Here is a 57,671-nt window from a genome sequence, read left to right on the forward strand (position 1 = left end):
TGTCGATCGGCGGGAAGTAGATATTCAGACCCGGCCCGACCGTTTCGTAGTACTTGCCGAAGCGCAGCACCACGGCCTGCTCCTGCTCGTCCACGACGTAGACTGCGCTGTACAGCCATACGGACGCCAGCACGACAAGACCGAGGCCCAGCAGGCCATAGCCGCCGCCCTTGCTTGTGCGACCACCGTCGTCACCACCACGTTTTTTTCCACCACCGAACAACCCATTCAGGCTTTCCTGCAGCTTTCGGAAGGCCTCGTCGAGATCTGGTGGCCCCTTGCGGTCGCCATTATTGCGGCGCTTACCACCCCAAGGATCCTGATTATTCGAGTTGCCACCCGGCTCATTCCAAGCCATAGCGCTCTCCATCTGATAAAGCAAAGACGCGCCCACGGCGCGCCGACCAATGCTACAGAATGCCTGCTACTGCGGCACAACCGCTTTCGGAGGCTTTTATTGCAAAGTGTGTTGTTCGATGAACTCTGTCGGGACTACACCTTCACGGCTGACCAGCCGATTGAGCTCCGAGCGCGGCAACCGAACGGCCAGCAAGCTGACACCTTCTTCGTCGTGTTCTTCTTTCTGTACCGCGCCCAGCTCGAAAAACTGTGCACGCAGTCGAGCAAAACGCTGAGGCAAGCGCAAGGTGCCGACAAACAAATCGCTGCCGAGCAATTCGGCAATGGCCTGTTCAAGCAGCTCCAAACCACTGCCATCACGCGCCGACAGCCATACCCGTTGGGGCCTGCCGTTCTCGTCGCGCTGGATTTGTGGCTCAACGCCTTCAAGCAAATCGAGTTTGTTATACACCTCAAGGATCGGCAAGTCCTGGGCACCAATCTCGCCCAGCACCACCATCACCTGCTCAATCTGCAACATGCGATCCGGTTCGGCCGCATCGATCACGTGCAACAGTAGGTCGGAATTGCTCGACTCTTCGAGCGTAGACCGAAATGCCTCGACCAGCTTGTGGGGCAAGTGACGAATGAAACCCACCGTGTCAGCCAGGACGATCGGGCCGAGGTCGTCAATGTCCAAACGGCGCAAGGTCGGATCGAGGGTGGCGAAGAGTTGGTCGGCTGCGTAAACGTCGGATTTGGTCACGTTGTTGAACAACGTGGACTTGCCTGCGTTGGTATAGCCCACCAGGGACACAGTAGGGATATCCGCTCGGGAACGCCCGCGTCGCGATTGCTCGCGCTGGCTGCGCACTTTTTCCAGGCGCCCCTTGATCTGACGCAGGCGAACCCGTAACAGGCGTCGGTCGGTTTCGAGCTGGGTTTCACCCGGGCCGCGCATGCCTATACCACCACCTTGACGCTCAAGGTGAGTCCAGCCGCGAACCAGCCGGGTGCTCATGTGGTCAAGCTGGGCCAGTTCTACCTGGAGCTTGCCCTCATGGGTACGGGCGCGCTGGGCGAAAATATCGAGGATAAGGCCGGTACGGTCGATCACGCGACACTCGAAAACACGTTCGAGGTTACGTTCCTGACTGGGCGTGAGGGTGTGATTGAAGATCACCAGATCGGCTTCTTCGGCGTGGACCAGGTCGCGCAATTCCTCGACCTTGCCGCTGCCAATCAGAAATTTGGCGGTTGGCCGATGACGCGGCACGTTAAAAAACGCAACGGTCTCGGCGCCGGCCGAATTTGCCAACTCCTGAAACTCCTGCGGATCTTCGCGCGCCTCAGGGTCCTGTCCATCCAAGTGAACGAGGATTACTCGCTCACCACCACCGTGGCGCTCAAAGAACAAAGGAGACTCCTATCAGGCGTTACCTGGCTCAGCGTCACCTTGTTCGTCACCAGCTGCGCTAGGCAGACGGATTGGACGAACTGGAACGACTGTCGAGATAGCGTGCTTGTAAACCATCTGGCTGACGGTGTTTTTCAGCAGGATCACGAACTGGTCGAACGACTCGATCGTGCCTTGAAGCTTGATACCGTTGACCAGATAGATGGAAACCCCAACTTTCTCTTTACGTAAAGTATTCAAGTAAGGGTCTTGTAGCGAATGCCCTTTTGACATGTGCCGCACTCCTTTAAGGATCAATAATAAAAAATCGGAAAATAGATAGCTCAAGGCCGTCACACCCCCAAGGATAGACGGCAATTGCAAGGACTCAGCTCAATATGGAGACCGTTCCCAAGTATTTCAAGGCGCGTGACAGATTGTCGCTGTCCAGGCTGTCCAACCAGTGCAAATCGCTCCAGCTGCGCAGCCAGGTGAACTGGCGTTTCGCCAATTGGCGCGTGGCAATGATTCCGCGCTCCTGCATTTCGGCTGACGTCAGCTTGCCATCCAGATGATCCCAGACTTGGCGATAGCCTACAGCACGTATCGAAGGCAACCCTGGATGCAGTTCACCTCTGGAACGCAGTGCTACGACCTCGTCGATAAACCCCTGTTCCAACATAATTGTGAATCTTTGTGCAATTCGTTCATGCAGCACCTGGCGATTTGCCGGAGCGATGGCCAGATTCGCCACAGTATAGGGCAATTGTGACTGTCCAGATGCGCCTGCGTCAGCACTTTGCGCACTTTGTTTAAGCCGCAGTTCAGTCATGGTCTGGCCGCTGACACGCCAGACTTCCAGGGCGCGACTGAGACGCTGGGGATCGTTAGGGTGAATGCGCGCGGCCGAGACTGGATCAACCGCAGCCAACTGATCGTGCAGGGCCTGCCAACCGAAGCGTGCAGCTTCTTCTTCGAGCTCCGCACGCACTTGAGCGTCGGCCGGCGGCATATCCGCCAGACCTTCCTGCAAGGCTTTGTAATAGAGCATCGTGCCGCCCACCAGCAGCGGAATATTGCCCCGCGCGGTGATCTCGGCCATGGCGACCAAGGCGTCGGTACGAAAGTCAGCGGCCGAATAGCTCTCGGCCGGGTCAATGATGTCGATCAGGCGGTGCGGATGCTGAGCCAATTGGGCTTTAGACGGCTTGGCCGTGCCGATGTCCATGTCCCGGTAAACCAGGGCAGAGTCGACACTAATAAGCTCGCAAGGCAACACCTTGGTCAGCTCAATGGCCAGGTCGGTCTTACCGGCGGCCGTAGGGCCCATCAGGAAGATCGCGGGGGGCAGGGCACTCATCAACGGCCGCGCAAGAACAGTTTGTCCAGATCGTCCAGGCCCATCTGGGTCCAGGTCGGCCGGCCATGGTTGCATTGTCCGCTGCGCTCGGTGTTTTCCATGTCGCGCAACAGGCCGTTCATTTCCGGCAAGGCCAGGCGTCGGTTAGCGCGGATGGCGCCGTGGCACGCCATGGTGCCGAGCAATTCGTTGATGTGTGCCTGGATACGGTCACTGGTGCCGTACTCCATCAGGTCCGCCAGCACGTCGGCCACCAGCCGGTTGGCTTCGGCCTGCTTGAGCAGCGCGGGAATCTGGCGGATCGCCAGGGTTTCCGGGCCCAGGCGTTGCAGTTCAAAGCCCAGTTTCTGGAACACGCTGTGGTGCTCTTCGGCGCAATCGGCTTCACGCTGACTGACGGAAAGAGACTCCGGCACCAGCAGCGGCTGACCGCTGAGGCCTTCGCTGGCCATGGCGATTTTCAGTCGTTCGTACATGATCCGCTCGTGGGCGGCGTGCATGTCCACCAGCACCAGGCCATGAGCGTTTTCCGCGAGGATATAGATGCCTTTGAGCTGCGCCAGCGCATACCCCAGCGGAGGAATATCACCGCCACCCTCCGGCAAGGCAACTGCGCCCGGCTCGGCGCCTGGCAGAGGCGCGAAGAATTCGCGGTAGGCCGCCTGGGCCTCGGCCACTGGCACGGTCGATTGCGGGCGCGGGGTGTATTGGTATTGATAGCCCGCGCCAGCCCCAGAGCCCGGTGCGGTGTAAGCAGGCTGCGACTGCGGCGATTGCAGCAGGTTGGCCGCCAGGCTCATTTCGCCCTGGGGGCCGAACTCACCCGCTTCGGGACCGCTCGGACGCACCACAGCGGTCACTATCGGAGCCGACAGTTGATCGTCCGGGCGCACATCGCCCAGCGCGCGGTGCAAGGTGCCATAGAGGAAGTCATGCACCATGCGCCCATCACGGAAACGTACTTCGTGCTTGGTCGGGTGCACGTTGACGTCGACTACCGAGGGATCGACCTCAAAAAACAGCACAAATGTCGGATGACGCCCGTTGAACAGCACGTCGCGATACGCCTGACGCACCGCGTGGGCCACCAGTTTGTCGCGCACCGCACGGCCATTCACGAAAAAATACTGCAAGTCAGCCTGGCTGCGGGAGAAGGTCGGCAAGCCAACCCAGCCCCACAGACGCAGGCCATTGCGCTCGATCTCGATCGGCAGCGCCTGCTCCAGGAACCCGCCGCCGCAAATCGCAGACACTCGCCGAGCGCGCGCGGCGTCGTCATGAGCCTCGTGCAGGCTGAGGATGGTCTTGCCGTTGTGCCGCAGATGGAAGGCCACGTCGAAGCGGGCCAGGGCCAGGCGCTTGATGACTTCTTGCAGGTGATCGAATTCGGTTTTCTCGGCCTTGAGGAATTTGCGCCGTGCCGGGGTGTTGAAGAACAGGTCGCGCACTTCCACCGAGGTGCCCACCGGGTGTGCGGCCGGCTGGACCCGAGGCGCCATGTCGCGGCCTTCGGTTTCCACTTGCCAGGCCTGCTCGGCATCGCGGGTGCGCGATGTCAGGGTCAGACGCGCCACGGAGCTGATCGAAGCCAAAGCCTCACCGCGAAAGCCCAGGCTCATGACCCGCTCAAGGTCTTCCAGATCGCGGATTTTGCTGGTGGCGTGACGGGCCAGGGCCAGGGGCAGGTCATCGGAAGAGATGCCGCTGCCATCGTCACGTACCCGCAACAACTTGACACCGCCCTGCTCCACATCGACATCGATGCGCTTTGCACCAGAGTCGATGCTGTTTTCCAGCAGCTCCTTGATCACCGATGCAGGGCGCTCAACAACCTCACCCGCTGCAATCTGGTTAGCCAGGCGCGGGCTGAGCAACTCAATGCGCGACCCGCTGTTCAAGGTAGATTCGCTCATTACTGCGCCGCCAATTCTGTGCCTGGGATGGTCAACACCTGACCGACTTTCAACTCATCGGTTTTCAGGTTGTTGGCACTGCGCAATGTCGCGGCCGAGACTTGGAAACGCACCGCAAGCATCGCCAAGGTATCGCCGGGCTGCACGCGATGGTCACGCGGGCCTTGGGCGATCTTGCCGGAGTCACGCAGCCAAGCAACGTAAGTGCCCGGCGGCGGGTTCTGCTGGAAGAACTGGCGCACGCCGGCACTGATGGAACGCGCCAACGCCTGCTGATGGCTGGCGCTGGCCAGCTTGGAGGCTTCGTTGGCGTTGGAGATGAACCCGGTTTCCACCAGAATCGATGGGATGTCCGGAGACTTCAACACCATAAAGCCGGCCTGCTCCACACGCTGCTTGTGCAGCGAAGTCACGCGACCGATGTTGCTCAAGACCTTCTGGCCGACATTCAAGCTGGAAGTCAGCGAAGCGGTCATCGACAGGTCGAGCAGAACGCCAGCGAGCATCTTGTCCTTGTCATCGAGGGACACGTTGCCGGCACCGCCGATCAAGTCGGAACGGTTTTCGCTGTCCGCCAGCCAACGAGCAGTCTCGGACGTGGCCCCGCGATCAGACAACGCAAACACCGAGGCACCGAACGCAGCGGACGACGGCGCAGCATCGGCGTGAATTGACACAAACAGGTCGGCACCTTTCTTACGGGCGATTTCGGTACGGCCGCGCAGCGGAATGAAGTAGTCGCCGGTACGGGTCAGTTCGGCGCGATAGCCTTTCATACCGTTGATCTGACGCTGCAACTCACGGGCGATAGCCAGTACCACGTCTTTTTCATGCTGGCCGCGTGAGCCGGAAGCACCCGGGTCTTCACCACCATGGCCGGCATCGATCACTACGATAATGTCGCGTTTGCCAGCCGGGGCCGGTGGCGGCGGTGGCAACTTGACCTGGGGTTGCGACGGGCTGACAGGCACGGCAGGCACCGTTGCCACGCTCGGGGTTGGCGCAGGCGGCGGTGCGGCATCGGCAGCGTTGTCGAACAAGTCGACCACCAGTCGGTTGCCATATTGGGCATTCGGCGCCAGGGAGAAGCTTTTCGGCGTCACGACTTTTTTCAGATCGATGACAACGCGCAAATCGGTGGGCGTGCGCTGGGCCGAGCGCATGGCGGTGATCGGGGTGTTGGCAGTAGACACTTTGAGCGGCGCGGCCAGGGTCGCACCGTTGATGTCGATCACCAGGCGATCAGGCGCCGTGAGAGTAAAGACGCTGTGCTGGACCGGGCCAGACAGGTCGAACACCAGTCGCGTGTTATCCGGTGCTCGCCACAGGCGAACACTTTTCACCTGTGAAGCAGCCAGAGCATTGACAGTCATTGCCGCAAGCAACACCCCTACGACAGCAACCAACGCGCGAAAGCGCATACCTAACCCCACCAATTATTTGAATTCCAATGCCAAAGCGGCGCACCACGACTCTGCGCGCGCACTCTGGGGCAACAACTTCAGCTGACGTCCTGATTCACGCGGCGTAATGGTAATGGTCAGGTCCGGCTTTGGCAAAAAGCCTGTGCCTTTATCTGGCCACTCGATTAGGCACAGTGCGTCTTCGTCAAAGTAATCACGGATGCCCATGTACTCCAGCTCTTCGGGATCGACCAAACGATAGAGGTCGAAGTGGAAAGCACGCAACGCACCGATCTCATAGGGCTCGACCAAAGTGAACGTTGGGCTTTTCACCGCCCCTGCGTGCCCCAAACCGCGAATGATGCCTCGGGACAACGTCGTCTTGCCCGCCCCCAGGTCACCTTCGAGAAAGATGAGCCCCGCTGCGCCCGTGACCTGTGCAATACGATGACCGAGCGCGACCATGGCGTCTTCATTGGCCAGGAAAAGGATTACTTCAGGCACGGCGATTGCTCCTCCAACAATTGACGAATGGCCGGTATCAGGTCGCTGGCCGCCAAGCCGCGACCCAGGCTGCCCTGGCGGTCCCCCGCCGTAGCGTGCAACCACACAGCCAGGCAGCTCGCTTCATAAGCAGGCATGCCTTGGGCCATTAACGCGCCCACCAGCCCGGCCAGTACATCGCCAAGGCCCGCTGTGGCCATCGCTGGATGCCCCTGATCACAACGGGAAACACGTCCATCGGGGCAGGCAATCAAACTGCCAGCACCCTTGAGGATAGCCACTGCACTGAATTTCTGGCTCAACGCGCGCGCCACCTTAAGGCGATCGGCCTGAACCTCGGCTGTAGAAATGCCCAATAAGCGCGCAGCCTCGCCCGGATGCGGCGTAATCACGCTACCGCTCGGAAGACTCACATTGCCGGTAGCCAGCTGATTCAGCGCGTCTGCGTCCCACACCTGCGGCAGCAGCGCGTTGGCGGCAACCGATAGCAGGCTTTTACCCCAGGACGCCTCACCCAACCCCGGACCAATAACGATTACCGAGATTTTTTCCAGCAAGCCCATAAGCTGGTTCGCCGAACTCACGCCCACGGTCATGACCTCAGGCACGCGGGCCAACGCGGCAGGCACGTGTTCAAGGCGAGTGGCCAGGGACACCATGCCGGCGCCGCTGCGCAAGGCACTTTCCGCGCTCAACAGCGCAGCGCCGCCAAAGCCGCGGTCGCCACCAATGACCAACAAATGGCCGAACTGGCCTTTATGGGCGTCCGGGGAACGCGCAGCCAGTTGCGGCAAATGGCCGGGCAACAAAGACTGAACGTCGGTTATTTCGTGTTTTGTCTGCGGCATGCGTCTTCAAGCTCCGATGTCTGGCAGAATTATACGCATCTAACCTGTGGTTTCCCGTGTCTCATGCCCGCTATTACCTCTGATCTGCCCGCCCTCGCCCAATCGATCAAAGACTGGGGCCGCGAACTGGGCTTTCAACAAGTCGGCATCAGCGGCCTGGACCTGGCCGAGCATGAACAGCACCTGCAACGTTGGCTAGACGCGGGTTACCACGGCGAGATGGACTACATGGGCGCCCATGGCAGCAAGCGCTCCCATCCCGACGAGCTCGTGCCCGGCACGTTGCGCGTGGTGTCGCTGCGCATGGACTACCTGCCTGGCGACACACAAATGGCGCAACTGCTGGCCCAGCCGGAAAAAGCCTACATCTCGCGCTACGCCCTGGGCCGCGACTACCACAAACTGATCCGTAAGCGCGTACAGCAACTGGCCGACCGCATTCAGGCACAGATCGGCCCATTTGGCTTTCGTGCATTCGTCGACAGCGCCCCCGTACTGGAAAAAGCCATCGCCGAAAAAGCCGGCCTGGGCTGGATCGGTAAAAACACCCTGGTACTCAACCGCAAGGCCGGCAGTTATTTCTTCCTCAGCGAACTGTTCGTCGATTTGCCGCTGCCGGTCGATGAGCCACACAGCACCGAACACTGTGGCCGCTGCACCGCCTGCCTGGATATCTGCCCAACCAATGCCTTCGTCGGTCCCTATGTGCTGGACGCCCGGCGCTGCATTTCCTACCTGACCATTGAACTGAAGAACGCGATCCCTGAAGACCTGCGCCCATTGATCGGCAATCGGGTGTTCGGTTGTGATGACTGTCAGATCGTTTGTCCGTGGAATCGTTTCGCTCGATCCACCGCCGAGGGCGATTTCAAGCCACGGCATAACCTGGATAACGCAGAACTGGCCGAACTGTTTATGTGGGATGAGGATAAATTCCTCAGCAGCACCGAAGGTTCACCCCTGCGCCGCGCGGGCTACGAGCGCTGGCTGCGCAACCTCGCGGTGGGCCTAGGCAATGCGCCGTCAAGCATTCCGGTGCTGGAAGCCTTGAAGGCACGCCGGGATTACCCGTCGGAGTTGGTGCGCGAACATGTGGAATGGGCGCTGAACCAACACGCTACGCGCTAGTGCACGTCGTCGTTGTAGACGAACTTAGGCATTTCCCAGTGAAAACGAATCGCCAGCAGGCGCAATAGAAAGCCGCTGAACAGGGTCAGCAGAATTGCTTGCTCGCTGGGCAATTCCAGATACAGACAGAGCAAGTAGAACCAGGCGGCCAGAAATGACACGCTGGCGTACAGCTCACGGCGGAAGATCAGCGGAATGTCGTTGCAGAAGATATCCCGGAGAATGCCGCCGAAGACGCCGGTGATCACCCCGCTGACCGAGGCCACCAGCATGCCGTGGCCCATTTCCAGTGCAGTCATGCAGCCGATCAGCGTGAAGGCCACCAGGCCTACGGCGTCCAGCGCTAGAAACAGCGAGCGCAGGTGACGCATCAGCGGCGCGATAAAGATCGTCACCAGCGCCGCCACCGAGGTCAGCACCAGGTATTCCGGATGCTTGACCCACGTCAGCGGGTAATGCCCCAACAGCACATCGCGCACCGAGCCGCCGCCCAGCGCCGTTACGCAAGCGATCAGCACCACACCAAACCAGTCCATGCCGCGCCGACCAGCCGACAAGGCACCGGTCATGGCTTCGGCGGTGATGGCGATGAGGTAGAGCATCAGCAGCATGATGGCGATCCTTGCAAAGAGGCCGGCAGTCTAATCATTTGCTGATGGCACCAAAAGGGGGCGCTTGGCGATAAAACGAGTTGCCTGCATCGGGGGCAAGCCCCCTCCCACATTTGGACCTGGGAATACATTCAACTGTGGGAGCTGGCTTGTCTGAGATGGCGCCCGGTCAGCCGCCCCCATTTCAAGCTTTGATGAAATGCTTGCGGTAATGCTGCAGCTCGGCGATCGACTCGCGAATATCATCCAGCGCCAGATGGGTGCTGCCTTTATGGAAGCTGTCTTTGACTTCCGGCGCCCAGCGCGCGGCCAGTTCCTTGAGCGTGGACACATCCAGGTTGCGGTAGTGGAAGTAGCTTTCCAGCGCCTTCATGTGGGTATAAAGGAAGCGGCGGTCCTGGCAGATGCTGTTGCCGCAGATCGGCGATTTGCCCTTGGGCACCCACTGTTCCAGAAAGGCAATGGTTTCGGCTTCGGCTTCGGCCATGCTGATTCGGCTGTCGCGTACACGCTGAGTCAGACCGGAGTTGCCATGGGTACGGGTGTTCCACTCGTCCATGGTGGCGAGCACGGCGTCGCTGTGGTGGATGGCGATCACCGGACCTTCGGCCAAGGTGTTGAGGTTGCTGTCGGTGACAATGGTCGCCATCTCGATGATGACGTCGGTGTCAGGGTTCAGACCGGTCATTTCCAGATCGATCCAAATCAGGTTCTGTGGGTTTTGCATGGCTTGATTCTCTTGGCACCTTGGCGTAGCTGCGCAGTTTAGCAGGCGGGGCCGTGCTAGACTCGCGACCGTTTCACCCAACCTTTGCATTATCGACACGGAACACCAATGGCCAAACGCCAGCTCAACCGTCGCCAAAACTGGCGCATCGAAAAGATTCAAGGTGAGCGCGCCGCACGCGCCGCCAAACGTGAATCCTCCGCCGTGGAAGCGCTCGAGGGCGGCGACCTGGGCCCCGAGCAAACGGGCCTGGTGATCGCGCACTTTGGTGTGCAGGTCGAAGTCGAGGCGCTGGAAGGCGAACTCGCAGGCCAAGTATCCCGCTGCCACTTGCGCGCCAACCTGCCTGCACTGGTCACCGGCGACAAGGTGGTGTGGCGCGCCGGCAACCAAGGCATCGGCGTGATCGTCGCCCAACTGCCGCGCACCACCGAACTGCGTCGTCCTGACAGCCGCGGCCAACTCAAGCCGGTAGCGGCCAACGTCGACATGATCGTGATCGTGTTCGCACCGTTGCCCGAGCCCCATGCCAACCTGATCGACCGCTATTTGGTGGCGGCTGAGCATGCTGGTATTCGCCCGCTGTTGCTGCTGAACAAATTCGACCTGATCGACGAGCAGAACGCCCCAGCGCTCAATGCGTTGCTGGCGGTCTACCGCACCTTGGGTTACCCAGTGCTGGAAGTCTCGGCTCACCACGGCAACGGCATGGAACAGCTGCAACAGCAGTTGGACGGACGCATCAGTGTGTTTGTCGGCCAGTCGGGCGTTGGCAAGTCATCGCTGGTCAACAGCCTGCTGCCGGAAGTAGACACCCGTGTAGGCCCGCTGTCGGAACTGTCCGGCCAGGGCACTCATACGACCACCACCGCGCGATTGTTCCACTTCCCCGGCGGCGGTGAACTGATCGACTCCCCGGGCATTCGAGAGTTCGGCCTCGGCCACGTCAGCCGCAGCGATGTGGAAGCCGGCTTTATCGAGTTCAACGACCTGATCGGTACGTGCCGCTTCCGCGACTGCAAACACGACCGCGAGCCGGGCTGTGCGTTGCTCAAGGCCCTGGACGATGGCCGTGTGCAGCAGCAGCGGATGAACAGCTATCGGTCGATTATTGCGAGCTTGCCCGAGAGCAGTTACTAAACCGCCCGCCGCGTTGCGGGTGAGCGGGCTTTTGGTGATGAGCGGGCTTGCCCCGCTCATCACAACCGCAAAAGAACTTACGAGCCCGTCTTAGGCGCCGTAGGATCCTTCATCCCACCATCGTCAAACAGGTTCAGCTTCTGCCGCAGTTCATGGGCCGGCAACGGCTCCTGCCCTGACGGAATGGCATTCGGGTCAACCGGCACTTCGCCCGGCGCGCCCGCACCTGGGGTTGGCACGACAGGTGGCTGATCACCTTCAATCGCACGCTGAGCCTTCTTGGTCAGCACGACGATATCAATGCGCCGGTTAATCGGATTGAACGGATCCTTGGGTTCAAATAGCTGCGAGGAGGCAAAACCCACCACGCGCGCCACTTGCGGGTCGGGGTAGCTGCCTGCCACCAACGCACGACGGGCAGCGTTGGCGCGGTTGGCCGAGAGTTCCCAGTTGCCGAAGTCACCCTGGCCGGCATACGGCTTGGCGTCCGTGTGGCCGCTGATGCTTATCTTGTTCGGCACTGCCTTGATGGTGTCAGCCATGGCCAGCAGGATGTCTTCGAAGTACGGCTTCAGCCGCGCACTGCCGGAATCGAACATCGGCCGGTTGGCGGCATCAGTGATCTGGATGCGCAAGCCTTCCGGAGTGATCTCGAACGAGATCTGATCCTTGAATTTCAGCAACTGCGGATTTTCATCCACCTTGGTCTGCAACTCTTGCAGCAACAGCTCCAGGCGTTCCTGCTCAACCTGTTCAGCCATGCTCTCGACGGTGTCGCGCTCGATCGGGATGTTCTCCTGAGGCGATTCGGTCTTGACCTCTGGATTGATGGTGCGCTCAGGGGCCAACTGCGGCGAGCCGCCCAGGTCGATCACAAAGGGCGTGCCGCTCTCCGAGAAGCCAATCGGGTCTTTGAAGTAACCGGCGATGGCGATCTTCTGTTCGGGAGTGGCGGTCGACATCAGCCACAGCACCAGGAAGAACGCCATCATCGCCGTCGCAAAGTCGGCGAAGGCGATTTTCCAGGCGCCGCCATGGTGCCCCGCAGCGAAGCGCTTGACGCGCTTGATGATTATCGGCTGGTTGTTTTCCATGGCTTAGCGACCGCGAACCGCTTGTTCCAGCTCGGCGAAACTTGGGCGATGCTTCGGGTACAAGACCTTGCGACCGAACTCCACTGCCAACGATGGCGGCATGCCGGACGCGGACGCTACCAGACTGGCCTTGATCGATTCGTACAGGTTGATTTCTTCCTTGGCATCATGAGCCAGGGAGGTGGCCAGCGGGCCGAAGAAACCGTAAGCGGCGAGAATACCGAAGAAGGTACCCACCAGCGCCGCACCTACGTGCATACCGATGGCCGCCTGATCGCCCTCGCCCAGGGAGGCCATGGTCACCACGATACCGAGTACCGCCGCGACGATACCAAAGCCGGGCATGCCGTCGGCCACACCGGTCACGGCATGGGAAGGATGCTCCAACTCTTCTTTAAGGCTGAACAATTCCATGTCGAACAGGCCTTCCAGCTCATGGGGAGCCATGTTGCCGGAGGACATGATGCGCAGGTAATCGCAGATATAGGCGGTCATGCGCTCGTCTTTGAGCACGGCCGGGTACTTGGCAAAAATCGGGCTGGCGGAGGCGTCCTCGATGTCGGCCTCAATGGCCATCATGCCTTCGCGGCGGCTCTTGTTGAGGATCTCGTACACCAGGCCCAGCACTTCCAGGTAGAAGGTATGAGTGAAGCGCGAACCGAACATGGCCAGCGATTTCTTGACCACGTGCATAGTCATGTAACCGGGGTTGGCCTGAAGGAAAGCGCCCAGTGCAGCACCGCCAATGATCATCACCTCGAAAGGCTGGATCAGTGCCGCAATTTTACCGTGGGACAGGACGTACCCGCCGAGCACGCTCGCGAAGACGACGATGATGCCGATAATTTTAGCCATAGGAGATGAGTACTTGCGCCGTCGGGTTCATGGACATATTTGGGGGAACTGGAAAACTCTTGTTCCTCTTATCGGCAAAACTGCGCCAGACTATAGCCCGTTAAGGCGAAAAGCCAGTTCGGCCCGCTCCGGGCGTGTTGACCGCAAGTGATGATCGCGCCCCAATCATGGCTAATGAAACGACAGTCCCATCTGTAAGACCTATCTCTCTCGCCGCTTGGATCAAGCGCCTGGACGACGTGCTGCTGCCAGTTCCCCAGGCCAGCCACGACCGTGTGTGCAAAGCCATCCGCGACAGCCGCAGTTCGTTGCGAGATATTGCCGAGCTGATGCAAAACAGCCCGGCTTTGGTACTCAGCGTCATGCGCGAGGCCAACAGCCATAACCATGGCAGCCTGGCGGAGCCGGCGGAAAACCTCGAAGTAGCGCTCAATCGCCTGGGCCTCAAGCGCGCCGAGGAACTGCTGGCGCGCCTGCCCTCGGTGCCCGCCCAAGAGATTCCCGTAGCATTGCGTCAACTGTTGCTGGTGAGCCAGCACGCGTCGCAGCAAGCCAACGGTCTGTTCGGCAGTCGTCTGGCGCGGCTTTGGCAAGACATCCACTGGGGTAGCCTGCTGTTTCTGTCGCCGCTGTGGCCGATGGCCGTTGCCTACCCCAAGCTCCTTGAAGAGTGGGAACTGCGTGTCATCCATAAGGGCGAGCCTGCACGCAAAGTCGAGCAGGAGCTGTTCGGCGTGCGCCTGCTGGACCTGTGCCTCGGCCTGACCGAAGCCTGGCACCTACCGATCTGGGTATCCCAGGGCTATAACCTGCTGTTGAACGAGCAACGCTTGCTGGTCAAGGCACTTCATATCGCCCGTGAAGACGACTCGTTGCGCCATCAGCAATTGCTAGACGCCGAACCCAACCTGCGCCGTTGGCTGAACCAGCCGGCCAATACCGTGCTGCTAGCCAACGGCCTGGCGATGTCAGCCCAAGAGTCCTGGACCTGCCCGCACACTCAACGCTGGCAATACCTTACCGCGCTGTATTTGCAGCAACCGCTGGCTGAAGTGCAGCAACAATCTCACCAACAAGCCGTCACCAGCGCCCGCAGCACTCTAATGCCCGACCTCTGGCACCCGGCGCTGTCGCTGATCTGGCCGTGGAATGTGCAGAAGATTCATCGCGGCCTGCTGCCGGCGCCGCCACCGACTGCCGAGGCCCTGGCCGTGTGGCGTAACCGCTGCACCGAACTGCTGTTGGAACCAAGCCGCTTTGCCAACGCCATGCATTTGACCACCTGCGCCAAGGAAGCTCTGGTGGCCAGCGGCATGCAGCGAGTCTTGTTGTTCATGGCCGATCGCGCCCTGAGCACCTTGCGCGTGCACCAGGCCGACGGTCTGCCCAAAGACGCCGCCAACCTGAGCCTGGACGTGGTCAACAGCACGCTGCTACAGCGCCTGCTGGAGAAATCCGCCCAAGTACGCCTCACGCCGGACAACCACGCGCAGTTCTCGGCCTTGCTGCCGCCGATCCTGCGCCGTCTGTTCACAGGCGAACACCTGCTGTTGCGTTCGATGAGCTGCAACGGCCGTGTGGTAATGCTGATGGTCGCCGACCAGGGCGGCGGACCGTTTTCGGAAACCACCGTGCAGGCTTTCGGCAAAACCGCCCAGTGCATAGAGAAAGCCCTGCACAGCTTTACCAACCGCAGCGCCTGATGCTTGCGCTACAATCGCCGTCCTTTATCGCCAACATTTGTGCCCAGGAGACCTCACATGCCTGACTTCTCTGGCTTGCCGCTGGTGATCGAATCCAGCGACCTGCTCGGTCAACTGGATGCCGAACACCTGATTCTGGTGGACCTCACCAGTGCCGCCCGCTACGCCGAAGGGCATATCCCCGGCGCGCATTTCGTTGACCCCAAGCGCACCCAACTGGGCCAGCCGCCGGCTCCCGGCCTGCTGCCCAATAAAGCCGACCTGGAAAAACTCTTCGGCGAATTGGGCCACACGCCCGACGCCACCTACGTGGTGTACGACGACGAAGGCGGCGGCTGGGCCGGGCGCTTTATCTGGCTGCTCGACGTAATCGGCCACCAGAAATACCACTACCTCGACGGCGGCCTGCTGGCCTGGCTGGAAGAGAAATACCCCGTTTCCACCGAAGTGCCCGGCCCCGTCGGCGGCCCCGTCAGGCTCACGCTGCATGACGGCCCCACGGCCACCCGCGAATACCTGCAAAGCCGTCTCGGCGCGGCCGACCTGGGTATCTGGGACGCACGCGGCCCGCTGGAATATTCCGGCGAGAAGGTACTCGCCGCCAAAGGCGGGCACATCCCCGGCGCGGTAAATTTCGAATGGACTGCCGGCATGGACAAGGCACGCAACCTGCGTATCCGCCGCGACATGCCGCAGATCCTCGAAGACCTCGGGCTGACGAAAGATAAAGAAATCATCACCCACTGCCAGACTCACCACCGCTCTGGCTTCACCTACCTGGTGGCCAAGGCGCTCGGTTATCCCCGAGTCAAAGGTTATGCCGGTTCCTGGGGCGAGTGGGGCAACCACCCCGACACCCCCGTTGAGATTTAAGGTTTAAGGACAGTTATGAAAAAGCAGTTGTTTATCCTCAGCCAGTACTTGCTGCCGCACCATTTGCTGTCGCGCCTCGCTGGCTGCATTGCCGAGTGCCGCGTGCGTTGGTTCAAGAACGCTTTCACCACCTGGTTCGCTAAACGCTACCAAGTAGACATGTCCCAGGCGTTGGTTGAAGACGTGACCGCCTACGAGCACTTCAACGCCTTCTTCACACGCGCCCTCAAAGATGGCGCGCGCCCGCTGGACCAAACCCCAGGCGCGGTGCTCAGCCCCGCCGATGGCGCGGTCAGCCAGCTTGGTCCGATTGAGCATGGGCGTGTGTTCCAGGCTAAAGGCCACAGCTTTAGCGTGCTGGAGTTGCTGGGTGGCGATGCGGCCTTGTCGGCACCGTTCATGGGCGGGGACTTCGCAACGGTTTATCTGTCGCCGAAGGACTACCACCGTGTGCACATGCCATTGGCTGGCACCCTGCGGGAAATGGTCTACATCCCGGGCCGTATCTTCTCGGTGAACCAGACCACCGCCGAAAATGTGCCGGAGCTGTTTGCGCGTAACGAGCGTGTTGCCTGCATCTTCGACACCGAACGCGGTCCGATGGCCGTCGTGTTGGTGGGTGCGATGATCGTCGCGTCGATTGAAACCGTATGGGCTGGCCTGGTGACCCCACCGAAGCGCGAACTGAAAACCTTCCGCTACGACGAAGCGGCGCGTGCGCCTATTCATCTGGAGAAAGGTGCGGAGCTGGGTCGCTTCAAGTTGGGTTCGACCGCGATTGTGCTGTTTGGGCCGGATCAGGTGAAGTGGGCTGAAGAACTGGTGGCGGGTTCGCCAGTGCAGATGGGCCAAGGTATCGCTTTACCTAAAGCCTGACACCGAACCCAATGTGGGAGGGGGCTTGCTCCCGGTAGCGGGGGATCAGTCAACACATCAGTGACTGAACCACTGCCATCGGGGGCAAGCCCCCTCCCACATTTAGTCAGTTACAGCTGACCGTCGCGGTCGCGAAAGCCCAGCAGATACAGCACACCATCCAACCCCAAGGTCGAAATCGCCTGCTTGGCCGATTGTTTGACCAATGGCTTGGCGCGGAACGCCACACCCAAACCGGCGATCGCCAGCATCGGCAAGTCATTCGCCCCGTCGCCGACCGCAATGGTCTGCTCCAGACGCAAACCTTCCTTGTGTGCCAATTCCTTCAGCAGATCCGCCTTGCGCTGCGCGTCGACAATCGGCTCGACCGCGACGCCGGTCACCTTGCCATCGACCACTTCCAGCTCGTTGGCGAACACATAGTCGATGCCCAGCTTTGCCTGCAATTGCTTGGCAAAGTAGGTGAAGCCGCCGGACAGGATCGCAGTCTTGTAACCCAGACGCTTGAGTTCTGCGAACAGGGTTTCGGCACCTTCCGTCAGGCGTAGCGAGGCGCCGATGGAGTCCAGTACGCTGACATCCAGGCCTTTGAGCAGTGCCAGGCGCTCCTTGAAGCTGGCGCGGAAGTCCAGCTCGCCGGCCATGGCGCGCTCGGTGATCGCGGAAACCTGCTCGCCCACGCCGGCGGCTTTGGCCAGTTCGTCGATGACTTCGGCTTCGATCAGCGTGGAGTCCATGTCGAATACCGCCAGGCGACGGTTACGACGGAACAGCGAATCTTCCTGGAACGCGATGTCGACATTCAGCTCCTGGGCCACGCTAAGGAATTCGGCGCGCAGGGCCTGCGGATCGGCCGGCTCGCCGCGAACGGAGAACTCGATGCAGCCCTTGCCCTGATCTGCCGGCGTGTCCAGCGGCATGCGCCCCGACAGACGGTCGATATGGTCGATATTCAAACCATACTGCGCGGTAATGGAGCTGACGCGCTGCAGTTGTTCGGCGGTGACCTTGCGGGTCAGTAACGTGACGATATGGCGTTTCTTCCCTTGGCCAGCCACCCAATGCTGGTAGTCGTCTTCGGAAACAGGGGTGAAACGCACCTGTTGATCCAGCTTATACGCCGTAAACAGGATGTCCTTGAGTACGGACGAGGCCTGTTCGGTGCTGGGGATTTCCACCAGGATGCCGAACGACAGGGTGTCGTGGATCACTGCCTGGCCAATGTCGAGAATGTTCACACCACCCTGGGCCAGAACACCGGTAATGGCGGCGGTAAGACCCGGGCGGTCTTCACCGGTGATGTTAATCAGGACAATTTCGCGCAAGGCGCACCCCCAGGCTGGAAAAAAACCGCATTCTACCCACTTTCAGTGACCATCGGGCACAGCCAGCGCTTTGCCGGTCCTAGGCCTGTCGCTATACTGCGCGTCAACTTCACGGACCGAGAGCCGAGCGCAAGTGAACCGGCCCACGCCAGTAAAAACCGATAACTTCTTCCTGCTGATCTTCCGGGCACTGCGCCACCGCCGTGTACCGATCGCATTACGCATCGCCAGCCATAACGTGATCCTGGTGGCCTTGGCCCTGGTGATCTATGCCTGCGTGATGGGTTTGCAGTTCAAACAGGCCATGCACGAGCAAGCCGACGCCCTGGGCGAGAGCTTGACGACCCAGACCGCCACCTCGGCGACTGAGCTGTTGGTGTCCAACGACATCCTCAGCCTCAACGTGCTGCTCAACAACCTGACCAAAAACCCGCTGGTGGCCCACGCCGCCATCTACAGCGTGGACAACCGGATCATGGCCGAAGCCGGGCAACGCCCGAAAAACGGCCTGCTGGGTGAAGCCGAAGGCCTGTACCAGAGCAACATCACGTTCCAGGATGTGAAGGCCGGCCAACTGCGCATCAGCCTGGACATGCAGCAATTCCAGCAGCCGATGACCATCAGCCTGCAAAGCATGGGCATCCTCAGCGCAATCCTGCTGGCACTGGCCTTGGCCTTAAGCCTGCGGCTGGGTCGGCACATTTCTACGCCATTGATGCAACTGCGCATCTGGTTACGGGATATCGACGAACACACGCCAGCCACCGACCGCCAGGACGAAATCGGCGACCTCGCCCGCCAACTCCACGCCAGCTTCGCCCCGGAGCCAGTGGTTCGTGAAGTGGAGCCGGAACCTGAGTTCGACGACACCGATTACGACGACGAGCCCGAGTTTGAAGTGCGCGACCTGCGTGATCCTGGCTTCGACGAAAGCACCCCGGTGGCAGGCCTCAAGCCTGCAACACGCAAGGTCATCCAGGCTGAAGAAGACGAGCTGGACGATGAAGACCCGTTCGCCGACCTGCGCGACACCTCGGCCAACAGCCCGGCCGTCGCGCCGAAACCGGTACCTGCGAGGAACACCGAGCCCCAGCACAGCGCCGTATTGGCCGTGCAACTGGGTGCCCAGGACCAACTGCGCCGCCTGCCCCGCGCACGCCTGACGGAACTGCTGGAACGCTATCGCGACTGCCTCGACCAAGCGGCCTCGCTGTACCAGAGCGAACTGCACACCCTGAACGATGGCAGCACGCTGATGCTGTTCCACAGCGAAGACAGCGGCGAAGACTACCTGACCAACGCCATCTGCTGCGGCGAACTGCTGCGCGCCCTGGGCCATGCCCTGCAGATCGAAGTGGCGGACAGCGGCATCACCCTGCAACTGCAACTTGGCTTGACGGTAGGTGACGACCTGTTCGGCATGAGCCAGATCGATCTGCTGCTGACCGAAATCGCCCAAGACGCCCTGGCCCTGTCGCAACACAGCCGCAACCTGCTGCTGGTGGAGCGCAAGATCAGTGAAGACACGCTGATCCGCCAACGCGCTCGCATCCGACCGATTGCCAGCCCTGAAGGCGCAAGCTGTGTGGAGCGGTTGATGGAGCCGTATCCCTCGATGCTTGAACGCCAGTTGGCGCGGATGCATGAGACTCGCTCCAAGCCCTGAAGAACACCGCCAAACCAATTGGGAGGGGGCTTACCCCCGACTGCGGAGCATCAGTTAGCACATCATTAACTGAACCAACGCTACCAGGGACAAGCCCCCCTTCCACACTTGATCTGCGCCGTGACTTATATCTCCACAAACAAAAAGGCCCGCTAAGTCAGCGGGCCTTTTTTGTTGAAGCTGTTTCAGATCAGAACCTGAACACTTCCATATCCGTACGAATGGGCGTAGCCATCGGCATCTTCGGCTTCTGCGGCTCTGCTGGCTTGGCCTGTACCGCCGGAGCTTGCTTGCGCGGCGCCTCGGCAATCGGCGGCTGGTTAGCCAGTGGTTTGAGGGCCACCGACAACTGCTGTGCCAAGTGCTGCAACAGCACGCCCTGGGCCTGGACCTGGGATGCCGTGGAACCGGTGTGTTCTTCCTGCAGGTGCACGATACGGTTATCGCGCACCTGGCCACGACGGTCGATCAAGCGCCACTGTGCATCCAGGATTGCCGGTTGCGACACACCCGAGTCGAGGCGCGTAATGGTCAGTAGCACCTGCACATCCGGGCTGAAACCCGTCGGTGCGGGTGCCAGTACCACGCGCTGGCTATCGAGATGGCCCGCGACTTGGCGCAATACCAACTGGTTGATATCCGAAGACAGGCTACCCGCCCAACGACCATCGGTGGAACCTTGCAGGCTACCGTCATTCTGACGCTGCAGCAGGGTTTCGCGTTGCAGGTAGTCGGCAACGACCACCGGGCCCAGCAGAACTGCCATACCGGCACTTTGTGCAGGTTGCGCCGGACTTCCGCTGTCCAGCTGGTACAGCGACACCGGTTGGTGTGTGCTGCAACCCGCCAACCCCAAAAGGCCAGCGAGCATCAAAAATAAAGGAAGGCGTGGAGCAGTCATCATCCCATCCAGGTGGCTGCCACAAGGCGAACCACAATGTAATACTAAAAATAACCTAAACACGCTCGGCCACGCCGGCGCTGGAAAGGCCATATCATCCGTGAATATGCGCCATGACTCCAGCGCCAAAGAGTCGATCTACGCTTTAAATCGTAGATCGAGGGCTCTAATACGCCTTAAACCGGCGTTTCCACCAGCAAAGCATCCACACGCTGGAAGCCGCGAGGCAGTTTATTACCGCGACGACCACGCTCGCCCTTGTAGTGTTCAAGGTCGTCAGGGCGCAATGACAACGTGCGCTTGCCGGCCTGGAGCACCAGGGTGGAACCTTCCGGGATCACCGCGATGTCGGTCACGTACTCTTCGCGACTGGCCACCCGCTCCCCTGGAATACCAATAATCTTGTTGCCCTTGCCTTTGCCCAGCTGGGGTAGATCGCTGATCTTGAACACCAGCAGACGCCCTTCGGTGGTCACCGACGCCAGCCAATTGCTCTCACGGTCATCTACCGGTCGCGGCAGGATCACCTTGGCGTTATTCGGCAGGCTCAACAACGCCTTGCCCGCCTTGTTCTTGGCCTGCAGGTCTTCACCCTTGACCACAAACCCGTAACCGGCGTCGGAGGCGATGACGTACAGCGAGTCATCGTCCGGCAGCAGCACGCATTCAAAATTCGCCCCTGGTGGCGGCGTTAGACGCCCGGTCAACGGTTCGCCCTGCCCCCGTGCTGACGGCAAGGTGTGCGCCGGCACTGAATAGCTGCGTCCCGTGGAGTCGATAAACACCGCAAACTGGTTAGAACGCCCGGCCGCGGCGGTTTTAAACCCATCACCCGCTTTGTACGACAAGCCAGTGGCGTCAATATCATGCCCCTTGGCAGAACGAACCCAACCCTTTTCCGACAGAACGACGGTAATTTTCTCGTTTGGCAGCAGTTCGGTTTCTGTCAGCGCCTTCGCTTCAGCACGCTGCACGATTGGCGAACGACGGTCATCGCCGTAGGTTTCGGCGTCTTTGATCAGCTCGGTACGCACCAGCTTTTTCAGCTTGGCTTCGCTGCCCAACAGGGCTTGCAGCTTGGCTTGCTCCTTAAGCAACGCGTCTTGCTCGTCGCGCAGTTTCATTTCTTCCAGTCGCGCCAATTGACGCAAGCGGGTGTCGAGGATGTAGTCAGCCTGGATCTCGCTCAGCTCGAAGCGCGCGATCAATTCGGCTTTCGGGTGCTCGGCGGTACGGATGATGTGAATCACTTCATCCAGGTTGAGATAGGCAATCAGCAAGCCGTCCAACAGGTGCAGGCGGCGCTCGACCTTGTCCAAGCGGAATTGCAGGCGGCGACGAACGGTTTGTACGCGGAACTCCAACCACTCCACCAGCAGGTTGCGCAGGTTTTTCAGCTGCGGCTTACCGTCCAGACCGATGATGTTGATGTTGACCCGGTAGCTGGACTCAAGATCGGTACTGGCGAACAGGTGCTGCATCAGCACTTCGTGATCGACCCGGCTGTTGGTCGGGATGATCACGATACGGCATGGGTTTTCGTGGTCGGACTCGTCACGCAGGTCGGCGACCTGGGGCAGTTTCGACGGTTTGGCCTGCATCAGCGCAGCAATCTGCTCCAACACTTTGGCGCCCGACACCTGATGCGGCAGAGCGGTGACGATAATGTCGCCGTCCTCAATGTGGTACACAGCGCGCATGCGCACCGAGCCCTTGCCGGTTTCGTACATCTTCAGCAGATCAGCGCGCGGCGTGATGATTTCCGCTTCGGTCGGGTAGTCCGGGCCCTGGATATGCTCACAGAGCTGCTCGACGGTCGCCTTTGGCTCATCCAGCAAGCGTACGCAGGCGGTGGCGACTTCCCGCAGGTTGTGCGGCGGTACGTCGGTGGCCATGCCGACCGCGATACCGGTGGTGCCATTGAGCAGGATGTTCGGCAAACGTGCCGGCAACACCAGAGGCTCGTCCAGTGTGCCGTCGAAGTTCGGGCCCCAATCCGCAGTACCCTGGCCCAGTTCGCTGAGCAGCACTTCCGAGTAACGCGACAACCGCGCCTCGGTGTAACGCATCGCGGCGAAGGACTTGGGATCATCCGGCGCACCCCAGTTACCCTGGCCGTCCACCAGCGTGTAGCGGTAGCTGAACGGTTGGGCCATCAGCACCATGGCCTCGTAGCACGCCGAGTCGCCATGGGGGTGGAACTTACCCAGCACGTCACCGACGGTACGCGCCGATTTCTTGTGCTTGGAATCGGCATCCAGGCCCAACTCACTCATGGCGTAGATAATGCGCCGCTGTACGGGCTTGAGGCCGTCGCCGATATGCGGCAACGCGCGGTCCATGATCACGTACATGGAGTAGTTGAGGTAGGCATTTTCGGTGAAGTCAGCCAGCGACCGGCGTTCTACGCCGTCTAAGCTGTCTGCGAGGATGTCACTCATGCGGGCCTCATCATTGTTTGGTAAGGCGCAGCGGAAATGCCGCTGCGCTGAGTCAATTCAAGTGTTTGATCATTCACGGCTGGGCACTCCAGCCGCCGACCGGGGCGGCAAAACGATAGACCACCGGGCGTTTTTCACCATCGGCGCGAGGGCCGAAGTTGTTGTCGATACCCAGCCATGCGCCTTCAGCATCAACCACAAGGGCTTCGGCAAGACCATAGGGCTGGGCATAACGCCGCTCGGGCGCCAGGGTTTCGTCGGCAAACGACCAGCACAGCTCGACCTTGGCGGTGACCGCATCGCGCCGGCAAATCTGGAACGCGTTGCGCTCCAGCGTAAACAGCTTGCCGTTGAACAGGGAGAGATCAGCGAAATCCTTGGACACGGGCTTGGCGTCGGTGAATTTAGCCGGTTGTACCTCCTGGCCGGCCTCACTTAACAACACGCAAGGGCCCTCACAACTCCACAGGCTTTGCCCACGCTTGATGGAAATTAAGCCACGCCGCTCACGCTCGGCCGCCAGCCAGATTTGATTGCCTTCAGGGTTCACCGCCAAGCCTTCAAACAGCGCATTGAAGTGCAGCAACATGCCACTGGCCCGGGCCTCACGCACCATGCTTGGGGCAATCTTCAGCCATTCAGGTGCGCCGATGGCAGGCACTTGCAGCACTGCCGCATGGGCTTCACTGACGATGTAGCGATTACCGGCAACATCGCAGCTGATGCCTTCAAAGTCCAGGTCGCCACCGCGAATAAACGAAGCAGCCGTGGTGCGCGAACGCAGCCCCCAAGGCAGACCGGACTCTGGCACGGGCGGCACTTCGATTTTCACCGTTTCGGCCTGCCAGGTCGGCGCGCTGATATCCAGCCGGTAGATCTGATCGTCGTCACGGTCGGAAACCGTCCACAGGTCCTTGCCGCACACAGCCAGACCCGACAAGTTGCCGCCGCGCATGCCATCCACCGGGTGCTCGGACACGAGTTTGAGCTCTGCTACGGGCGCAGCAACCACCGGGGTGGCCGCCAGCCCGCTCATCATCAGGATCGCCAGGACGACGCCTGTGCGCATCAGCCCACCACCTCGGCCAGGTTGCCTTTGGATTCCAGCCAGGACTTGCGGTCCGGCGCGCGTTTCTTCGCCAGCAGCATGTCCATCATTTCCGAGGTGGCGGCGTAGTCTTCCAGGGTCAACTGCACGAGGCGCCGGGTGTTGGGGTCCATGGTGGTTTCACGCAATTGTGGCGGGTTCATTTCACCCAGACCTTTGAATCGCGTGACCTGCGGCTTGCCACGTTTCTTCTCGGCCACCAGGCGGTCGAGGATGCCATCGCGCTCCGCTTCGTCCAGGGCATAGAAAATCTCCTTGCCCAGGTCGATGCGATACAGCGGCGGCATGGCGACGTAGACGTGACCGGCATCCACCAACGGGCGGAAGTGCTGCACGAACAGGGCACAGAGCAACGTGGCGATGTGCAGCCCGTCGGAGTCGGCGTCGGCGAGGATGCAGATCTTGCCGTAACGCAGTTGGGCGATATCCGCAGAACCTGGGTCGACACCAATGGCCACGGCGATGTTGTGCACTTCCTGGCTGGCCAGGACTTCGCTGCCGTCGACTTCCCAAGTGTTAAGAATCTTGCCGCGCAACGGCAGGATCGCCTGGAATTCCTTATCCCGCGCTTGTTTGGCGGAACCGCCGGCGGAGTCACCCTCCACCAGGAACAGTTCGGAGCGCATCGGGTCCTGCCCCGCGCAATCGGCCAGTTTGCCTGGCAGTGCCGGGCCTTGGGTGATGCGCTTGCGTTCAACCTTCTTACTGGCTTTGAGGCGACGGCCGGCGTTATTGATCGCCAGTTCAGCCAAGGCCAAGCCAAGCTCAGGATGCTCGTTGAGCCACAGGCTGAAGGCGTCCTTAACCACACCAGAGACAAACGCCGCCGCCTCGCGGGACGACAGACGCTCTTTGGTCTGGCCGGAGAACTGCGGTTCCTGCATTTTCATCGACAGCACGAACGCGATGCGCTCCCACACGTCTTCCGGCGCCAGCTTCACGCCGCGCGGCAGCAGGCTGCGGTATTCGCAGAATTCGCGCATGGCATCGAGCAGGCCCTGGCGCAAACCATTGACGTGGGTGCCGCCCTGAGCCGTGGGAATCAGGTTGACGTAGCTTTCCTGCACGCTGTCGCCGCCCTCGGGCAACCACAGCAGCGCCCAGTCGACGGCTTCTTTATTGCCGGCCAGACTGCCGCAAAACGGCTCGTTGGGCAGGCGCTCGAAGTCGCTGACGGAATCTTCCAGATAAGAGCGCAGGCCGTCTTCGTAATGCCACTCGACCTTCTCACCGGTGCCTTTGTCTTCAAAGGTCACCAGCAGGCCCGGGCACAACACGGCCTTGGCCTTGAGTACGTGTTTGAGGCGGCTGATGGAGAATTTCGGCGAATCGAAGTATTTCGGGTCCGGCGCGAAGTACACGCTGGTACCGGTATTGCGCTTGCCCACAGTGCCGATCACTTCGAGGTCGGTGGCTTTGTAGCCATCGGCGAAGGTCATCTGGTACTCGTTGCCGTCGCGCTTGACCTTGACCCGCACCAGCGTCGACAGGGCGTTGACCACGGAAATACCCACACCGTGCAAGCCACCGGAAAACTGGTAGTTCTTGTTGGAGAACTTACCGCCGGCGTGCAGCTTGGTGAGGATCAGCTCGACGCCTGACACGCCCTCTTCCGGGTGAATGTCCACGGGCATGCCGCGACCATCGTCGGACACTTCGAGGGAGTGGTCAGCGTGGAGAATGACGTGCACCGACTTCGCGTGCCCGGCCAAGGCTTCGTCAACGCTGTTGTCGATGACTTCCTGGGCGAGGTGATTCGGCCGGCTGGTGTCGGTGTACATGCCGGGGCGTTTGCGCACCGGGTCGAGGCCCGAGAGGACTTCGATGGCGTCGGCGTTATAAGAGCTAGCGCTGGGAGTGGCCATGGGGTCTCGTCGTGAGTCGTTCGATTAAAAAGTAACCTGCGGTTTTCAAGGCAATTACAGTGCCGAAAAATCGAAGGATTGATACTGATCTGCGCCAATGCCGGCAAAGCTCAACAGCGCCGGCAATTGCTGGGCGAACCCTTGGTAACCATGGTCGCCACCGGCCTGGATGCGCAAGGCGCAGGCCCGGTAATACTGTTGGGCGAGGCGATAATCCAGGGTTTCATCCCCGGTCTGCAACCACACCTGATAACGCGCAGCATCCTGGGGTGCCGGCACTTCCAACTCGGCGAGTGCCGTGACGTGGTCGTGGGTCAGTTCCCAGGTTTCATCGGTGTAGAGGTTCTTCTGGGTGCCCAGGTAGCCATCGAACATCCGATGGGGGCTCACCGCCGGGTTGACCAGCAGCGCCTTGAGGCCATGGCGCTCGGCAAGATGGGTTGCATAGTAGCCGCCGAGTGAGCTGCCGACCAGCAGTGGCCGCCCCAGTTGGGCAATGGCTTGCTCCAACTGAGGAATTGCCTGACGGGGGTGGTGATGCAGCGCCGGCACGCGTAGTTGGTCGGCCAGGCCGAGGCTGTTCATCACGGTGATGAGCTGGCTGGCCTTGTTGGACGCCGGCGCACTGTTGAAACCGTGGATATACAGGATCGAAGCAGACATACCGGGCTCTCCGTGCTTGCGCCAAAAGCGCGCAGTTTACAGGTAAATCTCAGTAGCCGTTGCTACCGTAATCCACCGTAAACGCGAACCCGACCAAGCGCTCTACCCCGGTCTCCAGCCGCCCGTCGGCATGCAAACGCAACCAACGATACCCCGGCGCCTGCTCACTGACCTTGAAGTCCTCGCTGCCCGGCGCGAACTGGATGCAAGTAGACGGCGACGCTAGCAAGCGCACGCCATTACGTTCGCGGTCGATTTCCTGGTGCACATGCCCCCAGAGCACTGCCCTGACTTGGGGAAAGCGGTCCAGCACGGCAAACAACGCTTCGGGATTGCGCAGGCCGATGGGGTCCATCCACGCACAACCGAAAGACACTGGGTGATGGTGAAAGCACACCAGATGATGACGGCCGGGGGCTTCACTCAGGGCTTGGGCCAGCAATTGCAGTTGCGAGTCCTGAAGGTAGCCTGGCACCGAGCCCGGTACGGCGGAGTCCAGCAGTGTGATGCGCCAGTTGCCCACATCCACCACCGGTTCAAGCAGGTCGCTGTGCGCAGCGGCGTGCGCCATGATTTGCGGCTCGTCGTGGTTACCGGGAATCCAGCGGGCAGGGGCGCCGATGGATGCGGTCATGTCGCGAAATTGCTGGTACGACTCCAGCGTGCCGTCCTGGGACAAGTCCCCGGTAGCCACTATCAGGTCGATTTGCGGCTGTTGCTGGCACACCAACTCAATTACACGCCGCAGGCTCTCACAGGTATTCATACCCAGCAGCGTGCCGTCGGCCTCGGCAAACAGGTGGCTGTCGGACAGTTGCACCAGCAACGCCGGCGCATCGGGGTTCACGGTGGATACGCTCGGCAAGGCGCTCTCCCAAGGCAATCACAGGAATAGACAATTGGGGCGATTATGCTGGGGCAGAACGCAAAGAGGAAACCCAAGGAAGCAGACGCAGTTCACATCTACCGCACGACCTCAAACTCATGACCCAGAGCCAGGCAATGGCTCAACCACTCGCCGAGGAACACATTGAGCTGTGCTTTCTCATCGGGCTGGTGCATGAACACATTTGGATAAGGATAGATGCTGCGGAAGCGTCGTGCATGTTCGGCGCTGATCACTTCGGCCATGCGGGCGTCGTGGTAGACCTGCACTTCCAGTTGCGGCACCGGCAGCCAAGGCAGGCTGTGTTCCTGACGCACGCGCAGGGTGGTGGTGTACGGACAGTTGACGATAACTTCCAGGGCCAGTACGCCGAGCATTTGGTCGCCATGGGTCACGCCGATGCGCCGTGCCTCGGGGGCGTGGCGCATGTCGGGCAACAGGCGCATCAGCCGCGCATAGTTGGCTTCGCAGGCGGCTTGCAGCCCGATCAGGTCGACTCGATAACGTTCCCGTGCCTTTACTGCCATAACCCCCTCACTTCCGCGCGATTAAGCGCAAGCCATTGCAGGGCGATAATGCTGGCTGCGTTGGAAATCTTGCCGTCGCGCACCGCTTGCAGGGCATCTTCGAAGGCCCAGACGGTGACGCGGATATCTTCTGCCTCTTCTTCCAATCCATGGACACCACCTGCACCGGCGCTCTCGCAACGGCCCAGGTACAAATGCACAAACTCGGTACTGCCACCGGGCGACGGGAAATACTTGGTAATCGGCCACAGCGCGGAGAACGTCAGCCCAGCTTCCTCCTCGGCTTCGCGGTGTGCAACCTCCTCCGGCTCTTCATCCTTGTCGATCAGGCCCGCGACCATTTCCACCAGCCAAGGGTTGTTGCTGCGGCCCATGGCGCCTACACGGAACTGCTCGATCAACACCACTTCATCGCGCTGCGGGTCGTACGGCAAGACACACACCGCGTCGTGACGGACGAAGACTTCGCGGTTGATCACCCGGCTCATGCCGCCATCGAATTTTTCGTGGCGCAGTTGCACGCGATCAAGCTGGTAGAAGCCCTTGTAGGCATTGTCGCGCTGAACAATTTCGATTGTGCTCGGCGTCGATTTTGCTGTGTCCGTCATATCCCTTCCTCGTTATGCCTGAGCAATTCGCGCCATCCTAACGCGCTCCCGCCCTCGGATGCAGCCCCTTTCCGGTTGCCGGGATAGACGGCGGGCGTCAAACTCACTCTAATCAGCTTAGTGGCGAACTGACTGCCTTGCTGGTAGTCGAAGCTGCACAATTTCGCTCTTATCGATAGACGAAGGACACCCATGTCGCTTTTAAAAATCGCCTCCGTGGCCTGCATCGCCTTGACCCTCGGCGCCTGCCAAAGCTTGTTCCAACCCAACTGGCGTACCCCGCTGGAAGCCACCCGCGACACCACTGAACAAACCCGGCCGGGCTGCGCCAGCGCCGATTGCGCACTGGTGAATATCGACACCGTGCACTTCGCCAAGGAACCCAAGCTGGACGCGCTGATCGAACAGCGCCTACTGGAAATGACCGGCGCCAACCCGCTGCCGACCAGCCTTGAGACCTATCGCGAGCAATTCCTGAAAACCGCGGCCCCAAGCAACAGCATGTATTTGCAGGCCAAGGTACGGGAGCAGCATGACGGCTTGGTGATCATCGAACTGTCCAGCTATCTGGACCAGGGTGCCACCCATGGCGAGCCGGGCCGCGCATTCATCAACTATTCGCGCCAGCAGCAAAAGGCCCTATCGCTCACCGACATGCTACTGCCGGGTAAAGAGGACGCCTTCTGGAAAGCCGCCCAAGTGGCACACAACAGTTGGTTGATCAGCACCCGCCTGAGCCTGGAGCCGGAGTTTGTGAAAACCTACCCCTTCCAGAAAACCCCGAACGTTGCGCTGACCTATGGTGGCGTGGTCCTCAAGTACCCCACCACCACCATCGCGCCGTATGCCTTGGGCCATGTCGAGTTGCAGATTCCCTACTCGCGCCTGGACGGCATTCTCAAGCCTGAGCTGGTACCCGCACGCCGCTGAAGGCCCGACCCAGGATGAACTGCAGCAGCCCTGCCAGCACCAGCGCCGGCAGGGTTGCGCCGACATCCGGGTACAGATTGGCCAACAGATGGTAAGTGGCAATGCCACCTAACCAGGCCAACAGCGCCGGCCAACGCAGGCCGGCAACCACACCCTGACCACGACGGCGCAGGATGAAATGATCCACCAGCACCACACCGAACAACGGCGCAAACACTGAGCCGATCAATAGCAGGAAGTTCTGGTACTGGGCCAACGGCGCGAAACAGGCGATCAAGGTGCAGATGACACCGATGGCCAACGCCAGATGCTCGACTTTCAAGCGCAACAGAACCCCGCTGGACACCGCCGCCGAGTGAATATCGGCAAAAGCATTTTCCGACTCGTCCAACAGGATCAGCAGCAGCGGAATCCCCAGGCCGGCGCCAGCCAAAGCCAGGAGCAGCGCGTTCACTTCACCGCTCGGCGCAAATGCCAGGGTGTAGGCCACGCCCAGGCTCATCAGCCAGAAATTGCCGATAAAGAAGCCCACCGCGGTGCCGCCGAACACGCTTTTAGCGCGCTTACCGAAACGGGAGTAATCGGCAATCAGCGGTAACCAGGACAGCGGCATGGCGATGGCAATATCGAAGCCCACGGCGAACGGCATCGAACCATCACCGGCCTGAGCCCATAGCGCGGCCAAATCAGCCTTGGCGAACAAGTTCCAGGTGAGCCACAGACAGGCGGCGAGCAGCAGCCAGATGCCCCATTTGCGCAGGATCTGACGCACAAAGGTCAATGGACCGCTGACTGCCAGCAGCGTCGCCAAGCCGCCGAAAAACAGCGTCCACAGCAACGGGCTGGCCAGCAGGCTGCCCTCGCTGAATGCTCGCGTACCCAACAGGCTGGCCGCATCGCGCATCACAATGATTTCGAATGAACCCCAGCCGATCAACTGCAGCAAGTTGAGCAACGCGGGCAGGCTCGCGCCTTTGGCACCGAGGCTGAGCTTGAGCGCGGCCATGGCGGACAGGCCGGTGTCGCTGCCGATCACGCCGACGGCGGCCAGCAACAACACGCCGACCAGAGTGCCGAGGAAGATTGCCAGCAATGAACCCGACAGGCCCAGCCCCGGCGCAAGCAAAGCGCCGGTTTGCAGGACCATCAGGCCAATGCCGAGGGAGAACCATAGGGAGAACAGGTCGCGGGCGCCGAAGACACGTTTGTCTTGGGGGACTGCGATGTCCGGTGAGTAGGTGCTCGGTTGAATGTTCAAGGGTGTTATCTCTGAGGGGCATGTGTTGTTTGAAAGATTGCTATCGGGGGCAAGCCCCCTCCCACATTTTGAATGGCGAACACGTTCAAGTGTGGGAGGAGGCCTGCCCCCGATGAGGCCCTTAAAAGCACCTGCAACCTCGGATCAGACCTTCTTATAAAGCTGACTACCTTCCTGCTTGAACCGCTCTGCCTGCTCCGCCAAGCCCTTGGCCACGTCCACATCCACCGCTTCAATGCGCTGGTTGGCCGCGTATTCACGCACTTCCTGGGTGATTTTCATCGAGCAGAATTTCGGCCCGCACATCGAGCAGAAATGCGCGACCTTGGCCGAGTCCTTCGGCAGGGTTTCATCGTGATAGGAGCGCGCGGTATCAGGGTCAAGGCCGAGGTTGAACTGGTCTTCCCAGCGGAACTCGAAGCGCGCCTTGCTCAAGGCGTTATCGCGGATCTGCGCGCCCGGGTGGCCTTTGGCAAGGTCGGCGGCATGGGCGGCGATCTTGTAGGTGATGATCCCCGTCTTCACGTCATCCTTGTTGGGCAGGCCCAGGTGCTCCTTGGGCGTGACGTAGCACAGCATGGCGCAACCGAACCAACCGATCATCGCCGCACCGATACCGGAGGTGATGTGGTCGTAACCCGGCGCGATGTCGGTGGTCAGTGGCCCGAGGGTGTAGAACGGCGCCTCGTCGCAGCACTCCAGCTGCTTGTCCATGTTCTCTTTGATCAACTGCATCGGTACGTGGCCGGGGCCTTCGATCATGGTTTGCACGTCGTGCTTCCAAGCGGTTTTGGTCAGTTCACCCAGGGTTTCCAGCTCGCCGAACTGCGCGGCGTCGTTGGCGTCGGCAATCGAGCCGGGGCGCAGGCCGTCGCCGAGGGAGAAGCTGACGTCATAGGCCTTCATGATTTCGCAGATTTCGTCGAAATGCGTATAGGTGAAGTTCTCTTTGTGGTGCGCCAGGCACCACTTGGCCATGATCGAACCGCCACGGGACACGATACCGGTGACGCGCTTGGCAGTCAGCGGCACGTAGCGCAGCAGCACGCCGGCGTGGATGGTGAAGTAGTCGACGCCCTGCTCGGCCTGTTCGATCAAGGTGTCGCGGAACAGCTCCCAAGTCAGGTCTTCGGCGGCGCCGCCGACTTTTTCCAGGGCCTGGTAGATCGGCACGGTGCCGATTGGCACTGGGGAGTTACGGATGATCCACTCGCGGGTTTCGTGGATGTGCTTGCCGGTGGACAGGTCCATCACCGTGTCCGAGCCCCAGCGAATGCCCCAGGTAAGTTTCGCCACTTCTTCTTCGATGGACGAACCCAGGGCGCTGTTGCCGATGTTGCCGTTGATCTTCACCAGGAAGTTACGGCCGATGATCATCGGTTCCAGCTCGGTGTGGTTGATGTTCGCCGGGATAATTGCGCGGCCACGGGCGATTTCTTCGCGCACAAACTCGGGGGTGATGATTTTCGGCACGCTGGCACCGAAGCTGTGGCCGGCGTGTTGCTGGTCCAACAGACCGCTGGCGCGGGCTTCTTCGAGCTTCATGTTTTCGCGGATGGCGACGTATTCCATCTCGGCGGTGATGATGCCTTTGCGCGCGTAGTGCATCTGGGTGACGTTGGCGCCGGCCTTGGCGCGGCGCGGATTTTTCACATGCGCAAAGCGCAGTGCGGTCAGTTCGGCATCGCTCAGGCGCTGCTGGCCGAAATGCGAGCTGAGGCCGGACAGGCGCTCGGTGTCGCCGCGCACTTCGATCCACGGCGAGCGCACATCGCCCAGGCCTTTACGCACATCAATGATCACATTGGGGTCGGTGTACGGGCCGGAGGTGTCATAGACCATCACGGGCGCGTTGATTTCACCGCCAAAGTCGGTAGGGGTCACGTCCAGGCTGATCTCACGCATCGGCACACGAATGTCCGGGCGAGTGCCTTGCACGTAGATTTTTTGCGAGCGGGTAAACGGCTGCACAGAGCCGGAGTCGACCTTGGCCGATTCACTTAAATGCACAGTGTTTTTTAGTTTTGTAGTCATCACGGGCTCCAACTTATCCAGGCGGTGGATTTTTGTCGGAGCGAACCTGTGACGGATGGACGCACTGAAACCAGTGCTGTGCTTGGCGCACGAGGACTGTTCGATTGTCGAACAGCATCCCGGACGAAGCACAAGAGGACTCGCCGGGTGACGAGAAATCTTGTTCCCTACGCAGGCGTTAACCTGATCAGGTTCAACGGGATCCGGTATTTACCGATCTCAGCCTTCCAACAAGGCACCCCGACAAGAACGCGGCCAGTCTAGACCATGGCGTGGGCAAATTGCCAACAGTGGAGCATTCAGCGTGATGAATGGCGCAATTACAGGATTGTTGTGCCGGGGTCGCGCCACTACACTCGGATGCCGCCTCAAGGCTTGACGCCAGAAATGACCAGCCGTAGCCTTGGGCGCTAAATTATCGCCGTAATATTCACACTAGGGATCGCCTCATGCTGCGCAAACTTTCACTGGCTGTTGCCGTGTCTTGTGCGACCAACGGAATGGTCTGGGCAGCTGAAGCGCCCTTGTCTGCCAGAACCGATCTGGTCAGCGTCTATCAGGAAGCGGTGGATAACAACGCCGACCTGGCCGCCGCCCGTGCCCAATACGGTGCGCAAAAAGAAGTGGTACCCCAGGCCCGCGCCGGGCTGCTGCCGAATCTGTCGGCTGGTGCCGATATCAACAATGTGCGCACCCAGATCGACACGCCCTCGGCCACCGCCAACCGTGACGCCCATTCCTGGCGCGCGACCTTGAGCCAGCCACTGTTCCGCGCCGACCGCTGGTTCCAGCTACAAGCCGCCGAAGCCGTCAACGAGCAGGCCGCATTGCAACTGTCGGCCACCGAACAGAACCTGATTCTGCAGAGCGCCGAAAGTTACTTCGCCGTGCTGCGCGCCCAGGACAACCTGGCCTCCACCAAGGCCGAAGAAAATGCATTCAAGCGCCAACTGGACCAGTCCAACGAGCGCTTCGATGTGGGCTTGTCGGACAAGACCGACGTGCTGCAATCCCAGGCCAGCTACGACACCGCTCGCGCCAACCGGATCCTGGCTCAACGCCAGGTGGAAGACGCCTTTGAAGCGCTGATTACGCTGACCAACCGCCAATACAACTCGATCCAAGGCATCGTGCACACGTTGCCGGTGTTGCCGCCGCTGCCGAACGACGCCAAAGCGTGGGTCGAAACCGCTGGCCGCCAAAACCTGAATCTGTTGGCCAGCAACTACGCCGTCACCGCCGCTGAAGAAACCCTCAAACAGCGCAAGGCCGGTCATGCGCCGACTCTGGACGCAGTGGCGCAATACGAAAAAGGCGACAACGACGCGCTCGGTTTCAGCAACCCGAATGCTTTCGGCACGCCGTATCGCGGCGACGTCGAGCAGCGCACCATCGGCCTGCGCCTGAGTATCCCGCTGTACAGCGGCGGCCTGACCAGCTCGCAAGTGCGTGAGTCCTACTCACGCCTGGGCCAGACCGAGCAGCAGCGCGAGGGCCTGCGCCGCCAGGTGGTGGAAAATACGCGCAACCTGCACCGCGCGGTGAACACCGATGTGGAGCAGGTGCAAGCGCGCCGCCAGTCGATCATCTCTAACCAGAGCGCGGTGGAAGCCACGGAAATCGGTTACCAGGTGGGTACGCGCAATATCGTCGACGTGCTGGATTCACAGCGCCAGCTCTACTCGTCGGTGCGCAACTACAACAACAGCCGCTACGACTACATCCTCGACAACCTGCGTTTGAAGCAGGCTGCGGGCACCTTGAACCCTGGGGATTTGCAAGACCTGGCACGCTACCTCAAGGCGGACTACAACCCGGACAAGGACTTCCTGCCGCCGGACCTCGCCAAGGCCGCTGCCGAACAACTCAAGGCCCGCCCGGGATACTGAGCACACGACAAAACAACTGTGGGAGGGGGCTTGCTCCCGATAGCAATCTTTCAGGTCAGTCGTTTTGACTGACACTCTGCTATCAGAAGCAAGCGCCCTCCCACCTTTGGATCGGCGCTGGGTCAGCGAGCGATCAATCGGCCCAAACCATCCAGCAACCGCTTCAGCGCGCCCTGATTAGCCTGCATCACTTTGAGCCCCGCCTGCGCCATTTTGCGCGCATCCTGCGGCAGTTCGAACAGCTGTCGCACGGCTTCGGCCAACCCTTCAGCGTCATCCACCTCACGCAACGCACCCGCTTCGCGCATCATCGCGGTGATTTCGAGGAAGTTGAACACATGGGGCCCCATGATCACCGGCTTGGCCAGTGCCGCCGGCTCCAGAGGATTGTGCCCACCGGTCGCCACCAGGCTGCCGCCGACGAAGGCGCTGTCGGCGAGGGCGTAGAGAAACAGCAACTCGCCCATGGTATCGCCGAGCAGCACTGAAGTTTGTGCGCTTACGGGCTCGCCTGTAGAACGGCGCACCGTGGCAAATCCTTGCTGCTTGCACAGCTCGAACATCGGGCCGAAGCGTTCCTGATGACGCGGGACCAGAATCAGTAACGCGTTGGGATAGTGGCTGAGCAACTGACGATGAGCGGCCAACACCACTTCATCTTCACCTTCGTGAGTACTGGCGGCGATCCACACGGGACGCTCGCTGGCGCCCCATTGCTCGCGCAAGGCGGCGGCACGCTCAAGTAGCTGCGGGTCGATGGTCAGGTCGAACTTGATAGAGCCGGTCACTTCCACAGTCTCCGGCCGCGCGCCCAGGCTCAAGAAACGTTGGGCCTCGGTTTGCGTCTGCACAGCAAACAAGCTCATTTCAGCCAGCATCGGCGCCGTCAGCTTGGCGAAACGCCCATAGCCCTTGGCAGAGCGCGCCGACAGCCGCGCATTGGCCAGCGCCACCGGAATTCCGCGCTGGGCGCAGGCGTGGATATGGTTGGGCCACAGTTCGGTTTCCATGATCACCGCGAGCTTGGGCTGCACGCGATCGAGAAAACGCTTGGCGGCGCACGGCAAGTCATAGGGCAAATAGCAGTGCTGGATACGCGGCTCGTTGGCGAACAACGCCTGGATCCGCTCGGAACCGGTGGGCGTCATGCAAGTGACGGTGATCGGCAGCTGTGGATAACGCTCCAGCAGCCCACGGATCATCGGCGCAGCGGCAATGCTTTCGCCCACTGACACGGCATGCACCCAGATTCCGCCAGGCTGCATCACCGGCAAGCCATAGGAAAACCGCTCGCCCACGCGCCTGGCGTAGGCCGGTGCCTTGCGCGCGCGCAGCCACAGACGTAAAGCCACCAACGGCAGCGCCAGGTAAAACAGACAGCTGTAGAGAGTTCTATTCATGGCGGCGGAGTTTATCCACTTTTTCAATCAATCGCCCGCAGGCACTCGGCAAAACGTTCGGCAAGGAAACGCGCAGCAGGCCCAAGGTGCTCGTCGCGACGCCATACCAGCTCCACCACCAGGGCCGGCGGCGTCCATTCGCTGTCCAGCTCCACCATTTGTTGCTGATAGGTCGGGTATTGCACGATATGCCGCGGCAACCAGGCCCAGCCCAGCCCACTCATCAGCCATTCGGCCAATACGTAGAAACTGTCGGCGCGCCACACCAGCGGACTGGCTGCTTCGCTGCCGGGGTAGACACTGGTCTGAGTCGACATCAACAGCTGCCGGTACTGGGCCAAGCGCTGGCACGTCACGTACCCGTCCTTGGCCAGCGGATGGTTCACGCCGCAGACGGTGACCATTTCCACACTGCCCACCACGCGCCGCTCAAGGGCCTCGGGAATCTGGTCGTGATAGAACAACAGGCCCAGGTCTGCCTTGCGCTCCACCAATTTGCGCGCCACGTCGCCTTGGGCGGCACTGGACAGTTGCACTTCCAGCAACGGGTATTGCACCGCCAGCGCCTCAAGGCTATCGAGCACCGGCTGGAACAACATCGCCTCGTCCTGAGCCAATCGCAGGCAGGCTTCTTCACCACGGGTCAATGACAGCGCGCGGCCATTGAGCCGCTCACATTGGCGCAACACTTCGCGTGCTTCCTCCAGCAACACGCTACCGGCTTCAGTCAGGCGCGGCTGGCGCCCGCTGCTACGCTCAAACAGGCTCACCCCCAAGTCCGCTTCCAGCAATGCAATCCCATTGCTTACCGCCGATTGCGCCTTGCGCTGCCCACGCGCCACCGCTGAAAACGAACGCTGCTCGGCGACGTCGACAAATAGACGCATCTGTTCAAGATTCCACTGCATGGCCAACCCATCTTCAAATCGGATAGGTAATGACTTTACCCCATCTGGTAAAGCCCTAAAATGCCGACCTTATCAAGTGCGCTGTACACCGAGGATTGACGCCATGAACCCTGCCTACTACTACCTGGCTATCGCCATTTGCTCGGAAGTGATCGCTACCGTCTCGATGAAAGCCATCAAGGGTTGGAGCACGCCGATCCCGTTGTTGCTGGTAGTCGTCGGGTACGGCGTGGCCTTCTGGATGCTGACGCTGGTGGTGCGCACAGTGCCGGTGGGTGTGGCCTACGCCGTGTGGGCCGGGATGGGTATCGTGATGGTCAGTATCGCGGCGCTGTTTATCTATGGGCAGAAGCTGGATGTCCCGGCGATGCTGGGGATGGGGCTGATTGTGCTGGGCGTGGTGGTCATCCAGTTGTTCTCGAAAACCGCCGGGCACTGACCGCTACTCAACAGCCTGTATACTGCGCCTCTTGTCTTGAACACTGAGGTCGCCCATGCCATCCGTTATTTCCACCGACGTTCTGATTGTCGGCGCCGGGGTTGCCGGCCTCTGGCTGAATGCGCGGCTGCGCCGCCAGGGGTTTTCCACGGTGGTGGTGGAGAGCGCCACCTTGGGTGGCGGGCAAAGCGTGAAGTCCCAGGGGATTATTCACGGCGGTGCGAAATACGCCCTTCATGGCGCCCTTACCGGCGCCTCCGAAGCGATTGCCGACATGCCGCGCCGCTGGCGTGAAGCCTTGGCGGGCAACGGCGAACTGGACCTGTCGGGCGTGCGTTTGCTGTCCGAAGCCCATTACCTGTGGTCCCCCGGCACCCTCGCCGGCAACCTCACCAGTTTTTTTGCCAGCAAGGCCGTGCGTGGCCGTGTCGATCAGGTCAAGGGCGACGACCTGCCACCGGCGCTGCAAGACCGCCGCTTCAAGGGCAAGGTGTATCGCCTGGCCGAGTTGGTGGTTGATGTACCAAGCCTGATCGAACGCCTCGCGCAGCTTGCCGGTGACGGCTTGCTTGCAGGTCAACATATCGAACCGCTGCTGGACGCCAACACGCTGGTGGGCTTGAAGGTGGATGGCCGTGAAATCCGCGCCCAGCGCATTGTCTTGAGCGCTGGCGGCGGCACCGCTGAACTGCTGAGCACCCTTGGCCTGAACAATCCGGCCATGCAAAAACGTCCACTGCATATGATCATCGCCAAAGGCCCAGGCCTGAAGCCGCTGTACGCCCACTGCCTGGGCGGCGGCACCAAGCCACGTATCACCGTGACCACCCACCCGGCTGCCGATGGCAACTGGGTGTGGTACATGGGCGGTGATATTGCCGAGGCCGACGGCGTTGCACGTACGCCCGAGGAACAAATCGCCACCACCCAGAAAGAACTCGCGCAATTGCTGCCCTGGATCGACATGAGCCAAACCCGCTGGGCCACTCTGCGCGTCGACCGCGCCGAACCGCTGCAATCAGGCCTCAGCCGTCCCGACAACGCCTTTGTCGCCGACGAAGGTCGCCTGCTGGTGGGCTGGCCGACCAAACTGGCCTTGGCGCCTGACTTCGCCGATCGCGTAATTAACAGCCTCGAACGTGACGGCATCCGCCCAAGCGCAGTTGAACCGCTGCCGGACCTGCCAAAACCCGCCCTCGGCGTTCCAGCTTGGGAGCAACTGTTACCATGAGCCTGCCAACTTTGCACGACCTGCATCGCCCTTTGGGCAGCACCGGCATTCTGGTATCGCCGCTGGGCCTGGGCACCGTCAAGCTGGGCCGTGACCAGGGTGTTAAATACCCCAACGGTTTCCAGATTCCGGATGACGACGAAGCGCGAATGCTACTGCGCCAAGCTCGTCAGCTTGGCATCAACCTGATCGACACCGCGCCGGCTTATGGGCGCAGCGAAGAACGCCTGGGGCCGCTGTTACGCGACCAACGTAAGGATTGGGTGATCGTCAGCAAGGTAGGCGAAGAGTTCGAAAATGGTGTCTCCCAGCACGATTTCAGTGCCGCCCACACTCGGCTGTCCATTGAGCGCAGCTTGAAACGACTTGAAACGGATTTTATCGACCTGGTGCTGGTGCATTCCGATGGTAACGACCTGCACATCCTCAACGAGTGCGAGGTCTACCAGACCCTCGCAGAGCTGAAAAAAGAGGGCAAGATTCGCGGTTTCGGCTTCTCCGGCAAAACCGTCGAAGGCGGCGTGAAGGCTCTGGAACAGGGTGATTGCGCGATGGTCACCTACAATTTGAACGAACAGGCGGAGAAAGCCGTCATTGATTATGCAGCGGCCCATGGCAAGGGCATCTTGGTCAAAAAGGCACTGGCCAGCGGCCACGTTTGCCTGGAGCCCGGAATGGATCCAATACATGCCAGTTTCATGCTGTTGTTTGCGCAAACCGGCGTCGCCAGTGCTATTGTCGGGACCATTAATCCGCTGCACCTGGCCCATAACGTGGCGACCGCTGCCAAGGTCATTCGTCAACTCTGATGCCGCCCACGCGGCCGACCCCGTCGCAAAAAGGAGCCGACATGCCGCGAACGCTCATAAGAAAAAACCCCAGCAACTTTAAAACACTGCCGCTGCACGTCGAAGCCACCCCTGAAGGCCTGAGCTATCAGAGCGTGGGCATGCCGCTCAACTTCGCCCAGACCCTGCAACGGCGCAAGCCGGTGGAGGTGGCAGACTCGGAACGTTTCGTGCTGGAACTGGCCAACCTCGGCGTGTCGGTACGCTTGACCCTGCACTGGCAAAACCGCGATTACTGGGTGCTGGTGCGCCAGCGTCGCCAGGACCGTGGTGATGTGGTGCTCAAGCTGATCTCCGGCTACGTCCCGGCCCACGAGCTGAATCTGCCACTGCACACCGCCATCCAGGAGATTGCTGAAGAGTGCCTGCTGGAAACACCCGAAGGCTGGCTCGGCGGGCGCTTCAATGACACCTGGCTGCCGGCGCCCTACTCCGCGGCGCTGCATTACCGCGAAGCGCTGCCGTTTCGCCTGAGCCCGCTATCCGGTGCGGCCCGCCCGGTGCGTTGCGCCACCACCCAGTTGATCGAACGACCACGGGCCTATGTGCATTTGCCCACGGCATCGCTGCAATTGATCTACGACCTTCGCCTGGAAGTGCCGAAGGAAGCCAAGTCGCTGAGCCTGTTCCATGTGGATGAGCGCCTGGAAGGCGACCAGTTGGTCGCGCGCCTGGACCGCAAGCGTCCGGACTTGTACCTGATGCCGCTAAAAGACGGCCAGCCCCTTCCCGAGTTGTACACCGTGAAGAAAGACCAACTGTACCCGGCCAGTACGCGGGGTTTGTACCTGGCGGAAAGCTTCGCCCAGCAGGAAGGCTGGCTGGTGCGGGAAGAGCGCATTCGCTGGAAGGATTGGCTGAGACAGCAAGGTCTGGCGGAGCCGGAGAAGGAGTCGAAGTTGAAGGGATTGGCGCGGCGCGTGTTGCGCAAGATCGTGCCGAAGAAAAAGGCCAAGGGCTAAACTGCAATCTAATGTGGGAGAGGGATTGCCACTCCCACATTAGATTGGGGTTAGCCGTTAAGCAGTCGTTCCAGGCCGACTTTCAGCGGGGTAGGTTCCGGCAACGTGAAACTCGCCAACAACCGCTGGTTGTTCGCCCGTGAATGCCGAATATCCCCCGACCGCGCCGGCCCGTAAGTCACGGATGGCAAGGAGCCCACCGCTTCTTCCAGCGCCTGCAGCACTTGCTTGAGCGTAGTGGTACGGTTCCAGCCCACGTTGATCGCCCCCAAAGGAGCCTGCGGCGCTTCGATCGCCTGCACCAACACGTCAACCAGGTCTTCCACGTACATAAAGTCGCGGGTTTGCTCGCCATCGCCAAACACGGCAATCGGCAAACCCTGCTGTGCACGTTCGCTGAAGATACTGATCACGCCGGAGTATGGCGACGACGGGTCCTGGCGCGGCCCGAAGATATTGAAGAAGCGGAAAATCACCGGCTCCAGACCATGCTGGCGGCGATAGAAATCAAAGTAGTGCTCGCCGGCCAGCTTATCGGACGCATAGGGCGTCAACGGCGCCTTGGTAGTCTCTTCGTCAATCGAAGCACCTTCGCCGTTGTTGCCATACACCGCTGCGCTGGATGCAAAGACCACGCGCTTGACGCCTGCCTTGCGCATGGCTTCGCAGACATTCAGGGTACCGACGAAATTGCTCTGGTGCGTGCTGACTGGATCATCCACCGAGGCCTGCACGGACGCGACCGCCGCCAGGTGCACCACCGCCGTTGCGCCAACAGCGGCACGCGCCACCAGCCCGGCATCGGCGACATCACCTTCGAGCAGCTCGACAAGCGGGTTGTGCAACGGCAGGTTGCTGCGTTTGCCTGTGGACAAGTTGTCCAGCACACGCACCGCGTAGCCCTTAGCTAGCAAGGCATCCACGAGGTGCGAGCCAATAAAGCCCGCGCCACCGGTGATCAGAACCAACGGATCAGCCTTACTCATTATTGCGGATCTTCTCGACAATCGCCGTGGTCGAGCTGTTCTCAACCAGACCCAACACTTTGACCTTGCCGCCGTAGGCGCTGACGATATCTGCACCGACCACCTGGTCGACGGAATAGTCGCCGCCCTTGACCAGAACGTCCGGCTTGACCTGAGCCAGCAGATTTTCCGGGGTCGCTTCAGGGAAACTGATCACCCAGTCCACTGCTCCCAACCCAGCCAGCACGGCCATGCGCCGGTCGACGCTGTTGATTGGACGGCCAGGGCCTTTCAGGCGGCTGACCGAAGCGTCGTCGTTGACCGCAACGATCAGGCGATCGCCTTGGGCGCGCGCCTGCTCCAGGTAAGTCACGTGGCCGGCGTGCAGGATGTCGAAGCAGCCGTTGGTGAACACAATGCTTTCGTTATGCGCGCGAGCGTCGTCAATCGCCAGCAGCAATTGCTCGATGGTCAGCACACCGCGCTCCGAGCCTTCGGAGCGTTGGATGGCGCGGCGCAGCTCAGGTGCGCTGATGGCAGCGGTACCCAGTTTGCCGACCACGATGCCCGCCGCCAGATTGGCCAGGGCCACGGCGTGAGGCAGCTCTTCGCCGGCCGCGATGGAAGCGGCCAGGGTAGAAATCACGGTGTCTCCGGCGCCAGTGACGTCGAACACTTCACGGGCCCGCGCCGGCAGGTGCATCGGCGGGTGGCCTGGACGCAGCAGGGTCATGCCGTGCTCTCCACGGGTCACCAGCAAGGCACCGAGGTCGAGATCGGCCATGAGTGCCGCGCCTTTGGTCACCAGTTCGTGCTCATCGGCACAACCGCCGACGATGGCTTCGAACTCGCTGAGGTTCGGCGTGATCAGGCTGGCGCCCCGATAAATCGAGAAGTCCTTGCCCTTGGGATCGGCCAACACCGGGATGCCCTTGGCCTTGGCGGCCTGGATCAGCACTTGGTGATTCTTCAATGCGCCTTTGCCGTAGTCGGACAGCACCAGCACCTTGATGCCTTCGAGCAACTCGTCGACCTGCCCACTGAGGGCCAAGGCGTCGGTGGCGAAGGGTTCTTCGAAATCGATACGCAGCAACTGCTGGTGCCGGCTCATGACCCGCAGCTTGACGATGGTCGGCTGGTGGGCAATGCGCTGGAACAGCGCACGCACACCAGCACCGCGCAGGCTGTTGGCCAGGCTGTCGGCGGCTTCGTCGTCGCCGGTCACACCCACCAGGGAGGCCGGGGCGCCGAGGGCGGCAATATTGAGGGCAACGTTGGCAGCGCCACCCGGACGGTCTTCGATTTGCTCGACCTTGACTACCGGTACCGGCGCCTCAGGGGAAATCCGTGAGGTACCGCCATGCCAGTAACGGTCGAGCATGACATCGCCGACCACCAAGACAGGGGCTTGATCGAATCGCGGCATGGACAACTTCATGGAGCAACCCACATACAAAATGAACAGGGGCGCGATATTAGCACAGGGTGAGCGCTGCCTAGTTCGAGAGCTTTATCCGCAATGCGCCATGCGCCAAAACTGGTTATTTTTTAAACAAAACCGCCAAGATATGCTCAACGGCATCGGCCAGCTCGACCTCATCGGTATTGATCTCACAGTCAGCCGCGCTCGGCGCTTCATAGGGGCTGTCCAAACCGGTGAACGCTTTGATACGCCCATCCAACGCCGCTCGGTACAAGCCCTTGGGGTCACGCCGAGCACACACGTCGAACGGCGTGCTAACGTAAACCTCAAAGAATTGCCCCGGCCCGAACAGCGCCTTGGCGGTTGCTCGGTCGACGCTGAACGGCGAGATCGCTGACACAATCACAATCAATCCCGCATCGACCATCAACCGCGCTACTTCGCCAATGCGCCGGATATTTTCCTTGCGCGCCGCATCGCTCATGCCCAAGTCATTGCACAACCCCGTGCGCAAATTATCGCCATCGAGCACAAAGGTGTGCCGGCCCTGCTCGTTGAGTTGCACCTCAAGGGCATTGGCCAGGGTCGACTTGCCGGAACCGGACAACCCCGTCAACCACAGGCAGCACGGCTGTTGATGCTTGAGCGCCGCCCGTGCCGCCGCCGACAACGACAGGGCAAAGGGACGAATGGCAGCGGACCCACTGGCAAGCGACTGGTTATTCATAACCCAACACCTCGTAATCACGCTGATAGGCGCGCCTGACCAAACGGCGCGTACGCACCGAGCAGAACGCCCTGACCGGCTCGCTGCGCCGCCCCAGTGAAACATTCAGATGTGGCATAGATGAGGTCACGCCGAGGCGCTCGCACAGGTGCTGGAAATCTTGTTCCAGCGATTCCTGACGGCCGAGAAAATCCATAGCCATCCCGCCCAGGTGATCAACCAGAAAGTCGGTCTGGGGCGCGAAATGCAGTTGGCGGCGCAGGTTGTCCGGGTGCAGCCAGCCGGCCACAAATTGGTCGAAGTCACGGTAGCTGCTGACCAGTGCCTGGGCTTGCACGTCGCGGGCACCCATGTGGTTGCCGCGCAAGTACGTGTAGGCCGAGTAAGCCCGCTCCAGCGGGTCACGCACAAAGGCAAACTTGAAACTGCGCTGGCAGTGTTCGGGAAACTGCTGCTGATACCAGTAATACGGCAGATGCCCCGGCCAGCGGCCATCAAGAAGCGCCGAGCACACGCTGCTGCCGGCGCATTTTGGCACATGGATAAACACGCACTTGTGTCGCTCGAACGCGGGATTAAGGGTGGTCACCCCAGACAGGGATTTGTTCACCGCCTGACGGTCAACCACCGACAAACGCCCCAGCAGAAACACCCTCTGGTGCTTGGGAAGCATTTTCCAGAACAGACGTTGCAACATTCCATTACCCACGCAAGAAGGTTAGCCCTCTCGTTCGTCATTCGAATCGAGAAGGCCAACATAACAAACGATAGGCAACGAATTATTTGGCTTTGGTCAAGCCCTGTAAGGAACTCGATACAAACAACGGGGCGCATTGCGCGCCCCGTCGGATCAGGTGATGTTGTTCGCGACCGGCTCGTCCAGCCCCATCGCATGCAACCGCGAGTAGTAGCCGCCTTTGGCGAGCAGTTCGACATGCGTACCACGCTCGACAATTTCACCGTGGTCCATCACCAGAATCAGGTCGGCTTTCTCGATAGTGGACAAACGGTGCGCGATCACCAGGGTGGTGCGACCTTTCATGACCTTATCCAACGCAGCTTGAATGTGCCGCTCGGACTCGGTATCCAGCGCCGATGTCGCCTCATCCAAGATCAGCAGCGGGGCATTTTTCAGCAGGGCCCGGGCGATTGCCAGACGCTGGCGCTGACCACCGGAGAGCAGCACGCCGTTTTCACCGACCTCGGTGTCCAGGCCTTTTGGCAGCTCCGAGATGAAGTCCATGGCGTAGGCATCCGCCGCAGCTTTCTCGATGTCGGCACGCGGCGCGTCGGCCAGGTCGCCATAGGCGATGTTGTTGGCCACGGTGTCGTTGAACAGAGTCACGTGCTGGGTAACCTGGGCTACATGCCGGCGCAGGTTGCGCAGGCGGTAGTCTTCAATCTCGACCTCGTCCAGCAGGATTTCCCCGGTTTCATGATGGTAGAAACGCGGGATCAGGCTGGCCAGGGTCGACTTGCCGCTGCCTGAGCGGCCAACCAGAGCGATCATCTGCCCAGGGGCTGCGCTGAAGCTGATGTTCTTGAGCACCTCGCGTTCAGTACCTGGGTAAGTGAAGCTCAGGTTGCGCACGTCCAGGCGACCGCTGACGCGATCACGCTCCACGGTACCGCCGTCGACTTCAGGCACTTCATCCAGCTGTTCGAAGATGCTCTCGGCACCCGCCACGCCTTTCTGGATCGTCGAGCTGACTTCCGACAACTGGCGGATCGGCTTGGGCAGCAGGCCCGCCGCGGTGATGTAGGCAACCAGATCGCCTGCCGTGGCGTCACCGCGCAACAGCAGTACCAGGAACATCAACACGGCCATCGCTGTGTAGATCACCAGCTGCAGCATCGGCGTATAGACCGCACCGGTCTTGTTCATGCGCAATTGCTTGTCGGTGTTGCCCTGGCTGGCGGCGGCAAAGCGACGCTGTTCATAGTCTTCGCCACCGAAGCTGCGCACCACACGGTAGCCCTGGATGGTCTCGGAGGCGACGTGGGTCACGTCACCCATCGCCACCTGGATCTTCTTGCTCTGCTTGCGGAATTTCTTGCTGGTGCTGCCGACCATGATTGCGATCAGCGGTAGGATCGCCAGCATCACCAGGGTCAGTTTCCAGTTCATCCACAGCAGGTAACCGAACAGGAACACCACCGTCAGGCCTTCGCGGATCACGACCTTGATCGCATCCGTGGCAGCGCCGGTGACCATGGTCACGTTGAAGGTGATGCGTGAGATCAGGTGCCCCGAGTTATGGGTATCGAAGTAGCGGTTAGGCAGCACCAATAGCTTGTTGAACAGCTGGACCCGCAGGTCATGCACCAGCCCCAAGGAAACCTTGGCCAGGTAGTAGTTGCCCAGGAAAGACCCGAGGCCTTGCCACGCGGCGATCAGGATGATCAGCAGCGGCACGGCCATCAGCAACTTCAGGTCCTTGAAAAACGGAACCTTGGGCAGGAACACCACATCGGGATTGCTCAAGCCATCCACGAAGTACTTGAGAATCCCGGCGAGCATTGGCTGGGTCGAAGCAAAGATCACGAAGCCCACGATACTCAGCAGGAACATGCCGAGGTACGGTTTCACATAGCCCAGCAGCCGGAAATAAATTTTCAGGCTGGATTCCTGGTCCGCTTTGGGCGGTGCGTCACTCATGTGTCGAGCTCACTGATTGGGTAGGACGCGAACTTTATCACACACGTCGGGTTTGGCCCGCGCCCAGACCAAAACACTGGCCAGCGCAACCGGCAACCAGGTGATGAACCACTCGGCCCGAGGAGTGCCTGTGAGGCTTGCCGCATCGAATTGCATCGCCAGGGACGAGAACACCCACATGCCGATAATGCCCTTGCCGTAAGGGGTGTCGCGCATTTTCAAGGCTTGCCACAGCACGCCGAACCATACCGCCGACCACAGGATCAGGCCTGGCAGGCCCAACTCGATGGTCACATGGGTGAAGAGGTTGTGGGAGTGATCGAAACGGTAGTCCCCCCAGAACAGGTTGTAATCACCACCCAGGCCCAGGCCCGTCCAGGGACGCTCGCTAATCATCTGCATCGCTGCCATAAAAATCTGCGGCCGGAAGGACGCGCCACGGGATAGCATCAACGACTGCATCGACAGGAATACCAGCACTGCCGCCACCACTGACGCAATGGCAATCAGGGTGCTGCGCCGGTCTCGGCACCACAGCGGCATGGCCACCACACTCAAAAACAGGGCCAATGCGGCGCCGCGGCTTTGGCTGGCTACTACAAACAGGCCGAGCAAGCCGATCGCCGCCATGCAGGCCACTTGCATCCAGCGCTCACGCGGCATCCAGTGCAGCAACCACACGGCAGCCAGACCAATCACATACGCGCCCAGGATCGGGTGAGACAACTGACCCAGCCCTTCAAGACGCGCGTACCAAACGTTCCCTTCCATGCCATAGAACTTGATCATGGCCAGCAGCGACGACAAGGCAAGACCAAAGCCTCCCCACTGCATCAAACGAATCACGCGCTGGGGCTGTGCTTCGGCGAGTATCGGAAAGAACAACAGGAACACGCCGATATAGAGCAGGCGCTTGGCCTCGCGGGAGCCGTCTTCGGCATTGGTCCACCACAGGCTGATCAAGCCCCATGCCGCCAGCGCGGCGAGTGCCAGACAGATCCAGCGCTGAGCGCGCCAGACTTGTTTGAGTTGCTCACGGGCAGACCAGGCAAACACCAGCGCCGGCAGCCACAGAAAGAGCGCCAGCCCCTGTTGATAAACTTTGTTGGTCGGCGCGAACGCTATCGCCAGCAAAAACCACAACAACCCAAAACACATCCATCCGCGCGCCCAACGACCTGCTTGCATCACCCGCTCCTAATACGGCCAACCTGCCAACCTGGCATGGTTAAAACTAAAAACTTTCGGCATCATTGCCGACCACTGTGCCCGTGACTCCAACAAGGCTTTCCGACGATGCAATGTTCAAGGCTCCCCCAAACCACGCTAAACACGATGATTGAAGGCGCCAGAATCCTGGAAAAGGACAGCTACGGGCCCAAAGTCTACCTGCTGACGGACGGGAACATTCTTAAACTGTTTCGTCGTAAACGTTTTTTTTCGTCGGCACTGTTGCGCCCCTACTCCAAGCGCTTCATCGATAACGCGGTCAAGCTGCAAGAACGCGGTATTCCAACCCTGACCGTCCTTGAGTACTTCCAACTGGACGCTGCAGGCATGACCGCTGTGCTGTATAGCCCGCTGCCGGGCGAGACACTGCGCCAGATTGCCAACAAAGAAGGCTTTGACTGGGAGCAGAACCTGGACCCGCTGGTGGCGCTGATTCGCCGCTTGCACACTGCCGGCATCTACTTTCGCTCCCTGCACCTGGGCAATATCGTCGTCACGCCGGACAACCAGATGGGCCTGATCGACGTAGCAGACATGCGCTTCCTGCGCGCGCCGTTGAGCCCGGCACTGGCGCGGCGCAACCTGCAGCATTTCGCCCGCTATATTGCGCGCGAGAAGCTGAACGAACGCTTTCCAATGCAGGCACTGGAGCAAGCGCTGCTAGGTGCATGAGAACAGACGCCGGGTGGTTTCACTGAATTCATTCCAGGCTTGCTCCGGCGCCAACGCCCGCAACTGAGCCTCGACAACCTCCTCACCCGAACTCGCGAACGCGCGGGTCAGGAGCTCGCCCCAAAACGCGGCATTGTCTGCCGGGGCGTACCAACCGGCATCCCCCAGTTGCTCGCGGAACACTGCCAGTTCACTGGTCAGTACGGGCACGCCGACCATCACCGCCTCTTGCAGAATCAACCCCAGGCCTTCTTCCGTCGAAGGGATGGCAACCCAGTCAAACGCCCGGTAAAGGCTGGCCGCATCAGGCAGATGCCCAGGCAGCGACACTTGGTCCTGCAAGCCAAGCGCTGCGATACGTGCCTCAAGCCCGGGCCTCGCTGGCCCTTCGCCGAGGATCACCAGGCGCGCATCGGGCTGATCAGCCGCCGCACGGGCAAAGGCCTCCAACAAACAGGCAAACCCCTTGCCGTCTACCAGTCGACCAACCGCACCCACTACGGGAGTGGCAGACAACGGCAAGCCCAGACGGGATCGCGCCTGCTCACGGGAAAGCGCCGCAGCGCGAAAAGCGGCCGGGTCAAAGGCGCTGCGCAGCACCGTCACTGGCCGTTGCAGAGAACGCTCCAGCGAGTGTGCAAGGGTTTTCGAGACGGCCGTCAGCGTCAGTTGGGACGCCGGGAATTGATCGAACAACTGTTGATCAGCACGCCGCAAGCGCGTGGCACCATGAAAAATCACCACCGCACGCACGTTTGGCAAACGCTTGAGCACGGGCAAAAGCACCCGCGCAACACCGACCCCATCAAGAAGCACAACCTGTACATCCTCAGGCAGGGCCTTCTGGAAGCGTGCACGCATCAAGGGCATCAACCATTTCCAGAGGTGCCGCCCCTTGAGCCTGGCGGAAGAGAGGTTCCACTCCACGGCCTGTTCAACCAGGCCGTCACTCGAATCAGCACTGCCTTGAAGCAACCAGGTGTGAATCGGTACGCCGCTGTCGGCGCGGGACAGTATCTGCCGATGAACCTTCTGCACCGAAGCAAATGCAGAACCACCGGCCCACATGATGTTGAGAATACTCATCGCAAAACCTTATGAGGCGTTGTTGTCGCGTGTTGGAATTACCAGGGAATCGCCCACCCGATAACCAGCCCCAGGCTCAGCATGACTGCCAGCTTCACCCGCTCTCTGCGCTTACGCCGTGCTTTGGTCGCGCGCTCTTCTGATGTCGACACATGCAAGCCAAAGCCAGTGTGCAACACCGCATCGCCTTCCAGGGTAACGGCAGGCAGATTCAACTGGGCGTACCGCTTGGAAAGCCCCTTCTCACCCTCGAACCCGGCGTAAGGTGCGCACAACCAGTATTCCTTGATACGCCGCAGGCCGGGGTTGAGAGAAAACCCCTGCCATTCAGGTTTCTCAGACAACAACGGATAACACGGTACGCCACCAATCACCTCGCGTGGCCCACGGTGGATATAGGGGCTGTGCACCTGCAAATCGTAGACAAAGTTACGCAACCAGACTTGCAGGATATCGGGACGCTGCTCCAGCACCACCTTGGAATCTTCGACAAACCCAGGCCGGTAAAACGCCCAGTCATCTTCGCAATGGAAGATGTAGGGGGTTTTGACCGATCCATAGGCCAGGTCGATGGAAGCCAGTTGCCCAAGCTTCGGACGGTTGATCAAAAAAGTGCAATGACTGTGCCAGTGCTCGGGAATCGCGAGACGTACCGCTTCAACGCCAGAGTCTTCAGTAATGAAGACTTCGCGTATGTCTGCGGTATTGAACAGGTCGAAGCTCTCAAGCGTACGCTTCAACAAATCGAAGCGGCCGCAACTGGTCACGACGAGGGTTATGTCGCTCTGATCGGAGAATTGCATTCAAGTCTCGATAGGTTGTTTAGCCATCATTGGCTGCCATGCGTCCGATGTCACACGCCCAGTTTCAGGCGCAGCGTTTCCAGCAAACTCAGTGGAGCACGCGGCCGCAACGGCGGCTTCAGGGCTTCGACAATACGCTGCCCGATGCGCGCAAAGCTGAACTGGCTGACGGCGAGGTCTTGCCCGTTGCGCGCAATCTCTGCAGCCAGTTGCGGGTTGGCGCGCAGTTGCGAGAGCTTTTGCTGCAACTGTGGAATGTCCTTGTAGAACACCACATTGACCATGTCCTTGAAGCCAAGGGCCTCGTTCTCCGCAGCCCCTTGGTCAAACGCCAGCAGCACACACCCGCAGGCCATGGCTTCGAAGTTCTTGATCATGTACTCGCCCATGCCCACGTCGGCGCTGACGAAAAAGCGAATCCGGTTGAGGGTCGCGCAGTACTCCTCACCCGACTTGGTGCGCGTGACCACCAAAGGCTCAACCCGTGCCAACTCATCGAGCAGCGCTTTGCGTCCGCTATAGGCCACGCTGTTGGTGCTGCCGACAAATGCCAGCTCGATGTCGCGCTCAAGCCCCTGGGGCTGCAACAGCGCCTGGTCGTAACCCTTGGGCACAAACACCGCATCAAAGCCTTCGGCACGCAGGCGCTCGGTCACCATGTGGCCCGAGCTGATCACCCGTGCCCACGGCAAACGACGGTAGTGGGCACTGAATTTACCGGTGTACTTGCAGGGAATGTAGTTCTGGTAGGCATCGTGTTCGAGGATCACCAGATTCGGGATCGTACGGATGAACCCGGCCTGGCGGATTTCCTGCTTGAAGCGCAGGAAGAACACGATGCGGTCATAGCGCGTCACGTCGACTTCGCGCTTGAAGTAACCGCGCAGGTTGCGCTGCTCATCACTGCTCAGCCAGCGGGTATCACACTCGCAGTGCTCGGCAATGCCTTCGTACAAGCGATCCAGAATCGCACGCTGCTCTTTCTGCACCAGAAATAAAACTTTCATGACTTTCCCTTTCACAAATGCCTTCACAAACGCCAGAACAACTCATGCCGTCGTACGGCCTTGCGGAAAAATTCGTTCTCACCATAAGGCGACCGCGCCCGGCCCGCCAACACCCGCTGCAGCCAGCGGCGCATACGCCGCTTGAACGGCGGAGCGGGCTGCAGGTCATGCATCATGCCCAGCGCCATGGCTTTGTCACGCTGCTGCGCCAACGACAGTGGCAGGCTGCACGGGCGTAGCTCAAGCGTATCGTCGAACAGCGGCGGCAAGGCAATACCGGCGCCCGCGTCACCCATGGGCCAGCGGTCGTTGTCATGCAGATGGTTGGCGTAACCCAGTACGACGGTCGGCTGCCATTCCAACCCTTGCAACGCCTCGACCACCGCTTGCTGCGCGCAGATATGGTCTGGGTGAGGGTCGAGCAATGGATGCGGCAATACGATCACTTCGGGACGTGCCGTCAGCAGCAACTGGCGCAGATCGGCCAGCAGGTTGTTCCAGGTCGGCAGGCCGTCAACATCCGCCGGCAACGGGAACGGATTGAACTGGCGAAACAGGCGGATATCCGACAGCTCAGCTTCGCGCGAGGCCACTGGCTGATCAGGCGTTGCGCGCATCGCCGGCAGTTGCAGGCAGAAGTAGCCCAACTGCACGCAATGCGCCTGCGGCACACCGGCCCAAAGCGGCACGGCAATGCTGTCCCAGGCGCGCAGGCGGCCCTTGGTACGCGAGGCTTCGACCGGGTCCAGACCCATTTGCTGATAATGCTCGGCTTCGATTTCACCGGCGGTGAGGGTCACGATCCACGGTTTTTCAGCCCGGCTGTATAAGCCAAAAGCGGCCAGCTCGGCGTCGTCGGCATGGGGCGCGATGACCATCACCCGCTGTTTTGAATACTCCGGATTACCCCAGGCCCACAACCGGGGCGCGCCGTGCAACGTGCAAAAGCGACCGCGCAAACGCAGCTCGCCCGCCGCCAGGGCGGGCGCCAGACCGCTGAGATTGAGATAACGAATGCCGTTCACACCGCGCTCGAAAGCCTGGCGATCAGTGCTGTCACCGCCTGTAATCTCAACGGCCGGATCCAGAAAGCGACCTAACCAACCGCTCTTGATCTTGATGGCCAATACCAAGGTCGCATCGGCTTGCAGGGGTGAATCAACCCGCAGCTGCCCGCCTTCGAAGCGAACCCCAGCCACTTCGGCTTCCGCCGAAAAACGGTATTGATAGTCTTCGCCGGGGGCATAAAACAAATGGTCGGCAAACCACGCCTCATGGGCGATCCAGGCCAGCACTCCGAGTACCAGCGGCAGCCACCAGGCAACCCAGACACCGATCACCACCAGCAGCAACAGGCCGATCAATACGGCGACACGTTTGTTGCGCCGATGGCGCTTGAGCAATTGTTGTTTGCGGCTCATACGGTCAGCACCGGCACGGGGTTGCACCAACGGTCCTTGTACTCACGGTCGGCACGCCCGAAGGAAAAGCGCAGCGGCTTGCCGACTTCACGCGCCTGTTCCCAAGCGCTTTGGGTGTTGAGGAAACTCAGGACGCTGCCCGGGCTGAACGCGCGGGTTTCAGGGTCGACACCGCCGTTGACGTACTCCACGCTGATCCACTCGGGCGATTCGACCCGGTACACCAACTGGACAGCGATGGGCGCATCGTTGAGAAAAATAACCGAGCCGATCAGCCACTCGCGCAACAGCTCGATCACTTCAGCCATACGCTCGGCGCCCGTGGCGACAAATCCCCAGCGGCGCAGGAACAGATCGCAGTAGATCGCGGCCAATTCCTGACTGGAAAACTCACTGACAGGGCGCACGACACCGCCTGCCTCTTCAAGCAAACGCAGTTCGCGGCGCTGGTTATAGCGGAATTTCTTCGACAGTTCTTCCGGGGTGCGGGCCATGGCCAGTTGCTCGGCCTGGGGCTTGAGGCCGCTGAAACGGCCTTCGTTCAGGACCGACAGGTAGCGTGCGCGGTGGCGCAACGGCGCCTGGGTGTTCGCGGCGGCCGGCAGGATCAACTCGGCGTTACCCAAGTCAAACAGGCCTTTCTTGCCCTTTTGTTTGAGTACGTCCTTGGACAACGCAAGGTCGCGGCCCCAGGTGGCGATGCACGCCTGCAGTTCACCGCCCTGCTCCCAGGCCAGGTAACGCACCGGGATATCGGCCAACCCGGCCAGACGTTCGATCACTTGAGGATGGGTCGCGACACTGCCGCCAAAACGTTGCCAGGCGTCGTTGTACGCACGCGCGTCGACGACGGACCAGCCGCGCTCGCGCCAGCCTTGAAATCGATTGAGCATCAAGCCCCCGCGGTCAGTTCAATAACGTGCGGCAGTTGCCAGAAGGTATCGCGTACCGCCTGATCCGAGAAACGCGTATGCAGGCGTTCCAGCATCATCTCGGCACACTGCCGTTGCTGGTGCTGATCCATCCCGGCCAGGTGCCGCAGCCCCTGCGCGAGATGTTCGGCGTCGCCGAAGGGAAACAGAATACCGACGCCTTCGACCACTTCCTTCGCGCCGCCACAGGCCGTGGCCAGCAACGGTACGCCGGCCGCCATGGCCTCAAGCAGCACCATGCCGAACGGTTCGTGATCGGAGCTCAGGGCAAACACATCGAATGCGCGGAAATACCGACGCGCATCCGGCACCTGGCCGAGGAACAGCACCTTGTCGGCAATCCCCAGCTCACGAGCCTGATCCTTGAGCGCTTGTTCAAGGCGCCCGGTGCCAAGGATCGCCAAGCGACTCTCGGCCGGTAAGTGCGGCAATGCCAGAGCAAAGCCCTTGAGCAGCGTGGCCTGGTCTTTATCCGGGTGCAGGCGGCCGACATTGCCGACCACCCACTCATCCGGCGACAGGCCCAAGGCATCGCGCGCCTCATCCACAGGCACCTGGATGGCCTGCAACGCGTCGACATCAATGCGGTTATACAACGTCTGGATGCGCGCAGCGGGCCAGGCCGGCAGGCAGCGGCGCATGTCATCACGCACAGCGTCGGAAACCCCCAGCAAGCTCAGGCGCTTGCGAAAGATCCCGGCAAACAGCTTACGGCTGCCGCGCAGGTAATCACCGAACGCGTGATGCACGCCGATGACCGGCAACCGCGTGCCAAGCAAGGCGATATAGATCGGCTTGAACCGGTGGGCGATACAAAAGCTGAAATTGCGCGACGCGGCGATCTTGCGCAGTTCACGGATGGCACCCAGCTTCAAGCCACGAATGGCTTTGGAGCTGAACTCCATGAACAACACTTCATCGGACGCACACCCGGCCGCTACAGCAGGGTCAGCGACCCCGGTGAGAAACACCGTGGTCACTTTGTAGCCAGAGCCTGCGAACAGACTCGCGTACTGCCGTGCGCAGTCCAGGAACGGCCCGTCATAGCCATGGCAGAACTGCAGGACGTGGCGGTCAGCCGAGCGCGTCATAAGGGTCCACGCCGTCTTTGACGACCAGGATGTCTTCCATGATCAGGTACTGCAGGTCGGAGCCGAAGAACATGTCCAGCGCGTCTTTCGGCGAGCAGATCATTGCTTCGCCACGACGGTTGAGCGAGGTGTTCAGGGACACGCCGTTGCCGGTCAGCACTTCGAGCTCTTTCATCATGTCGTAGTAGCGCGGGTTGTATTCGCGCTTGAGCACCTGGGCGCGGGAGGTGCCATCTTCATGGACCACTTCCGGTACGCGGGTCTTCCATTCTTCCGACACTTCAAAGGTGAAGGTCATGAACGGCGCCGGGTGATCGACCTTGATCATCTGTGGGGCCACGGTGTCGAGCATCGACGGGCAGAAAGGCCTCCAGCGCTCGCGGAACTTGATCTGGTGGTTGATGCGGTCAGCCACGCCGGTCGCGCTTGGGCAACCGATGATCGAACGACCACCCAACGCACGCGGGCCAAACTCCATGCGGCCCTGGAACCAGGCCACGGGGTTGCCATCGACCATGATCTTGGCAATGCGCTTGGGCATGTTTTCGATTTTGCGCCACACCGGTTTGCTCTCGTGCTTGGCGCACGCAGCAATCACCTCTTCGTTGCTGTAGGACGGGCCGAGGTAGACGTGCTCCATCTTCTCCACCGGCACACCACGGGCGTGAGACACATAGGCCGCCGCGCCAACCGCAGTGCCGGCATCGCCGGACGCAGGCTGCACGAACAGCTCTTTCACGTCGTCGCGGGCAATGATCTTCTGGTTCAGCTTGACGTTCAGTGCACAGCCGCCGGCGAAGGCCAGCTTGCCGGTGTCCTTGAGGATGTCGCCCAGATAGTGGTCGATCATCTGCAAGGCCAGTTTCTCGAACAGCGCTTGCATGCTCGCGGCGTAGTGGATGTAAGGCTCGTCGGCGATGTCGCCTTCGCGCTTCGGACCCAGCCACTCGATCAGTTTTGGCGAGAAGTAGAAGCCCTTGCCCTTCTCTTTATACCGGCGCAGGCCGATGACGTTGGCGTAGTCGGTGTTGATCACCAGCTCGCCGTTCTCAAAGGAGGCCAGGCGCGAGAAGTCGTACTTGCTGGCGTCGCCGTACGGCGCCATGCCCATGACCTTGAACTCGCCGTCGAGCATCTCGAAACCGAGAAACTCGGTGATCGCGCCGTACAGGCCGCCGAGGGAGTCCGGATCGTAGAACTCCTTGATCTTGTGGATCTTGCCGTTTTCGCCGTAGCCGAAGAACGTGGTGGCGTACTCACCCTTGCCGTCGATCCCGAGGATCGCGGTCTTCTCCTGGAAGCCGGAGCAGTGGTAGGCGCTGGAAGCGTGGGCCAGGTGGTGTTCAACCGGTTCGATCTTGATTTTCTTCGGATCGAAGCCCAGTTGCTCCAGGCACCAGACGATCTTGTTGCGATAGCGTTTGTAGCGACGGTTGCCCATCAGGATCGCGTCGAGGGCGCGGTCCGGGGCGTACCAGTAACGCTTGGCGTAGTGCCAACGTGCCTCGCCGAACAGGCTGATCGGGGCGAACGGGATCGCTACAACGTCAACGTCGGAAGGCTTGATACCGGCCTGTTCCAAGCAGAACTTCGCCGATTCGTAGGGCATGCGGTTCTTTGCATGTTTGTCGCGTACGAAACGCTCTTCTTCGGCGGCCGCGATCAGCTTGCCGTCGATATACAAGGCTGCGGAAGGATCATGGCTAAGGGCGCCGGACAGGCCAAGAATCGTCAATGCCACTGGGGTCTAGCCTCTTTTAGTCTGCATGCAGGCGGGTTGCGCCTGAAAAAAGTGTGCTTCCCACCTGGGCAGGAAACAGCTAAAGGGCGGGATTATAGCTTAAAAATGATGGGAAACTGCTAGCCGCAAGGGGTTAGCGAAGCTCAACACTCCCGTCAGCACGTTGCCGGTAGATCGTGTAGGGCAGGATGAGCGTATCGAGAACACCGGATACCGGCACATCGAGAACAGCCCAGGGAATTCCGTTCAGCGAAAGCCCATCTGCAGAATTCGCCGGCCCATGCAGCACGCACAAGTCATACGCCACGCCGCTGTAGACACGCGGAACAGACTGACAATAGGTTTTTTTCCCCTTGAGCTCCCGCACGGTGACGTCATCACCACGAAACACCGTGGTGACCGTTCCGCAGCCGCCCATGATTAACGTCATGCCCACCAACACCAACAACCGCACGATAGGGGTCCGCATATCTAATTCTTCTTTTAAATTCAGGGAGCGAGAAGCTAGCACTGCGAAACCCGCGGCTCAGGCATCCGGAACCGACGCCTAGCGTAGGACGCTTCCGGTTCTGACCAGTTGCAACGAATTCGGCAAAACAAGGGTTGAATCGTTAAACTCGCACTTTTTACGCCTACGCCAATCACTCGCGTTGCGCCATAGACCCGGCCTCATCATGACCCCAATTATCCCCACTCGCCTTGCTGTTCTGCTGCTAGGCCTGTGCACCACCGCCCTGGCCGACGATGCGCCCCTGGTCCTCGATCCCAGCGTGGTCACCGGCTCGCGCAGCGCCAGCCCGACGTTCGACCTGCCGTATTCGGTGGACAGTGTCAGCCGCGAACAGATCAGCGACGGCCAATTGGGTATCAACGCCTCCGAAGCCCTGTCCCGCGTGCCCGGCCTGGTGGTGCAGAACCGCCAAAACTACGCCCAGGACCTGCAGATTTCCTCACGCGGCTTTGGCGCCCGGTCGGCCTTTGGCGTACGCGGCATCAAGTTGATCGCCGACGGCATCCCCGCCAGCACCCCGGATGGCCAGGGCCAAGCGGCCACATTCAACCTCGACACCGCCGAACGCATCGAAGTGCTGCGCGGACCGGCCGCCACCTTGTACGGCAGCAACGCCGGCGGCGTGATCCAGATGTTCTCCCGCGACGGCGAAGGCCCGCCACGTATCGGCGCCGAAACCCTGATCGGCAGCGACGGCCTGAACAAAAACCACCTGAGCGCCGAAGGCGCGACCAACGGCGCAGG

At 60.6% G+C, this 57,671-nt stretch carries 53 protein-coding genes and 1 riboswitch (2 of these 54 running past the window's edge); of the genes, 14 read left to right on the forward strand and 39 right to left on the reverse strand.

The annotated features are described in order from the left end of the window. From hflK to G9Q84_RS22090, 8 genes are all read right to left on the reverse strand, one after another. Positions 1–358, reverse strand: partial view of an FtsH protease activity modulator HflK gene (gene hflK / locus G9Q84_RS22055; RefSeq protein ID WP_032890485.1) — the 5' portion only. Its footprint begins 818 nt before the window's first position; the window shows 358 of its 1,176 coding nt (coding positions 1–358); it begins with the start codon at positions 356–358; the stop codon falls past the left edge of the window. A gap of 96 nt (positions 359–454) precedes the next feature. After that, positions 455–1,756, reverse strand: a complete 1,302-nt coding sequence (gene hflX / locus G9Q84_RS22060) for a ribosome rescue GTPase HflX (RefSeq protein ID WP_032890483.1) — start codon at positions 1,754–1,756, stop codon at positions 455–457. Positions 1,757–1,768: 12 nt separating this feature from the next. Next, positions 1,769–2,029, reverse strand: a complete 261-nt coding sequence (hfq, locus tag G9Q84_RS22065) for an RNA chaperone Hfq (RefSeq protein WP_003188059.1) — start codon at positions 2,027–2,029, stop codon at positions 1,769–1,771. A 94-nt stretch (positions 2,030–2,123) separates the two neighbouring features. Further along, positions 2,124–3,095 carry a tRNA (adenosine(37)-N6)-dimethylallyltransferase MiaA gene (miaA, locus tag G9Q84_RS22070; RefSeq protein WP_181644095.1) on the reverse strand — a complete coding sequence of 324 codons (972 nt, stop codon included), beginning with the start codon at positions 3,093–3,095 and terminating at the stop codon, positions 2,124–2,126. Next, entirely contained in the window at positions 3,095–5,008 is a 1,914-nt protein-coding gene (gene mutL / locus G9Q84_RS22075) for a DNA mismatch repair endonuclease MutL (RefSeq protein WP_032890480.1), read from the reverse strand. Before mutL ends, miaA begins: the two co-directional genes overlap by 1 nt. After that, on the reverse strand, positions 5,008–6,429 hold the full coding sequence (locus G9Q84_RS22080) for an N-acetylmuramoyl-L-alanine amidase (protein WP_032890478.1): 1,422 nt from the start codon (positions 6,427–6,429) through the stop codon (positions 5,008–5,010). The genes mutL and G9Q84_RS22080 overlap by 1 nt, the downstream gene beginning before the upstream one ends. A 15-nt stretch (positions 6,430–6,444) precedes the next feature. Beyond that, positions 6,445–6,915, reverse strand: coding sequence for a tRNA (adenosine(37)-N6)-threonylcarbamoyltransferase complex ATPase subunit type 1 TsaE (gene tsaE, locus G9Q84_RS22085; RefSeq protein WP_032890476.1), 471 nt, complete (start codon positions 6,913–6,915; stop codon positions 6,445–6,447). After that, entirely contained in the window at positions 6,903–7,763 is an 861-nt protein-coding gene (locus tag G9Q84_RS22090; RefSeq protein ID WP_179179595.1) for an NAD(P)H-hydrate dehydratase, read from the reverse strand. The genes tsaE and G9Q84_RS22090 overlap by 13 nt, the downstream gene beginning before the upstream one ends. A 63-nt stretch (positions 7,764–7,826) precedes the next feature. On the opposite strand from G9Q84_RS22090, the gene queG reads away from it, so the two are divergent. Then, on the forward strand, positions 7,827–8,891 hold the full coding sequence (gene queG, locus G9Q84_RS22095) for a tRNA epoxyqueuosine(34) reductase QueG (protein WP_032890472.1): 1,065 nt from the start codon (positions 7,827–7,829) through the stop codon (positions 8,889–8,891). On the opposite strand, the gene G9Q84_RS22100 is transcribed toward queG, so the two are convergent. Next, entirely contained in the window at positions 8,888–9,505 is a 618-nt protein-coding gene (locus G9Q84_RS22100; RefSeq protein WP_172681530.1) for a trimeric intracellular cation channel family protein, read from the reverse strand. The genes queG and G9Q84_RS22100 overlap by 4 nt on opposite strands. 181 nt (positions 9,506–9,686) lie before the next feature. Next, positions 9,687–10,229 carry an oligoribonuclease gene (gene orn / locus G9Q84_RS22105; protein WP_024073074.1) on the reverse strand — a complete coding sequence of 181 codons (543 nt, stop codon included), beginning with the start codon at positions 10,227–10,229 and terminating at the stop codon, positions 9,687–9,689. Positions 10,230–10,337: 108 nt separating this feature from the next. On the opposite strand from orn, the gene rsgA reads away from it, so the two are divergent. Beyond that, complete coding sequence (rsgA, locus tag G9Q84_RS22110) at positions 10,338–11,369, forward strand: small ribosomal subunit biogenesis GTPase RsgA (RefSeq protein WP_095186071.1); 1,032 nt, start codon at positions 10,338–10,340, stop codon at positions 11,367–11,369. 77 nt (positions 11,370–11,446) lie between these two features. On the opposite strand, the gene motB is transcribed toward rsgA, so the two are convergent. Beyond that, complete coding sequence (gene motB / locus G9Q84_RS22115) at positions 11,447–12,463, reverse strand: flagellar motor protein MotB (protein ID WP_181644096.1); 1,017 nt, start codon at positions 12,461–12,463, stop codon at positions 11,447–11,449. Between the two features lie 3 nt (positions 12,464–12,466). Further along, entirely contained in the window at positions 12,467–13,318 is an 852-nt protein-coding gene (motA, locus tag G9Q84_RS22120) for a flagellar motor stator protein MotA (protein WP_032890464.1), read from the reverse strand. A 167-nt stretch (positions 13,319–13,485) separates the two neighbouring features. On the opposite strand from motA, the gene G9Q84_RS22125 reads away from it, so the two are divergent. From G9Q84_RS22125 to asd, 3 genes are read left to right on the forward strand one after another with little or no spacing between them, the layout of a single operon-like run. Then, on the forward strand, positions 13,486–15,021 hold the full coding sequence (locus tag G9Q84_RS22125) for an HDOD domain-containing protein (protein ID WP_032890462.1): 1,536 nt from the start codon (positions 13,486–13,488) through the stop codon (positions 15,019–15,021). Positions 15,022–15,078: 57 nt separating this feature from the next. Further along, positions 15,079–15,894, forward strand: a complete 816-nt coding sequence (locus G9Q84_RS22130) for a rhodanese-like domain-containing protein (RefSeq protein ID WP_122753871.1) — start codon at positions 15,079–15,081, stop codon at positions 15,892–15,894. A 15-nt stretch (positions 15,895–15,909) separates the two neighbouring features. Next, entirely contained in the window at positions 15,910–16,770 is an 861-nt protein-coding gene (asd, locus tag G9Q84_RS22135; protein ID WP_095186073.1) for an archaetidylserine decarboxylase, read from the forward strand. Between the two features lie 110 nt (positions 16,771–16,880). On the opposite strand, the gene serB is transcribed toward asd, so the two are convergent. After that, entirely contained in the window at positions 16,881–18,095 is a 1,215-nt protein-coding gene (gene serB, locus G9Q84_RS22140; RefSeq protein ID WP_032890457.1) for a phosphoserine phosphatase SerB, read from the reverse strand. A gap of 133 nt (positions 18,096–18,228) precedes the next feature. Between serB and G9Q84_RS22145 the strand changes: the two genes are divergently transcribed. Next, complete coding sequence (locus G9Q84_RS22145; RefSeq protein ID WP_032890455.1) at positions 18,229–19,761, forward strand: AhpA/YtjB family protein; 1,533 nt, start codon at positions 18,229–18,231, stop codon at positions 19,759–19,761. Between the two features lie 190 nt (positions 19,762–19,951). Here the strand turns inward: G9Q84_RS22145 and G9Q84_RS22150 are convergent, their stop codons facing one another. The 8 genes from G9Q84_RS22150 to G9Q84_RS22185 form a co-directional block, all read right to left on the reverse strand. Further along, positions 19,952–20,662 carry a PqiC family protein gene (locus G9Q84_RS22150; protein ID WP_032890454.1) on the reverse strand — a complete coding sequence of 237 codons (711 nt, stop codon included), beginning with the start codon at positions 20,660–20,662 and terminating at the stop codon, positions 19,952–19,954. 176 nt (positions 20,663–20,838) lie between these two features. Further along, a complete protein-coding gene (gene parC, locus G9Q84_RS22155; protein ID WP_032890452.1) occupies positions 20,839–23,103 on the reverse strand; it encodes a DNA topoisomerase IV subunit A in 2,265 nt (754 codons plus the stop codon). Positions 23,104–23,176: 73 nt separating this feature from the next. Continuing rightward, entirely contained in the window at positions 23,177–24,172 is a 996-nt protein-coding gene (locus G9Q84_RS22160; RefSeq protein ID WP_181644097.1) for an esterase-like activity of phytase family protein, read from the reverse strand. Then, positions 24,172–26,076 carry a DNA topoisomerase IV subunit B gene (gene parE / locus G9Q84_RS22165; RefSeq protein WP_032890449.1) on the reverse strand — a complete coding sequence of 635 codons (1,905 nt, stop codon included), beginning with the start codon at positions 26,074–26,076 and terminating at the stop codon, positions 24,172–24,174. Before parE ends, G9Q84_RS22160 begins: the two co-directional genes overlap by 1 nt. A gap of 54 nt (positions 26,077–26,130) precedes the next feature. After that, positions 26,131–26,739: a YqiA/YcfP family alpha/beta fold hydrolase gene (locus tag G9Q84_RS22170; protein WP_032890447.1), complete on the reverse strand. Its 609-nt coding sequence runs from the start codon at positions 26,737–26,739 to the stop codon at positions 26,131–26,133. A gap of 49 nt (positions 26,740–26,788) precedes the next feature. Further along, on the reverse strand, positions 26,789–27,604 hold the full coding sequence (gene cpdA / locus G9Q84_RS22175; protein ID WP_181644098.1) for a 3',5'-cyclic-AMP phosphodiesterase: 816 nt from the start codon (positions 27,602–27,604) through the stop codon (positions 26,789–26,791). Between the two features lie 98 nt (positions 27,605–27,702). Next, positions 27,703–28,152, reverse strand: coding sequence for a DUF1249 domain-containing protein (locus tag G9Q84_RS22180; protein ID WP_003171323.1), 450 nt, complete (start codon positions 28,150–28,152; stop codon positions 27,703–27,705). Continuing rightward, positions 28,143–28,760, reverse strand: a complete 618-nt coding sequence (locus tag G9Q84_RS22185; RefSeq protein WP_032890443.1) for an NUDIX domain-containing protein — start codon at positions 28,758–28,760, stop codon at positions 28,143–28,145. Before G9Q84_RS22185 ends, G9Q84_RS22180 begins: the two co-directional genes overlap by 10 nt. Positions 28,761–28,952: 192 nt before the next feature. Between G9Q84_RS22185 and G9Q84_RS22190 the strand changes: the two genes are divergently transcribed. Next, on the forward strand, positions 28,953–29,690 hold the full coding sequence (locus tag G9Q84_RS22190) for an RsiV family protein (protein ID WP_032890438.1): 738 nt from the start codon (positions 28,953–28,955) through the stop codon (positions 29,688–29,690). Here G9Q84_RS22190 and cytX read toward each other — a convergent pair. Together cytX and thiC are read right to left on the reverse strand one after the other, a co-directional pair. Beyond that, on the reverse strand, positions 29,659–30,948 hold the full coding sequence (gene cytX, locus G9Q84_RS22195) for a putative hydroxymethylpyrimidine transporter CytX (protein ID WP_179179597.1): 1,290 nt from the start codon (positions 30,946–30,948) through the stop codon (positions 29,659–29,661). The two genes, G9Q84_RS22190 and cytX, sit on opposite strands and share 32 nt — an antisense overlap. Positions 30,949–31,092: 144 nt before the next feature. Next, positions 31,093–32,982, reverse strand: a complete 1,890-nt coding sequence (gene thiC, locus G9Q84_RS22200; RefSeq protein ID WP_181644099.1) for a phosphomethylpyrimidine synthase ThiC — start codon at positions 32,980–32,982, stop codon at positions 31,093–31,095. A 147-nt stretch (positions 32,983–33,129) separates the two neighbouring features. Further along, a riboswitch (TPP riboswitch) is annotated at positions 33,130–33,235 on the reverse strand. A gap of 196 nt (positions 33,236–33,431) precedes the next feature. Between thiC and G9Q84_RS22205 the strand changes: the two genes are divergently transcribed. Next, positions 33,432–34,871, forward strand: a complete 1,440-nt coding sequence (locus G9Q84_RS22205) for a TolC family outer membrane protein (RefSeq protein ID WP_095186078.1) — start codon at positions 33,432–33,434, stop codon at positions 34,869–34,871. A gap of 122 nt (positions 34,872–34,993) precedes the next feature. Here the strand turns inward: G9Q84_RS22205 and waaA are convergent, their stop codons facing one another. Both waaA and G9Q84_RS22215 read right to left on the reverse strand, forming a co-directional pair. Then, positions 34,994–36,271, reverse strand: a complete 1,278-nt coding sequence (gene waaA, locus G9Q84_RS22210; protein ID WP_181640332.1) for a lipid IV(A) 3-deoxy-D-manno-octulosonic acid transferase — start codon at positions 36,269–36,271, stop codon at positions 34,994–34,996. A gap of 23 nt (positions 36,272–36,294) precedes the next feature. After that, positions 36,295–37,185 (reverse strand): LysR family transcriptional regulator, encoded by an 891-nt coding sequence (locus G9Q84_RS22215; protein WP_032890428.1) that lies wholly within the window; start codon positions 37,183–37,185, stop codon positions 36,295–36,297. A gap of 97 nt (positions 37,186–37,282) precedes the next feature. On the opposite strand from G9Q84_RS22215, the gene G9Q84_RS22220 reads away from it, so the two are divergent. Genes G9Q84_RS22220 through G9Q84_RS22235 form a run of 4 tightly spaced genes read left to right on the forward strand, consistent with a single transcriptional unit; the run spans position 37,283 to position 40,659 of the window. Then, on the forward strand, positions 37,283–37,618 hold the full coding sequence (locus G9Q84_RS22220) for a DMT family transporter (protein ID WP_032890426.1): 336 nt from the start codon (positions 37,283–37,285) through the stop codon (positions 37,616–37,618). A 55-nt stretch (positions 37,619–37,673) separates the two neighbouring features. Continuing rightward, positions 37,674–38,849, forward strand: a complete 1,176-nt coding sequence (locus G9Q84_RS22225; RefSeq protein ID WP_181644100.1) for an NAD(P)/FAD-dependent oxidoreductase — start codon at positions 37,674–37,676, stop codon at positions 38,847–38,849. After that, the gene (locus G9Q84_RS22230; protein ID WP_032890423.1) at positions 38,846–39,658 is read left to right on the forward strand and encodes an aldo/keto reductase; all 813 of its coding nucleotides are present in this window, start codon (positions 38,846–38,848) and stop codon (positions 39,656–39,658) included. The genes G9Q84_RS22225 and G9Q84_RS22230 overlap by 4 nt, the downstream gene beginning before the upstream one ends. Before the next feature lie 41 nt (positions 39,659–39,699). After that, positions 39,700–40,659, forward strand: a complete 960-nt coding sequence (locus tag G9Q84_RS22235; RefSeq protein ID WP_032890421.1) for a hypothetical protein — start codon at positions 39,700–39,702, stop codon at positions 40,657–40,659. Between the two features lie 50 nt (positions 40,660–40,709). Here the strand turns inward: G9Q84_RS22235 and G9Q84_RS22240 are convergent, their stop codons facing one another. From G9Q84_RS22240 to G9Q84_RS22265, 6 genes are all read right to left on the reverse strand, one after another. Next, positions 40,710–41,645 carry an NAD-dependent epimerase/dehydratase family protein gene (locus G9Q84_RS22240; protein WP_095186081.1) on the reverse strand — a complete coding sequence of 312 codons (936 nt, stop codon included), beginning with the start codon at positions 41,643–41,645 and terminating at the stop codon, positions 40,710–40,712. Continuing rightward, positions 41,638–43,062, reverse strand: coding sequence for a bifunctional D-glycero-beta-D-manno-heptose-7-phosphate kinase/D-glycero-beta-D-manno-heptose 1-phosphate adenylyltransferase HldE (hldE, locus tag G9Q84_RS22245; RefSeq protein WP_032890418.1), 1,425 nt, complete (start codon positions 43,060–43,062; stop codon positions 41,638–41,640). Before hldE ends, G9Q84_RS22240 begins: the two co-directional genes overlap by 8 nt. A gap of 103 nt (positions 43,063–43,165) precedes the next feature. Then, positions 43,166–43,774 (reverse strand): adenylyl-sulfate kinase, encoded by a 609-nt coding sequence (gene cysC / locus G9Q84_RS22250; protein WP_122753861.1) that lies wholly within the window; start codon positions 43,772–43,774, stop codon positions 43,166–43,168. Continuing rightward, entirely contained in the window at positions 43,767–44,471 is a 705-nt protein-coding gene (locus G9Q84_RS22255; protein ID WP_181644101.1) for a sulfotransferase family 2 domain-containing protein, read from the reverse strand. Before G9Q84_RS22255 ends, cysC begins: the two co-directional genes overlap by 8 nt. A 153-nt stretch (positions 44,472–44,624) precedes the next feature. After that, the gene (gene msbA / locus G9Q84_RS22260; RefSeq protein WP_032890412.1) at positions 44,625–46,433 is read right to left on the reverse strand and encodes a lipid A export permease/ATP-binding protein MsbA; all 1,809 of its coding nucleotides are present in this window, start codon (positions 46,431–46,433) and stop codon (positions 44,625–44,627) included. A 9-nt stretch (positions 46,434–46,442) separates the two neighbouring features. Further along, positions 46,443–47,621 (reverse strand): O-antigen ligase family protein, encoded by a 1,179-nt coding sequence (locus G9Q84_RS22265; protein WP_122682092.1) that lies wholly within the window; start codon positions 47,619–47,621, stop codon positions 46,443–46,445. A gap of 147 nt (positions 47,622–47,768) precedes the next feature. On the opposite strand from G9Q84_RS22265, the gene G9Q84_RS22270 reads away from it, so the two are divergent. Beyond that, positions 47,769–48,335, forward strand: a complete 567-nt coding sequence (locus tag G9Q84_RS22270; RefSeq protein WP_177326457.1) for a BUD32 family EKC/KEOPS complex subunit — start codon at positions 47,769–47,771, stop codon at positions 48,333–48,335. Here the strand turns inward: G9Q84_RS22270 and G9Q84_RS22275 are convergent. The 8 genes from G9Q84_RS22275 to G9Q84_RS22310 all read right to left on the reverse strand — a co-directional run bounded on the left by G9Q84_RS22275 (position 48,324) and on the right by G9Q84_RS22310 (position 56,885). Further along, positions 48,324–49,421 (reverse strand): glycosyltransferase, encoded by a 1,098-nt coding sequence (locus tag G9Q84_RS22275; RefSeq protein ID WP_181644102.1) that lies wholly within the window; start codon positions 49,419–49,421, stop codon positions 48,324–48,326. The genes G9Q84_RS22270 and G9Q84_RS22275 overlap by 12 nt on opposite strands. Positions 49,422–49,459: 38 nt before the next feature. Next, on the reverse strand, positions 49,460–50,224 hold the full coding sequence (locus G9Q84_RS22280; protein ID WP_181644103.1) for a glycosyltransferase family 2 protein: 765 nt from the start codon (positions 50,222–50,224) through the stop codon (positions 49,460–49,462). A 50-nt stretch (positions 50,225–50,274) separates the two neighbouring features. Continuing rightward, positions 50,275–51,231 (reverse strand): glycosyltransferase family protein, encoded by a 957-nt coding sequence (locus tag G9Q84_RS22285; RefSeq protein WP_095186086.1) that lies wholly within the window; start codon positions 51,229–51,231, stop codon positions 50,275–50,277. 23 nt (positions 51,232–51,254) lie between these two features. Further along, positions 51,255–52,652 (reverse strand): PIG-L deacetylase family protein, encoded by a 1,398-nt coding sequence (locus G9Q84_RS22290; RefSeq protein ID WP_181644104.1) that lies wholly within the window; start codon positions 52,650–52,652, stop codon positions 51,255–51,257. Next, on the reverse strand, positions 52,649–53,545 hold the full coding sequence (locus G9Q84_RS22295) for an antimicrobial resistance protein Mig-14 (RefSeq protein ID WP_032890397.1): 897 nt from the start codon (positions 53,543–53,545) through the stop codon (positions 52,649–52,651). The genes G9Q84_RS22290 and G9Q84_RS22295 overlap by 4 nt, the downstream gene beginning before the upstream one ends. Next, positions 53,545–54,675 (reverse strand): glycosyltransferase, encoded by a 1,131-nt coding sequence (locus G9Q84_RS22300; RefSeq protein ID WP_181644105.1) that lies wholly within the window; start codon positions 54,673–54,675, stop codon positions 53,545–53,547. Before G9Q84_RS22300 ends, G9Q84_RS22295 begins: the two co-directional genes overlap by 1 nt. Continuing rightward, positions 54,659–56,416, reverse strand: a complete 1,758-nt coding sequence (locus tag G9Q84_RS22305; RefSeq protein ID WP_095186089.1) for a carbamoyltransferase family protein — start codon at positions 56,414–56,416, stop codon at positions 54,659–54,661. Before G9Q84_RS22305 ends, G9Q84_RS22300 begins: the two co-directional genes overlap by 17 nt. A gap of 133 nt (positions 56,417–56,549) precedes the next feature. Next, a complete protein-coding gene (locus G9Q84_RS22310; protein ID WP_099602043.1) occupies positions 56,550–56,885 on the reverse strand; it encodes a YceK/YidQ family lipoprotein in 336 nt (111 codons plus the stop codon). A gap of 205 nt (positions 56,886–57,090) precedes the next feature. Between G9Q84_RS22310 and G9Q84_RS22315 the strand changes: the two genes are divergently transcribed. Then, on the forward strand, positions 57,091–57,671 hold the 5' end (the start) of the coding sequence (locus tag G9Q84_RS22315) for a TonB-dependent receptor family protein (protein ID WP_181644106.1). 1,507 nt of this gene lie beyond the right edge of the window; only the first 581 of its 2,088 coding nucleotides appear in the window; its start codon is at positions 57,091–57,093; the stop codon falls past the right edge of the window.

It is taken from the genome of Pseudomonas sivasensis (assembly GCF_013778505.1).
In the GTDB taxonomy this organism is placed as follows: domain Bacteria; phylum Pseudomonadota; class Gammaproteobacteria; order Pseudomonadales; family Pseudomonadaceae; genus Aquipseudomonas; species Aquipseudomonas sivasensis.

Coding starts and splice junctions, on each gene's coding strand:
- thiC (WP_181644099.1), bottom strand. CDS start 32,982: ATGACTACAAAACTAAAAAACACTGTGCATTTAAGTGAATCGGCCAAG.
- waaA (WP_181640332.1), bottom strand. CDS start 36,271: ATGAATAGAACTCTCTACAGCTGTCTGTTTTACCTGGCGCTGCCGTTG.
- G9Q84_RS22230 (WP_032890423.1), top strand. CDS start 38,846: ATGAGCCTGCCAACTTTGCACGACCTGCATCGCCCTTTGGGCAGCACC.
- miaA (WP_181644095.1), bottom strand. CDS start 3,095: ATGAGTGCCCTGCCCCCCGCGATCTTCCTGATGGGCCCTACGGCCGCC.
- motB (WP_181644096.1), bottom strand. CDS start 12,463: ATGGAAAACAACCAGCCGATAATCATCAAGCGCGTCAAGCGCTTCGCT.
- G9Q84_RS22235 (WP_032890421.1), top strand. CDS start 39,700: ATGCCGCGAACGCTCATAAGAAAAAACCCCAGCAACTTTAAAACACTG.
- G9Q84_RS22190 (WP_032890438.1), top strand. CDS start 28,953: ATGTCGCTTTTAAAAATCGCCTCCGTGGCCTGCATCGCCTTGACCCTC.
- G9Q84_RS22255 (WP_181644101.1), bottom strand. CDS start 44,471: ATGTTGCAACGTCTGTTCTGGAAAATGCTTCCCAAGCACCAGAGGGTG.
- G9Q84_RS22265 (WP_122682092.1), bottom strand. CDS start 47,621: ATGCAAGCAGGTCGTTGGGCGCGCGGATGGATGTGTTTTGGGTTGTTG.
- cysC (WP_122753861.1), bottom strand. CDS start 43,774: ATGAATAACCAGTCGCTTGCCAGTGGGTCCGCTGCCATTCGTCCCTTT.
- G9Q84_RS22160 (WP_181644097.1), bottom strand. CDS start 24,172: ATGCGCACAGGCGTCGTCCTGGCGATCCTGATGATGAGCGGGCTGGCG.
- parC (WP_032890452.1), bottom strand. CDS start 23,103: ATGAGTGACATCCTCGCAGACAGCTTAGACGGCGTAGAACGCCGGTCG.
- msbA (WP_032890412.1), bottom strand. CDS start 46,433: ATGAGTGACGCACCGCCCAAAGCGGACCAGGAATCCAGCCTGAAAATT.
- G9Q84_RS22295 (WP_032890397.1), bottom strand. CDS start 53,545: ATGCTCAATCGATTTCAAGGCTGGCGCGAGCGCGGCTGGTCCGTCGTC.
- G9Q84_RS22220 (WP_032890426.1), top strand. CDS start 37,283: ATGAACCCTGCCTACTACTACCTGGCTATCGCCATTTGCTCGGAAGTG.
- G9Q84_RS22185 (WP_032890443.1), bottom strand. CDS start 28,760: ATGACGGACACAGCAAAATCGACGCCGAGCACAATCGAAATTGTTCAG.
- G9Q84_RS22170 (WP_032890447.1), bottom strand. CDS start 26,739: ATGTCTGCTTCGATCCTGTATATCCACGGTTTCAACAGTGCGCCGGCG.
- orn (WP_024073074.1), bottom strand. CDS start 10,229: ATGCAAAACCCACAGAACCTGATTTGGATCGATCTGGAAATGACCGGT.
- asd (WP_095186073.1), top strand. CDS start 15,910: ATGAAAAAGCAGTTGTTTATCCTCAGCCAGTACTTGCTGCCGCACCAT.
- G9Q84_RS22290 (WP_181644104.1), bottom strand. CDS start 52,652: ATGAGCCGCAAACAACAATTGCTCAAGCGCCATCGGCGCAACAAACGT.
- G9Q84_RS22125 (WP_032890462.1), top strand. CDS start 13,486: ATGGCTAATGAAACGACAGTCCCATCTGTAAGACCTATCTCTCTCGCC.
- G9Q84_RS22225 (WP_181644100.1), top strand. CDS start 37,674: ATGCCATCCGTTATTTCCACCGACGTTCTGATTGTCGGCGCCGGGGTT.
- G9Q84_RS22240 (WP_095186081.1), bottom strand. CDS start 41,645: ATGAGTAAGGCTGATCCGTTGGTTCTGATCACCGGTGGCGCGGGCTTT.
- G9Q84_RS22090 (WP_179179595.1), bottom strand. CDS start 7,763: ATGCCGCAGACAAAACACGAAATAACCGACGTTCAGTCTTTGTTGCCC.
- rsgA (WP_095186071.1), top strand. CDS start 10,338: ATGGCCAAACGCCAGCTCAACCGTCGCCAAAACTGGCGCATCGAAAAG.
- mutL (WP_032890480.1), bottom strand. CDS start 5,008: ATGAGCGAATCTACCTTGAACAGCGGGTCGCGCATTGAGTTGCTCAGC.
- G9Q84_RS22280 (WP_181644103.1), bottom strand. CDS start 50,224: ATGCAATTCTCCGATCAGAGCGACATAACCCTCGTCGTGACCAGTTGC.
- G9Q84_RS22180 (WP_003171323.1), bottom strand. CDS start 28,152: ATGGCAGTAAAGGCACGGGAACGTTATCGAGTCGACCTGATCGGGCTG.
- G9Q84_RS22205 (WP_095186078.1), top strand. CDS start 33,432: ATGCTGCGCAAACTTTCACTGGCTGTTGCCGTGTCTTGTGCGACCAAC.
- G9Q84_RS22080 (WP_032890478.1), bottom strand. CDS start 6,429: ATGCGCTTTCGCGCGTTGGTTGCTGTCGTAGGGGTGTTGCTTGCGGCA.
- G9Q84_RS22310 (WP_099602043.1), bottom strand. CDS start 56,885: ATGCGGACCCCTATCGTGCGGTTGTTGGTGTTGGTGGGCATGACGTTA.
- G9Q84_RS22270 (WP_177326457.1), top strand. CDS start 47,769: ATGATTGAAGGCGCCAGAATCCTGGAAAAGGACAGCTACGGGCCCAAA.
- G9Q84_RS22285 (WP_095186086.1), bottom strand. CDS start 51,231: ATGAAAGTTTTATTTCTGGTGCAGAAAGAGCAGCGTGCGATTCTGGAT.
- G9Q84_RS22300 (WP_181644105.1), bottom strand. CDS start 54,675: ATGACGCGCTCGGCTGACCGCCACGTCCTGCAGTTCTGCCATGGCTAT.
- G9Q84_RS22150 (WP_032890454.1), bottom strand. CDS start 20,662: ATGACTGCTCCACGCCTTCCTTTATTTTTGATGCTCGCTGGCCTTTTG.
- G9Q84_RS22130 (WP_122753871.1), top strand. CDS start 15,079: ATGCCTGACTTCTCTGGCTTGCCGCTGGTGATCGAATCCAGCGACCTG.
- parE (WP_032890449.1), bottom strand. CDS start 26,076: ATGGCCACTCCCAGCGCTAGCTCTTATAACGCCGACGCCATCGAAGTC.
- G9Q84_RS22275 (WP_181644102.1), bottom strand. CDS start 49,421: ATGAGTATTCTCAACATCATGTGGGCCGGTGGTTCTGCATTTGCTTCG.
- hldE (WP_032890418.1), bottom strand. CDS start 43,062: ATGAAGTTGTCCATGCCGCGATTCGATCAAGCCCCTGTCTTGGTGGTC.
- motA (WP_032890464.1), bottom strand. CDS start 13,318: ATGGCTAAAATTATCGGCATCATCGTCGTCTTCGCGAGCGTGCTCGGC.
- hfq (WP_003188059.1), bottom strand. CDS start 2,029: ATGTCAAAAGGGCATTCGCTACAAGACCCTTACTTGAATACTTTACGT.
- queG (WP_032890472.1), top strand. CDS start 7,827: ATGCCCGCTATTACCTCTGATCTGCCCGCCCTCGCCCAATCGATCAAA.